The following is a 56,019-nucleotide window of genomic DNA, read 5'->3' as shown; positions in this document are numbered from 1 at the left end:
GCGCGGCGCCCCCGAGGTCGACGAGCAGGGGAACCCGGTCACGCGCGAGGTCGGCCTCATCGGCTTCAGCCCCACGCAGGCCGTCCAGCAGCAGCCGCTCTCGGCCGCCTTCACCACGACCGGCGAGAACATGGCCGCGGTCGGCAACCTCATCCTCAACCTCCCGCAGCGCCTGGTCGACGTCGGCCGCGCGGCGTTCGGCGGCGGCGAGCGCGACCCGAACGGCCCCATGAGCGTCGTCGGCGTCGGCCGCGTCGCGGGCGAGATCGCGAGCCTCGACGAGACGCCCGTCGCCTCGCGCGCCTCGGCCATGATCGGCCTGGTCGCGTCGCTCAACGTGGCGCTCGGCATGATCAACCTCCTGCCGCTGCTGCCGCTCGACGGCGGTCACGTGCTCGGCGCGATCGTCGAGGGCGTCCGCCGGTTCCTGGCGAAGGCGTTCGGCCGCCGCGACCCCGGGCCGGTCGACGTCGCGAAGCTCATGCCGCTGACGTTCGTGGTCGTGATCCTCTTCGGCGCCATGAGCGCGCTGCTGATCTTCGCCGACCTGGTGAACCCGGTCCGGCTGACCTGACGCCGCCCAGCGCCTGATCCCGGGCCGGCCCGCGACGGCGGGCCGCGCGCCCCGACGCACCGGGCGCGCAGGAATCGGACGTAGGCTCTTCCCGTGCCAGCAGTCAATCTCGGAATGCCGAAGGTCCCTGAGGTCCTCGCGCCCCGCCGCAAGACCCGTCAGATCAGCGTCGGCAAGGTGAAGGTGGGCGGGAACGCCCAGGTCAGCGTCCAGTCGATGACGACCACGCAGACGACCAACATCAACGCGACGCTCCAGCAGATCGCCGAGCTCACGGCCACGGGCTGCGACATCGTGCGCGTCGCCGTCCCGCACCAGGACGACGCGGACGTGCTGCACATCCTGGCCAAGAAGAGCCAGATCCCGATCATCGCGGACATCCACTTCCAGCCCCGCTACGTCTTCACGGCCATCGACGCCGGCGTCGGCGCGGTGCGCGTGAACCCGGGCAACATCCGCAAGTTCGACGACCAGGTCGGCGCCATCGCGAAGGCCGCCAAGGCTGCTGGCACCTCGATCCGCATCGGCGTCAACGCCGGATCCCTGCACCCGAGCCTCCTGCAGAAGTACGGCAAGGCCACGCCCGAGGCGCTCGTCGAGTCCGCCGTGTGGGAGGCCAGCCTCTTCGAGGAGCACGACTTCCACGACTTCAAGATCTCGGTCAAGCACAACGACCCCGTCATCATGGTGAAGGCCTACCGCCTGCTCGCCGAGCGCGGCGACTGGCCCCTGCACCTCGGCGTCACCGAGGCGGGCCCCGCGTTCCAGGGCACCATCAAGAGCGCCACGGCGTTCGGCATCCTGCTCTCCGAGGGCATCGGCGACACCATCCGCGTGTCCCTCTCCGCGCCGCCGGCCGAGGAGGTGAAGGTGGGCCTGCAGATCCTGCAGTCGCTCAACCTCCGGGAGCGCAAGCTCGAGATCGTCTCCTGCCCGAGCTGCGGCCGCGCCCAGGTCGACGTCTACTCGCTCGCCGAGCAGGTCACCGAGGGCCTCAAGCACGTCAACGTGCCGCTGCGCGTCGCCGTCATGGGCTGCGTCGTGAACGGGCCCGGCGAGGCCCGCGAGGCCGAGCTCGGCGTCGCGTCCGGCAACGGCCGCGGGCAGATCTTCGTCAAGGGCGAGGTCATCAAGACCGTCCCCGAGGCCGAGATCGTCCAGACCCTCATCGAGGAGGCGAACCGCCTCGCCGCGGAGATGCCCGCGGGATCCATCGGCAGCCCCGAGATCCTCGTCTAGACCCCCGTACTCCCCACCCGCCCGCACCGGCGGCGTGCGTCCGCGCGCGCCGCCTGCGCGTAGGCTCTGCTAGTCGTCCGCCCGGCGGACCGCCCCACGAACTGAGGATGCTGTTGAACGGTAACGCCACATTCCGGCATCGGAACACCTCCCTGCTGGGGCTCGCCAGCGTCCTCGCGCCCCACACCGTGACCTCGGTCGAGATCGACGACCGCCTGAAGCCCGTGCTCTCCCGGCTCCGCCTCCCCACCGGTCTCCTGCAGCGCGTCGCGGGCGTGCTCGAGCGCCGCAACTGGGACGCGTCCATGTCCTTCGACGCGGCCGCGACCGAGGCCGGGCGCAAGGCGCTCGCGCAGGCCGGCGTCCAGCCGTCGCAGATCGGGCTGCTCATCAACACCTCCGTGACGCGGGCGCACCTCGAGCCGAGCGTCGCGGTCAGCATCCACCACGGCCTCGGGCTGCCGTCGTCGGCCCTGAACTTCGACATCGCCAACGCGTGCCTCGGCTTCGTCAACGCGATGACGCTCGCGGGCCACCTCATCGACTCGGGTCAGATCGACTACGCGATGATCGTCGACGGCGAGGACGCCGGCGAGATCCGCCACAACACGGTCGCGCGCCTGCTCCGCCCGGAGACCACGCGCGCCGACTTCCTCAGCGAGTTCCCCAGCCTCACGCTCGGCGCGGGCGCCGCGGCGGCCGTCCTCGGGCGCACGAGCGACCACCCCGAGGGGCACCGGATCCTCGGCGGCGTCACGCGCGCGGCCACCCAGCACCACGAGCTCTGCATCGGCGACGTGGACGGCATGTTCACCGACACGAAGGAGCTGCTCCGCGGCGGCATGGAGCTCGTCGTCGACGCGTGGAAGGAAGCCGCGCAGGACGACTGGGAGTGGTCCGACATGGACCGCTACGTCCTCCACCAGGTGTCGGACGTCCACACGAACGCCATCGTCAAGGCCGCGAAGCTCGACAAGTCGCGCGTGCCGCTCACCTACCCGCGCTACGGCAACGTCGGCCCCGCGAGCATCCCCATCACGCTCGCCGACCAGGCCGACAGCCTCAGCCGCGGCGACCGCGTGCTCTGCATGGGCGTGGGCTCCGGCCTCAACACGGCCATGACCGAGATCCTCTGGTAGCCGCGGCGTGAGCGCATCGGCCGCGGTCGCCCCGGCGACCGTCCCCGTGTCGGGCCCCGAGGGGCAGCCGCTGCCCGGTCTCGATCCCGCCTGGTCGCGCGTCGTGCGCGCCGGCGGGCACGGCTGGCACCTGCTCGACACGGGGGAGCGGCTGGCGGCGACGGGTGCGCCCGTCGCCGGCACGATCCTGTGCGTGCACGGCAACCCGACGTGGTCGTACCTGTGGCGGCGCATCGCGGCGGAGTCGCTGGAACGGGCCGAGCGGGATCCGTCGCGGCCGGCCTGGCGCGTGGTCGCCGTCGACCAGCTCGACATGGGCTTCTCCGAGCGCACGGGCGTGGCGCGCACGCTGCCGACGCGGCTCGACGACCTGCAGGCGCTCACCGACGAGCTGGGGCTCAGCGGATCCGGCGCGACCGGCCCCGTCGTCACGCTCGGGCACGACTGGGGCGGCGTGATCAGCCTCGGCTGGGCGCTCCGCAACCGCGACGTGCTCGCGGGGGTCATGGCGCTCAACACGGCCGTGCACCAGGAGGAGGGCGTGCCCATCCCCTGGCCGCTGCGCTTGGCGCTCGCCACGGGGATCCACGACGCCGCCACGCGCGGCACGCCGGGCTTCCTCGCCACCACGCTCGCGCTCGCGCACCCGCCGCTGGACCCCGCCGTGCGCCGCGCGTTCGCCGCGCCGTACCGGGGGGCGTCCCGTCGAGCGGGGATCCGCGGCTTCGTCGCCGACATCCCGGTCGGCCCCGCGCATCCCAGCCACGCGACGCTCACCTCCATCGCGGAGGGGCTGCGCGACCTCGACCTCCCGGCGCTGTTCGTCTGGGGACCGCGCGACCCGATCTTCTCCGACGTCTACCTCTCCGACCTCCTCGAGCGCCTGCCGCACGCCGACGTCCACCGCGTGGAGGGCGCCGGCCACCTCGTCGCCGAGGACCACGACTACGCGTCCGCCGCGCTCGACTGGCTGGCCGACCGGGTCGCGCCGGGGACGGCTCCCGCCGCGCACGCGCCGCGGACGCCCGCGCCCGTCCGCCCGCTCGATGCCCTCCTCGAGGAGCTGCGCGACAGCGACGACCCCGTGATCGTGGAGATGGCGCCCCGCGGCGCCACCGGCCCGCGCACCGTCTCCTGGCGCCTGCTCTCCCGCCGCGTCCGCGAGATCGCGGCCGGCCTGCACGCGCGCGGGCTCCGCGCGGGCGACCGCGTCTCGCTCCTCGTGCCGCCCGGCGCCGACCTCACGGCCCTCCTCTACGCGTGCCTCCGGATCGGCGCGATCGTCGTGGTCGCCGACGCGGGCCTCGGCGTGAAGGGCCTCGGGCGCGCGGTGGCGGGATCCCGCCCCGACATGGTCGTCGGCATCCCCGCCGGCCTCGCCCTCGCGCGCGCCCTGGGCTGGCCGGGGGAGCGGATCTCCGTCACCACGCTCGCGCCGCCCGTCGCCCGCGCGCTCGGCGTCGCCGCGAGCCTGCCGCAGATCGCCCGCGACGGCCGCGCGCAGGTCCTGCCGCCCGCGCCCGCGGCCGACGACGACGCCGCGATCCTCTTCACCTCGGGATCCACCGGCCCGGCCAAGGGCGTCATGTACACGTACCGCCAGCTCGCATCCCTGCGCGACACCCTCGGCGGCCGCTTCGACGTGGGCGTCGGCACGGGCCTCGTCGCCGGCTTCGCGCCGTTCGCGCTGCTGGGGCCGGCTCTCGGCGCCACGAGCGTCACGCCCGACATGGACGTGACCCGCCCGCGCGACCTCACCGCGTCCGCCCTCGCGGCCGCCGCCCGCGCCGCCGACGCCACCGTCGTGTTCGCGTCGCCCGCCGCGCTCGACAACGTGGTCGCCACCTCCGACGCCCTCACCGCGGACGACCGCGCGGCCCTCGGCCGGGTCCGGTCGCTGCTCTCCGCGGGCGCGCCGCTGTCGGAGGCGCTGCTCACGCGCGCCGCGGCCCTCGTGCCGGCCGCCGAGGTGCACACGCCCTACGGCATGACCGAGGGCCTGCTGCTCACCGACGTCACGCTCGAGGGGATCCGCGACGGCGCCCGCCGCGGCGACGAGGGCGTGTGCGTCGGGACGCCCGTCGACCCGGTCGACATCCGCATCAGCCCGCTCGACGCCGCGGGCGCCGCCACCGGCGCGCTCACGTCCGAGCCCGGCGTCACGGGCGAGATCGTCGCCCAGGCGCCGCACGTCCACGAGCGCTACGACCGCCTGCACGTCACCGACCGGGCCGCCCGGCGCGACTCGGCCGATGGGATCCGCCGCCACCGCACCGGCGACGTCGGCCACCTCGACGCGATGGGCGCGCTCTGGATCGAGGGGCGCCTCCCGCACGTCATCACGACCGCCGACGGGGTGCTCACGCCCGTCGGACCCGAGCTCCGGGCGGCGTCCGCGGCGGGGGTGGGCCGCACGGCCGCCGTGGGCGTCGGACCCGCGGGCGTGCAGCAGCTCGTGCTCGTGGTCGAGACCGTGCCGGCCGCGCGCCGCGTGGGCCTCGCACGCCCGGACCTCGCCGCCGCCGTGCGCGCCGCGGTCGGCGTCCCGGTCGCGGCCGTCATCGTCGTTCCCGTGCTGCCCACGGACGTCCGCCACAACTCCAAGGTCGACCGCGCGCGCCTCGGCCGCTGGGCCGCGGGGATCCTCGCGGGCGGCCGGGTGGTCGCCCCGTGACCGTCCTCGTCACGGGCGCGAGCGGCATGCTCGGCCGCGCCGTCGCCGAGCGGCTCGCCGCCGCCGGGCACGCCGTCCGCGCGTTCCAGCGCCAGCCGTCCGGGCTCGCGGCGAGCGGCGCGGCGCCCGTGCCGGGATCCGTCGTCGACCTCCGCGGCAGCGTCACCGACGCGGATGCCGTCGCCCGCGCGCTCGACGGCGTCGACGCCGTGGTGCACCTCGCCGCCAAGGTCTCGCTCGCGGGGGATCCGGCCGACTTCCGCGCCGTCAACGTCGAGGGCACGCGCGCGCTGCTCCGCGCGGCGCGCGCGGCCGGCGTCGCGCGTTTCGTCCACGTCTCCTCGCCGTCCGTCGCGCACACGGGCCTCTCCATCACGGGCGACGGCGCCGGCCCCGCGGATCCCGTCCGCGCCCGCGGCGACTACGCCCGCACCAAGGCCGAGGGCGAGCTCGTCGCGCTGGCCGCCGACGACCCCGCCATGCGCGTCCTCGCCGTCCGCCCGCACCTCGTCTGGGGCCCGGGCGACACGCAGCTCGTCGCCCGCATCGTCGACCGGGCCGCGCGCGGCCGCCTGCCGCTCCTCGGCCACGGCGCCGCGCTCATCGACACCGTCTACCGCGACAACGCCGCCGACGCGATCGTCGCCGCCCTCGCCGCCGCCGACACCGCGCACGGCCGCGCGTACGTCGTCACCAACGGCGAGCCGCGTCCCGTCGCGGAGCTGCTCGCGGGCATGTGCCGCGCCGCCGGGGTGCCCGCGCCGCGGATCCGCGTCCCCGCCGCCCTCGCTCGCGCCGCCGGGGGAGCGGTGGAGCGCGTCTGGGCCGTGCGCCCCGGATCCGACGAGCCGCCCATGACCCGATTCCTCGCCGAGCAGCTCTCCACGGCGCACTGGTTCGACCAGCGCGAGACCCGCCGGGCGCTCGCCTGGACCCCGGCGGTCTCCCTCGACGAGGGCTTCGAGCGCCTGCGCCTCTCGTACGCCGCCGCGCGCTGAGCCGGCCCGGCCGGATCGCTAGGCTGATCCGGTGTCCACACGCCTCTCGAAGCTCTTCGTCCGCACCCTCCGGGAAGACCCCGTCGACGCCGAGGTGGCCAGCCACCGCCTCCTCGTGCGCGCCGGCTACATCCGCCGCCAGGCCCCCGGCATCTTCGCCTGGCTGCCGCTCGGCCTCCGCGTCAAGAACAAGGTCGAGGCCATCGTCCGCGAGGAGATGGAGCGCATCGGCGCCCAGGAGGTGCACTTCCCCGCGCTGCTCCCCGCCGAGCCGTACCAGGCCACCGGCCGCTACGACGAGTACGGCCCCGGGATGTTCCGCCTCGAGGACCGCAAGCGCGCGCCCATGGTGCTCGCGCCCACGCACGAGGAGTTCTTCGCGCTGCTCGTGAAGGACCTCTACTCGAGCTACAAGGACCTGCCCCTGTCGATCTACCAGATCCAGGACAAGTACCGCGACGAGGCCCGCCCCCGCGCCGGCATCCTCCGCGGCCGCGAGTTCACGATGAAGGACGCCTACTCCTTCGACCACACCGACGCCGGCCTCGCCGTCAGCTACCAGGCGCAGCGCGACGCCTACGAGCGGATCTTCCAGCGCCTCGGCCTCGAGTACGTCATCGTCGCCGCCGACGCGGGCGCCATGGGCGGGTCCAAGAGCGAGGAGTTCCTGCACCCCACGCCCATCGGCGAGGACACGTTCGTGCGGAGCCCCGGCGGCTACGCGGCCAACGTCGAGGCGTTCACGACGCTCGTGCCCGAGTCGATCCCCATCGAAGGCCAGCCCGACGCGCGCGTCTTCGACTCGCCCGACACCCCCACCATCCAGACCCTCGTCGACCTGGCGAACGCGCAGGAGCCCCGCGAGGACGGCCGTGCCTGGACCGCCGCCGACACCCTGAAGAACATCGTCCTCGCGCTCACCCACCTCGACGGCACGCGCGAGCTCGTCGTGGTCGGGATCCCCGGCGACCGCGACATCGACCTCAAGCGCGCCGAGGTGGCCTTCTTCCCCGCCGAGGTCGAGGCCGCGAACGACGGGGACCTCGCCAAGAACCCGGGCCTCGTGAAGGGCTACATCGGCCCGTGGTCGGTCGAGGGCCCCGTGCTCGGATCCACGTCCGCCACGAAGGTGCGCTACCTCGTCGACCCCCGCGTCGTCGACGGCAGCTCGTGGATCACGGGCGCCAACGTCGCCGGGAAGCACGTCCTCTCGCTCGTCGCCGGCCGCGACTTCACGCCCGACGGCGTGGTCGAGGCCGCGGACGTGCGCGACGGCGACCCGGCGCCCGACGGGTCCGGTCCCATCAGCACCGCGCGCGGCACCGAGATCGGCCACGTCTTCGAGCTCGGCCGCATGTACGCGGAGGCGCTCGGCCTCAAGGTGCTCGACGAGAACGGCAAGCTCGTCACCGTCACGATGGGCTCGTACGGCATCGGCATCACGCGCAACCTCGCCCTCGTCGCCGAGGCCACGCAGGACGGCCGCGGCCTCCTCTGGCCCGCGTCCATCAGCCCGTTCGACGTGCACGTGGTGATGACCGGCAAGGGCGACGAGATCGCCTCCGCATCCGAGGAGCTCGTCGACGCGCTCGACGCCGCGGGCCTCGACGTGCTCTTCGACGACCGCCCCAAGGTGTCGCCGGGCGTGAAGTTCGGCGACGCCGAGCTCATCGGCGTGCCGACCATCGTCATCGTCGGCCGCGGCGCGGTCGACGGCATGGCCGAGCTCTGGGACCGCCGCACGAACGAGCGCACCCCGGTCGCGCTCGCCGACGTCGTGGGCGCGCTCACCGCCGACAGCTGATCCGCACCGCGCCCCCGCTCGAGGCTGCCCGACCCCTCCCGGTCGGGTAGCCTCGAGTGTTTCCAACCGAATAGAGGAGTCGCACCGTGGACATCGACCTGAGCGTCTTGCGCCTGATGGAGCGCGAGCGCGAGATCCCGTTCGAGGAGCTCGTCTCGATCATCGAGCAGGCCATCCTCACCGCCTACCTCAAGCACACCGACCAGGCCGACGCCAAGCCCGTCGCCGACGGCGTGCCCCCCGCCCGCGTGCACCTGGACAGGAAGTCCGGCCACGTCTCCGTGCACGTCCCCGAGCTCGACGAGGACGGCCTCGTCATCGGCGAGTCCGAGGACAGCCCGAGCGACTTCGGCCGCATCGCCGCGTTCGCCGCCAAGCAGGTCATCAACCAGCGCCTGCGCGACATCGGCGACGACCGCATCCTCGGCGAGTTCAAGGGCCGCGAGGGCGACATCGTCGCGGGCGTCATCCAGCAGGGCCCGAACCCCCGCATGATCCACGTCGACCTCGGCACCATCGAGGCGATCCTGCCGCCCGAGGAGCAGGTGCCCGGCGAGAAGTACGTGCACGGCTCGCGCCTGCGCGTCTACGTCACGAGCGTCTCGCGCGGCGCCAAGGGCCCGCAGATCACGGTCTCGCGCACGCACCCCTCGCTCGTCCGCAAGCTGTTCGCGCTCGAGGTGCCGGAGATCGCGCAGGGCCTCGTCGAGATCGTGTCGCTCGCCCGCGAGGCCGGGCACCGCACCAAGATCGCCGTGCGCGCGACCGAGCCGGGCATCAACGCCAAGGGCGCCTGCATCGGCGAGCTGGGGCAGCGCGTCCGCGCGGTCACGGCCGAGCTCAACGACGAGAAGATCGACATCGTCGACTACTCCGAGTCGCTGCCCGTCTTCGTCGGCAACGCGCTCTCGCCCGCCCGGGTCACGAGCTCGTTCGTCATCGACCAGGCGACCAAGGCCGTCCGCGCGCTCGTGCCCGACTACCAGCTGTCGCTCGCCATCGGCAAGGAGGGCCAGAACGCCCGCCTCGCCGCCAAGCTCACGGGCGCGAAGATCGACATCCAGCCCGACTCGATCCTCGAGGGCGACGACTGAGCGCCGCCCGCCGGGACCCGGCCTCCCCGCCGCCGGACGGAGGGGGTAGTATGAATCCGGTAAGAACGTGCGTCGGCTGTCGTCGGCGTGCCCCGAGGTCCGCTCTTCTGCGGATCGTCGCCGATCCCCCCACCCGCTCCCTCGTCCTCGACGAGCGCGCGGTCAAGGCCGGCAGGGGCGCGTGGATCCATCCGACCATCGAGTGCATCGACAGAGCGATCGCGCGGCGTGCCTTCGGGCGGGCCCTGCGGAGCGACGCGGCGCTCGACCCCGCAGCTCTTGGGGGACTACGAGAGCGGCTCGCGGCCCAGCCGAGCGCGCGAGCATCCGAGAGAACAGGCTGAACGGCACATGGACAACTAATGAGCGGCTCGAAATGAGATCCGTCCAGCACTAGCGGTCCCCTCCTGCCTGGGAGAGGACCCCCAGACAGGAGAACAGTGGCCAAACCACGCGTACACGAGATCGCCGCCGAGATCGGCGTCGACAGCAAGACCGCACTCGCCAAGCTCAAGGAGATGGGCGAGTTCGTCAAGGGACCGTCGTCGAGCATCGAGCCCCCCGTGGCCCGCAAGCTCAAGGCGGCCCTCGAGGCAGCCGGCGTCACCGGACAGGCCGCGGCTCCCGCCGCAGCCCCCTCGTCCGCCCCGCGGCCCGGAGCCCGTTCGTCGGCCCCGAAGCCCGGCGGCCGTCCCACCCCCGGCCCGCAGCCCACGGCCGCTCCCGAGGTGGAGGCCCCCGAGGCGTCCGACGTGCCGGTCCCGGCGAAGCCGCTGACCGTCGCCGAGCGCCAGGCCCAGGCCGAGGCGAGCCGCAAGGCCGCCGCCGAGGAGAAGGCGCAGGCCGAGAAGTCGGCCGCGTCCGCCACCCCCGACGCCCCGGCCGCCGAGACCCCGAGCGCCCCGCGCCCGGACGCCGGCAGCACGCCCGCCCCCTCGAACGGCATCCCGCGTCCCGGGATCCCGCGTCCGGCGGCCCCGCGCCCCGGCAACAACCCCTTCGCGAGCAACCAGGGCATGGGCACCAAGCCCCGCCCGGGCAACAACCCGTTCGCGAGCAACCAGGGCATGGGTCAGCGTCCCGCCGCGGGAGCCGCAGGCCCCCGTCCGGCCGCTCCCCGTCCCGGATCGCCCCGCCCCGGCGCCCCGCGTCCTGGCGGCGTCGGCCAGGGCGCGCGCCCGGCCGGCTTCGGCCAGCGTCCCGCGGGTGCGGGTCGTCCCGGCGGCGCACCCGGCGGAGCGGGACGCCCCGGCGCCCCCGCTGCCGGCGGCTTCCAGCGTCCGGCCGGCGGCTTCGCCGGTCGTCCCGGTGGCGGCGGCCGTGGTCGCGGCCCCGGCGGCGGCACCGCCGGCGCCTTCGGTCGCGGCGGCGGCAAGAGCAAGTCGCGCAAGTCGAAGCGGACGAAGAGGGCCGAGTTCGAGCTGCGCGAGGCCCCGTCGCTGGGTGGCGTCAGCGTCCCCCGCGGCGACGGCAACACCATCGTCCGCCTGCGTCGCGGCGCGTCCATCTCGGACTTCGCCGACAAGATCGACGCGAGCCCCGGCAACCTGGTGACCGTGCTGTTCCACCTCGGTGAGATGGCCACGGCGACCGAGTCGCTCGACGAGGCCACCTTCGAGGTGCTCGGCACGGAGCTCGGCTACAAGATCCAGGTCGTCTCCCCGGAGGACGAGGACCGCGAGCTGCTCGAGGGCTTCGACATCGACCTCGACCAGGAGCTCGAGGACGAGGACGACGACGTGCTGGAGATCCGGCCGCCCGTCGTCACCGTCATGGGCCACGTCGACCACGGGAAGACGCGCCTTCTCGACGCCATCCGCAACGCCAACGTCATCGAGGGCGAAGCGGGCGGCATCACGCAGCACATCGGCGCGTACCAGGTCTGGGCGCCGCACGAGGGCTACGAGCGCGCCATCACCTTCATCGACACCCCGGGTCACGAGGCGTTCACCGCCATGCGCGCCCGCGGTGCGCAGGTCACCGACATCGCGATCCTCGTGGTCGCGGCCGACGACGGCATCATGCCGCAGACGGTGGAGGCCCTGAACCACGCCCAGGCGGCGAACGTGCCGATCGTGGTCGCGGTCAACAAGGTCGACAAGGAGGGGGCCAACCCCGCCAAGGTGCGCCAGCAGCTCACCGAGTACGGCCTGGTCGCCGAGGAGTACGGCGGAGACGTCATGTTCGTCGACGTGTCGGCGCTCACCGGCAAGGGCGTGGACGACCTCCTCGAGGCCGTCCTGCTCACCGCCGACGCCGGCCTCGACCTGCGCAGCAACCCGAACAAGGACGCGCGCGGCGTGGCCATCGAGGCCCGCCTCGACAAGGGCCGCGGTGCGGTCGCGACCGTCCTCATCCAGTCGGGCACGCTCCGCGTGGGCGACGCCATCGTGGCGGGCACGGCCTACGGCCGCGTCCGGGCGATGATGGACGAGAACGGCGACGCCGTCCACGAGGCCTACCCCTCGCGGCCCGTCCAGGTCCAGGGCCTCTCGTCGGTCCCCGGCGCGGGCGACACCTTCCTCGTCACCGAGGAGGACCGCACCGCCCGTCAGATCGCCGAGAAGCGCGAGGCCGTCGAGCGCAACGCGCAGCTGGCCAAGGCCCGCAAGCGCATCAGCCTCGAGGACTTCACGCGTGCGCTGGAGGAGGGCAAGGTCGAGTCGCTCAACCTCATCATCAAGGGCGACGTGTCCGGTGCCGTCGAGGCGCTGGAGGAGTCGCTCATGAAGATCGAGGTGGACGACTCCGTGCAGCTGCGGATCATCCACCGCGGCGTCGGAGCGGTCACCGAGAGCGACGTCAACCTGGCGACGATCGACAACGCGATCATCATCGGGTTCAACGTCCGCCCCGACCCGAAGGCCCGCGCACGTGCGGCGCGCGAGGGCGTCGACATCCGCTTCTACAGCGTCATCTACTCGGCGCTCGAGGAGATCGAGTCGAGCCTCACGGGCATGCTCAAGCCCGAGTTCGAGGAGGTCCAGTCCGGCGTCGCCGAGATCCGCGAGGTGTTCCGCTCCTCCAAGTTCGGCAACATCGCGGGTGTCATCGTCCGCTCGGGCACCATCACCAGGAACGCCAAGGCGCGGGTCATCCGCGACGGCGTGGTGGTGGGCGACAACCTGGCCATCGAGTCGCTGCGCCGGTTCAAGGACGACGTGTCCGAGGTCCGCACGGACTTCGAGGCGGGCATCGGCCTCGGCAAGTTCAACGACATCCAGATCGGCGACGAGATCGAGACGATCGAGATGAAGGAGAAGCCGCGGGTCTGACCCCGGCCGATCCGGGCCCCGCTCCCCACCAGGGGAGCGGGGCCCTCCCCATCCCGCCACCCGCGGGGCACCAGCACGACCCGGGCACTCGTCCGGCAGTACCCGCCACCAGCGGGGCACCAGCACGACCCGGGCACTCGTCCGGCAGCACCCGCGACCAGCGGGGCACCAGCACGACGCCGGACGAGCACGCCCGGCGAGCAGCGTCACGGAAGGACGTCGACCATGGTCGATCACGCGAGGGCCAGGAAGATGGCCGACCGCATCAAGGAGATCGTCGCGCGCAAGCTCGACCGGGGGATCAAGGACCCGCGTCTCGGATTCGTCACCGTCACCGACGTGCGCGTCACGGGCGACCTGCAGCACGCCAGCATCTTCTACACGGTCTACGGCACCGACGAGGAGCGCGCCGACACCGCCGCCGCCCTCAAGTCCGCCACCGGCATGCTCCGCAGCGAGGTGGGCAAGAACATCACCGCGCGCCTCACGCCGTCGCTCGAGTTCATCCTCGACGGCGTGCCGGAGAACGCGGCCGCGATCGACGCCCTCCTCGAGGAGGCCCGCCGCCGCGACGCGGACGTGCAGGCCCAGGCCAAGGCCGGCGTGTACGCGGGCGACGAGGACCCGTACGTCAAGCCCCGCGTCATCGGGGAGGACGACGAGGACGAGGACGAGGACGAGGACGAGGACGACGACGAGGTGGACGGCGACGACGTCGACCGCTCCGCCCCCGGGTACGAGCCCGCCCACTGATCCGCTCGGACGGCCGGCGTCCGCGCCGATCGGCCGTCGTGCGTCAGCTCGGCAGGGCGTACGTGCCGTCGGGCTGGCGCACGGCCAGCCCGTCGGCGATGAGCCCGTCGAGCGCGCGCCCGCGCTGCACGGGCTCCGGCCATGCGGTCGCGAGGTCGGCCGCGGTCACGGGGGAGTGGCTCGACCGGAGCTCCGCGAGCAGGAGGCCGCGCACCTGGCGGTCGGATCCCTCGTACCTCTTCTGCACGACGCGCGCCGGCCCGTCGTAGGCCGGGTATCCCGCAGCGCGCCACGCGCACAGGTCGCGGACCGGGCAGTCGTCGCAGCGCGGCGCGCGCGCCGTGCAGACCACCGCGCCGAGCTCCATCGCGCCCGCGTTGAACAGGCGCGCCTCGGCCACGTCGTCGGGCAGCTGCGCCTCCATCGCGGCGAGGTCGACCTTCGTGCGCGCGGGCCCGGGATCGCCCTGGCCGGCCACCGCGCGCGCGAGCACCCGCCGCACGTTGACGTCGACGACCGGGTGCCGATGCCCGAACGCGAACGCCGCGACCGCGCGGGCCGTGTACGGGCCGACGCCGGGCAGGTCGAGCAGGGCGTCGACATCCTCGGGGACCTCGCCGCCGTGCCGCTCGACGATCGCGACCGCGCACGCGTGCAGGGCGAGCGCGCGCCGCGGGTAGCCGAGGCGGCCCCACGCGCGGACGGCCTCGCTGGCGGGCGTCGAGGCGAGCGCGGCGGGCACGGGCCAGCGCGCCAGCCACTCCTCGAGCCGCGGGATCACGCGGACCACGGGCGTCTGCTGCAGCATGAACTCGCTGACGAGGATGCCCCAGGATCCGAACCCCTCGCGCCGCCACGGCAGGTCGCGGGCGTTCTCCCGGAACCACGCGGTGATCCGGGGGGCGATGGCGGTCTCCGGCATCCGGCCAGCGTACGAGACGATGAGCCTAGGCTCGGCGCATGACCCTGTACCGCGCCTCCCGTGCCGAGGTCCTCGCCTCGCTCGCCGACGAGTTCCTGCACAACTACGGCCGCGGACGCGCCTACCTCGCGGTCGACGGCGGACCGCTCGCGGACCCGCACGCGTTCGCGCACGACCTCGCCGACGTGCTGCGCGCGGACGGCCGCGGCGCGTACGTCGCCCTGGCGGCCGACTTCGCGTCGCCCGACGGCGCCGCTCCGCTCGCCGACGCCCTCCGCGACGGGCTCGTCCGGCCGTTCCGGAAGGCCGGCAGCGGGTTCGCGCTGCGACCCGGCGGCGACGCCGTGGCGGACGCCCCCGACGACGCCGTGCTGATCGTCGCCGGCGACGCCCTGCAGACCCCGGAGCTCCGCGGCCTCTGGAACGCCGTCGTCTACCTGCTCCTGCCCGACGAGCCCCTCGCGACCTCGGGCGGCGACGCCGGATCCGCGGCCCAGGAGGCGCACGCGCGCTACATCCGCCAGGTCAACCCGCGCCGGGCGGCGACCATGATCGTCGACGTCACCGATCCCGACCTGCCGCGCCGCGTCTTCGCCGACAGCTGCTGAGGCCTGCCCGAGCGGAGCGCCGCGAGGGGCGCGGCGACGGATCAGCGCGGGACGAGCCGCGCGAGCTCCGCGGGCGAGATGTGCCGCCCGCTGGCCTCCACGCCGTGCACGAGCTGCACCAGGGCGGCATTGACGCGGGCGTCCTGGCCCGCGCCAGGAGCGAGGGCCGAGACCGCGCCGTTGAGGTGGTCCACCTCCGTGAGCCGGTTGCGGCGGATGCTCTGCAGCGTCGACCCGGGATTGGGCACCTGCCCCATGTTCCGGGCGAGCGACACCGGCAGGCGCTCGGCGAGGGGGAGCGGGAGCGACGCGAACAGCCTCAGGCGGCGATGCGTCAGGCCGCCGAGCCGGCCGAACGTCACGCCGCGTGCCAGGCCCGTGCGCACGGTCTCCTGCATGGCGCGCGTGACGATGCGCCGCAGCACGGGCTCGGCGATGACCGCCTGCACGCTGAGCCCCGTGATGGCCGGCACCGCGTTGATCCCGTTGATGACGAGCTTGGTCCACTGGGCCCCGCGGAAGTCGGCGGCGATCGTGACGGGCATGACGGGATCCAGCACCTCGCGCACGAGGGCGACGCCGGCGCCTCCCGGGCCGTCCGCGCTGCCGATCTGGATGCCCGCGGCCGACGTGACCGTGACGAGCCCGGGCTCGGTGAGCGAGGTCGCCGCGAGGGCGAGCCCGCCGACGACCTCGGAGCGCGGCAGGCACTCGACGCCCATCGTGATCCCGGAGAGGCCGTTCTGCACGACGAGCACGGGGATCCCGCGGAGCCAGCCCGCGTTCTCCGTCATGGCGTCGCGGGCGTCGGCGATCTTGGTGGCGACGATCGCGAGCTCGGGCGGGCGTCCCAGCCGCTCGGCCGCCGCGACGCGCGCGACGTGCTCGCCGTAGCCGCCGGCGAGGTGGAGGCCGCGGTCCTGGATCGCCCGCAGGTGCGGCCCGCGAGCGGTGACGTCGACCTCGTGGCCGGCCCGTTCGAGGAGCGCCGCGATCGTGCCGCCGACCGCGCCCGCACCCAAGACACCGATCCGCACGCGTCCTCCTCCGACTCGATCGATCCTAGGCCGGACGCCTCCGAGGGAGCCGGGCGGCGGCCCGGGCACGGCATGATGGTCAGGCCATGGAAACCCCGACCCCCCGCGCCGCGCCGTCCACCGCGAGCGGCCTGCTCCTCATCGACAAGCGCGGGGAGTGGACGAGCCACGACCTCGTCGCCCGCACGCGCCGCCTCGCCGGCACCCGCAAGGTCGGGCACGCGGGCACGCTCGACCCGATGGCGACCGGCCTCATGATCCTCGGCGTCAACAGCTCCACGCGCCTGCTCACCTACCTCGTCGGCCTCGACAAGGAGTACCTCGCGACCATCCGCCTCGGCCGCGCCACCACGACGGACGACCGCGAGGGCGAGGTCGTCTCGCGCGCGGAGCCCGGGCGGATCCGCGACCTCGCCGTCGCCGACGTGGAGCGCGCCATCGCGGACCTCCGCGGCACCATCTCGCAGGTGCCGAGCGCTGTGAGCGCCATCAAGGTCGACGGCAAGCGCGCGTACGCCCGCGTCCGCGCCGGCGAGGAGGTCGAGCTCGCCGCGCGCGAGGTGACCGTCTCGGCGTTCGACGTGCTGCGCTTCGACGCCGTGGAGGTCGAGGAGGGCGAGGAGGACGGCGCGCAGCTCGACCTCTCCGTGCGGATCACCTGCTCCTCCGGCACCTACGTGCGCGCCCTCGCGCGCGACCTCGGCCGCGCGCTCGGCGTCGGCGGGCACCTCACCGCGCTCCGCCGCACGCGCGTGGGCCCGTTCCACGTCGACGACGCCATGGCCGTCGACGACATGGTCGTCGCCGACCGCCTCATCCCGCCGGCCGACGCCGCCGCGCGCCTCTTCGACGTGCTGCACCTCACCGACCAGGAGGCGATCGACCTCGGGCACGGCAAGAAGCTGACGACGCCGGACGAGGCGCCCACCGAGGATCCGCTCGCCGCGGTCGCGCCCGACGGCCGGCTCGTGGGGCTGGTCGGCTTCCGCGGCCGCACCGGCACGTCCATCGTCAACTTCCCGGCGGACGAGGCGGGCGCCTCGTGATCGGCGGGTTCACGGTCGCGCAGATCGCCGTCGCCGTCGTCGCGGGCGTGCTCTGCCTCGTCGTCGGCGCGATCGGGCGGAAGCCGAGCGATCTCACGGTGCTGCCGACCGCGCTCGTCGAGGTTCTGCTCGTGGTGCAGCTCGTGATCGCGATCGTGGCTCCCGCGGTCGGCAACCCGCCGTCGGGCAGCCTGATCGAGTACTACGCCTACCTGCTGAGCGGCCTGCTGATCCCGCCGCTCGCGATCTTCTGGGCGCTGGTCGAGCGCACCCGCTGGAGCACGATCATCCTGGGGGCTTCGTGCCTGGCCATCGCGATCATGGTCTACCGGATGGACGTCATCTGGAACGTCCAGTCCGCGTGACCGCCTCTCCCTCGGGTAGGGGATAATCGCAGGTGCCATGACTGACTCCCGTACCTCGCGCATGACCGGTCTCGGACGGGTCCTGGTCTTCTTCTACGGGCTGCTGGCCCTCGCCGCGACGGGCCGCTCGGTCACCCAGATCCTCACCAAGTTCGACGAGGCCCCCGTCGCGTACGCGCTCTCCGCGCTCGCCGCCGTGGTCTACATCGTCGCGACCGTCGCGCTGGTCGCCCCGGCGCGCACCGCGGACGCCGCGCGCCGCTGGTACCGCATCGCGTTCGCCACGATCGCGTTCGAGCTCGTCGGCGTGCTGGTCGTCGGCACGCTGAGCCTCGTGGACTCCCAGCTCTTCCCGCACGACAGCGTGTGGTCGGTCTACGGCTACGGCTACGTGTTCATCCCGCTCGTGCTGCCGGTGCTCGGCCTCATGTGGCTCCGCCGTGGCGGCCGCTCCCGCGTGAGCGCCGTCGACGAGCGCCCCGTGCGCGGGGACCGCTGACCGTGCTCGTCGTCCACGACCCGGCCGACGTGCCGGGCGGCTTCGGGCCGAGCGCCGTCACCATCGGCAAGTTCGACGGCGTGCACGCGGGGCACCGCGCGGTGATCCGGCGCCTCCTCGGCATCGCGGAGGAGGAGGGCCTGTCGTCGGCCGTCGTCACGTTCGACCGCCACCCGGCCGCGCTCCTCGCGCCCGCCGCGCGCCCGCAGAGCCTCGTGAGCAACCGGCAGAAGATCGAGCTGCTCGCCGAGCTCGGCGTCGACGCGACCCTCATGCTCCCGTTCGACGAGCGCCTCCAGCGCCTCAGCCCGGAGGAGTTCGTCCGCACGGTGCTGGTCGACGCCCTCCGCGCCCGCGTCGTGCTCGTGGGCGAGGACTTCCGCTTCGGCGCGCAGGGCGCGGGCGACGCCGCCACGCTCACGCGCCTGGGCGAGAGCCACGGCTTCCGCACGGTCGTCGTCGGCGACGTCATGCCCGACGGCAGCCGCAAGGTCTCGTCCACGTGGATCCGCGACCTCATGGACCGCGGCGACGTCGAGGCCGCCGCCGAGCTGCTCGGCCGCGCGCCCGCCGTCCGCGGCCTCGTCGTGCACGGCGAGAAGCGCGGCCGCGAGCTCGGCTTCCCCACCGCGAACCTGTCGCCCGAGGCCGAGGGCCTCATCCCCGCCGACGGCGTCTACGCCGGCTGGCTCCGCGACGGCGACCGCACGTACCCGTCGGCGATCTCGGTCGGCACCAACCCGACCTTCGCGGGCGTCCGGCCGCGCGTCGTCGAGGCGTTCGTGCTCGACGAGACGCTCGACCTCTACGACCACGAGGTCGAGGTCGTGTTCGTCGCCCGGATCCGCGGCATGGTCGCCTACGAGGGGCGCGAGCCGCTCATCGCGCAGATGACGGACGACGTCGTGCGCACCCGCGCGGTGCTCGGCTCCTAGGCGGCGCCGGCGTCCCCGTCCTCGGGCGCGCCGGTCGCCTCGCCCTGCGGGCGGGGCGTGCGGCCGAAGAGGTACATGATCAGCGTCGACGCGGTCGCCTCGATCGCGGGGCCGTGGCCCACGCTCCAGCCGGCGTCGGACGCGCGCAGCGTCCGGGCCCGCAACACCCCGCGGATCTGCGCGGGCGCGATCGCGGCGCGCGCCACGGCGACGGCGCCGGTGGAGCGGTGGTCGAGCTCGAGGTCCGCCGGCAGCGCGTGCGCGATGTCGTACGCGTGCACGACCACCTCGAGCAGCTCGGGCAGGCGCTTGCGGCCCGTCCCGGCGCGCTTCTCGGCGGCGATGGCGCGGATCCGGGCGACGAGGTCCTCGGGGGAGCGGCGGGCCTCGTCGGCGCTGAGGTCGTCCATCACGTGCATGGGGTTGAGGTGCGGGCGACGACGCAGGGAGCCCACGGCCGTGCGCACCATGGCGGCGTTGCTCGCGCCGACCCGCCAGACGATGTGGCCGGCGACGTCGCGCACGGTCCAGCCGTCGCACATGCTCGCCGCCTCCCAGCCGTCGGCGTCGAGGGACGCGAGGAGGTCGGCGGTGCGGTCGAGCACGTCGGCGATCTCCTCGCTCCAGATGCCGGTGACCTTGGCCTCGGGCTCGGACGCGCGCTGGCTGAGGGGCAGGTGCCGGGAGATCTCGCTCATGGCCGAGAGCCTATTCCGGCCGCCGTAGAATCTGGTGGTGACGACGACTCCCGCAGCTCCCCGTGCGGGCGCGCTCCTCGCCCTGGTCGGCATCGTGCTGGTCGCCCTCAACCTCCGCACGGCCGTCGCCGTGTTCTCGCCGATCGTCGACCAGATCGGCCGCGACGTGCCGCTCGACTCCGTCTCCATCGGCGTCCTCGGCGCCCTGCCGCCCGTGTGCTTCGCGCTGTTCGGCCTGCTCGCGCCCGCGATCTCCCGCCGCCTGGGCCTCGAGCTCACCGTCGTCGTGGGCCTCGTCGCGATGGTCGTCGGGCACCTGCTGCGCGCCGGATCCGACGCGGTGGTCGTCTTCGGCCTCGGCACGGTCCTGTCGCTCGCGGGCATGGGCCTCGGCAACGTGCTCCTTCCGCCGCTCGTGAAGAAGTACTTCCCCGGCCGGATCGGGCCGCTCACGTCGCTCACCACCGTGATGCTGTCGATCAGCACGGGCGTGCCGTCGCTCGTGGCCGCGCCGCTGGCCGACAGCGCCGGCTGGCGCGTCGCGATCGGCGCGTGGGCCGCGGTCGCGGTCGTCGCGCTCGTGCCGTGGGTGGCGCTCCTCGTCCAGCACCGCCGCGACACCCGGCGCGAGCGCGCCGCCGCGGCCGCGCTCGACCAGGTGGAGGAGGCGCCCGCGGCCGTCACGGGCCGCGTGTTCCGCTCGCCGGTCGCGTGGGCGCTCGTCGGGATCCAGTCCGCCTCGTCCTTCAACGCCTACGCGATGTTCGCCTGGCTGCCCGCGCTCCTGCAGGACACCGCGGGGCAGACGCCCGTCGCGTCCGGGGCGCTGCTCGCCGTGTTCGGGTTCATGGGGCTGCCGGCGGCCATCATCATGCCGCTGCTCGCGGCGCGCATGAAGAACGTCGGCATCCTGATCCAGGTCGGCGTGCTCTTCTTCGTCGTCGGCTACGTCGGCCTGCTCGTGGCGCCCGCCGCCGCGCCGCTGCTCTGGGTGGCCGCCGCCGGATCCGGCCCGCTGCTGTTCCCGCTGGTCTTCGTGCTCATCAACCTCCGCACCCGCACGCACGGGGGAGTGGTCGCGCTCAGCGGCTTCGTGCAGGGCATCGGCTACTCGATCGGCGCCATCGGCCCGCTCATGTTCGGCGTGCTGCACGAGCTGTCCGGCGGCTGGACCGTGCCGCTCCTGATGCTCTTCATCATGGTCGCGGTGGCGTCTGCGTCGGGCTTCTACCTCGCGCGGCCGCGCATGCTCGAGGACACCTGGGACCGCGCGCCCCGCGAGGCCGTGCGCGAGGGGTGACGCTGACGCGGTTCGGCGCGCGACCGCGGCGCCTACGCCTGCGCTCTCCATGCGGCTCTGGCTCGTCTCGACCGTGGCGAGGCGCAGTTCCTGATGTCCGTTCGCCTCGACCGTGTGTCGCGGTCCGTCACGGACTTCTCCGGGCTCCTCGACCGCTCCGTCAAGCGAGGGTGGAGCATCGTGCTCCTGGACGCAGGGATCGACACCAGCTGCCCCGCAGGCCGCTTCACGGGCAACGTCCTGGCCAGCGCCGCGCAGTATGAAAACGACTTAATTCGAGCCAGACCAAGGAAGACATGATCCAGCGGAAGGCTGAGGGGGTCATCTTCGGTCGCACCGTTGAAGATGCTCACCTGCCCACCTATGCGCGGATCCTGGCGCTGCATGACGCGGGTACCTCGATGACCAGGATCGCCAAGATCCTCCAGGAGGACGGGACTCCGACCGCGCGCGGAGGCCAGTGGCACCCCGCCACCGTTCGCCGTGTTCTGACCAGCGAGACGGCGAAGCGCCTCCGTGCTCAGGCCTCAACCGCGTAGAAGTGACCCCGCTCGGGCGTGTCGCCCTACTGGTGGCTGTCGAGCCACTGTTGCTGATGCCTCTTGTAGGCGTCTCGCACCTGGGCATCTGTGCTCACTGTCCGCCGCACGTAGTCGGTCGCCGTGCGCGCCCAGCCCTGGAACATTGCGGACCCGTTGTGCCAGTTGCTCGTACCGTTACCCGACGACGCCTCGAAGGCTAGTTCTACAAGCGCATCTGCGGCTTCATCTCCGCCCCACAGTGCTAAGCGACGGGTCGCCTTTAGCATGGGTGCGCGCGACTCTTCGGTTTCGAGACTCATCATCTCTGCCAAGCCCGGCTCATGGAGCATTGCTTCCTGAACGTCGACGACCGCCTCGATGAGGCGGTTGTCGCGCTCATGCTGACGCTCCTGAATGACCGCCTTCATCTGGCCGCGCATCGAGAGCCACGCGCCTAGGCAAGCTCCTCCCAAACCAGCTACGGCAGGGAGCACGACAGCGAGAACATCCATGGCTGGCAGCCTAGACGTGGGCTCGTCAGCGGAGGGATGCTACTCAGAAGCTGTGCTGGCGTCCGTCTCCGGACCGAAGAACGCGCGTACCTCTTCCTCTAGAGGGAAGTTCACGAGATCCAGGTTCGCGGCATCGAGCGTGAACCAAGATGCTTCGAGCGAGCCCAATTGCCAGAAGCTCATCCGGCTCTGCACCTGCATGAAGTACTTCTGGACTTCGTAGCCTGTAGTAACAGAACCCCCGGACTTCGTGATGTATCCAAGAGCGAACAGCCGTTTCCGTGACAGCCAATAGCCGACAACTGGTGCATCGGGAACGCCCGACGCCTGGTAGTCAAGCAGGGTGGTACCGGCGACGCCAGACAGAACGAGGACGCGTTGCATGTCGAACTCGTAACCTACCTTCGTAATCTCCGAGTTCGTAGCCACGGCGGCTTCGATCAGTCGAGACTGACGAACGCGGCGCTCCTGCAGTTCTGCGGCCGCCTCCTCTGCGTGTCGCTCAGCAGTCTGACGTGCGTGGTCGCGCCGCTGGAGCCAGAGGGCTAGCAGGCCGGACGAAAGGATGGCAGCGGCGGGCATGACGAACCCGGTGATGAACTCCCACGTCCCAGCCAGCACGGCGGGAAGTCCGAAGAGCTGACACAGCAGTAGGAAGAACAGCATCTTGGAACTCTAGCTAGCGCTACTCGGCCTCGTGTCGTCCCTGTCGAGCAGCCTTGAGAGCCGCCCTTCTCACCCGGGTCTCCTGTGCGCTCTCCGCGACCATCTCCAGTACGCCGGACTCCGAGAACGCCAGAAGAGTCGTGAAAGCCGCTAACCCCAGGAAGACGATGTAGCTCAGCACCACGATGATCCCGCTCATTGCCTCACTGGGAGGGGAATCGGTGACGACCGCGCCGATGCAGAAGGCCGTTGCATTGATGCCACCCAGGGATGCCAGCGTGAAGAGGAGCCAGTAGGCAATGGTCAGGACGCGGCCCGCTCTAGTCTTCCTAGAGATGAAGCTGATGCCACGGCGTGACTCTAGGACTAGGACGAACACGCCCACCGGTAGGACCTGAGCCAGCAGTGCGGCGGCGTCGAGGGACATCATGATGCGACCCTAGGGTGCTACGAGCGCTGCATTCCCGAGATAGGCGGCGAGCGTCGTTCCTCTACACAAGCCGCTCGCGATCCACGACACGCTCATGCATAATTCAGAAGCTCGGCACCATCTCCCGGCGGTGCACGAGCGCGCCGGCGCCGATGATCGGGCCGTCGGAGGACAGGCCCGACGGGACAACGCGCGTCTTGGTCACGAAGCCGAACTGCTCGCGGAGGGCGATGGGCTCGCGGATCATGTCGAAGAGGTCGGGCGTGACGCGGCTGAAGCCGCCGCCGATCGCGACGACGTCGAGGTCCACGAGCGAGCTGGCCGACGCGATGGCGCGGCCGATGGCGAGTCCCGCGCGCCGCACGGCCGCGATGGCCGTCTCGTCGCCGTCGCGGTAGGAGGCCGCGAGGTCCTCGCCGGTGGATCCCGTCCAGCCCTGCGCGCGCGCCCAGGCGACGCTCTTTGGTCCCGACGCGATCGCCTCGACGCAGCCCTGCCCGCCGCAGGTGCACGGGTCGTCGAACCCGGCGACCTCGACGTGGCCGATGTGGCCCGCGTTGCCGGTGGATCCCGCGGCGGTGCGGCCGCCGAGCACGAGCCCGCCGCCGATCCCGGTGGAGACGATCATGCCCATCACGTGGTCGTGGCCCCGGCCGGCGCCGACCCAGTGCTCGGCGAGCGTGATGGCGAGGCCGTCCATCTGCAGGGTGGTGGGCACGTCGGGCGTGAGCTCGGCGAGGCGGTCGCGCAGCGGGTAGTCGCGCCAGGCGGAGACGTTGAGCGGCGAGACGAGGCCGTGCGGCACGTCGACGGGGCCTGCCGCCGCGAGCCCGGTGCCGACGAGCTCGGCGTCGTGGGGCAGGGCGGCGAGCGCCTGGCGGGCGACCCCGAGGACGGCGTCGAGCAGCTCGTCGGCGGAGCGCTCGGGGCCCGTGGGGCCGCGGAATCGGCTGCCCTCGAGCACGCGGCCCGCGTCGTCCACGAGCGCGGACTCGACCTTGGTGCCGCCGAAGTCGACGGCGAGCGCGAGCGTGCGAGGCATCTTCGTCCTGTCCCGGCCCCGGATCCGCCCGTCGACCGGCGTCCAGGATACGGTCGGCCCCGCGGCCGCCCGCGAGACGCGCGGCCCGTCGCGCGCATCCCGCCCGCGAACCATGCCCTCACACCTGTGTGGAATTCACGGACCCGACCGGCGGTCGGCATCTAGGCTCGGCACGTGGATCCCGATCACACCCCCGGACAGGCCCCCCGCGAGGCGTCCGACCCGCGCGCCGAGAGCGCGACGCCCTCCCGCCGCGGAGGCGCCCCCGCCCTCGAGCACACCGACGCCGCCGAGGCCCGACTCGCCTCCCGCGAGCTCGACGAGGGCATGCCCGCCTCCGCCGGCCTCGACCACGACCGTGGCGCCGACCAGGGCGCCGACCGTGCCCGGTTCCCCGCCTTCCCCGGCGCCGTCCTCTCCGAGGCCCGCGAGTCCACCGTCTTCCTCCCGTACGAGTTCGTCTTCCGCCGGCTCATCGACCTGCCCCCGCTCATCGTGTGGGACGCGGTGTCCGACGCGGACATGGTCTCCGGCTGGCTCGCCGAGGCGTCCATCGAGCAGGGGGACGGCGGCGAGTTCTGGTTCGAGTGGATGACGGTGCCCGACCGCAGCCTGGCCTCCGCGTCCGGCGGGGTGGTCACGCGCTTCGAGGAGGGGCGGGCGATCGACTACACGTTCGTGCACGAGGGCGAGGTCACGGCGCGCTTCCTCCTCCGCCTCCAGGAGGTCCCCGGCGGCCCGCGCGACCGGCAGACGGAGCTCGGCGTCACGGTCTCCGGATTCATGCCCGCGGGCATCGCCAACGTGATCAAGGCCAGCTGGCGCCTGCACCTCGACCTGCTCGAGGACCTCGTCCACGGACGCCCCGTCGACTGGGCGACGTGCGAGGCCGAGCACGGCGCCACCTGGCGCCGGTACCTCGCCGAGCTCGAGTCCGCCGAGGGCTGATCCCGCAAGGCGTCGCCCACCGGCCGTCCCGGCTCCTGGGAGCCGCTTGCCAGGCTGATTGCCTAGCGTGAGGGAATGACATCGCCGAGCGCCGCCTCCCGTCTCGCCCTCGTGACCGGAGCGACGGGCTACATCGGCGGTCGGCTCGTGCCCCGCCTCCTCGAGGCCGGCTTCCGGGTGCGCGTCCTCGTCCGGGATCCGCGTCGCCTGACCGACGTGCCCTGGCGCGACGACGTCGAGGTCGTGCGCGGCGACCTCGCCGACGCCGCCACGCTCGCACCCGCGGTCGACGGCGTCGACGTCCTCTACTACCTCGTGCACGGCATGGGATCCAAGGGCGACTTCGCGTCGTCGGAGCGCGCCTCCGCCGAGCACGTCGCGAGGGCCGCGAAGGCCGCTGGCGTGGGTCGCATCGTCTACCTGGGCGGGCTGCACCCCGACACCGACGAGCTCTCGAAGCACCTCGCGAGCCGCAAGGCCGTCGGCGACGTGCTCCTCGCGAGCGGCGTGCCGACCATCGCCCTGCAGGCGGGCGTGGTCATCGGATCCGGCTCCACGTCGTTCGAGATGATCCGCCACCTCACCGAGGTGCTGCCGTTCATGCCCGCGCCCGGCTGGGTGCGCAACTTCATCCAGCCCATCGCGATCCGCGACGTCCTCTACTACCTCGTCGCGGCAGCCGACCTGCCGGACGACCTCAACCGCACCTTCGACATCGGCGGCCCGGACGTGCTCCGCTACGGCCAGATGATGAACGGCTACGCGGTCGAGGCCGGCCTGCCGCAGCGGCCCATCGCCTCCATCCCGGTCTTCGCGCCGCGCCTCGCCGCGCACTGGGTCAACGTCGTCACGCCCATCCCGCGGACGCTCGCCGTGCCGATCATCGAGTCGCTCCAGTACGACTGCGTCATGGGCGAGCACGACATCTCGCGCTACATCCCCGACCCCGAGGGCGGCCTCACCGGCTACCGCCGCTCGGTCCGCCTCGCGCTCGGCAAGATGCGCGACGGGGTCGTCGAGACCAGCTGGAAGGACTCCGCCGTCGTCGGCGCGCCCAGCGACCTGCTGCCGAGCGACCCCGAGTGGTCGGGCCACACCGTCTACCTCGACCTCAAGGAGCGCGCGACCGACGCCGCGCCCGAGGACCTCTGGGCCGTGATCGAGTCGATCGGCGGTGACAACGGCTGGTACTCGCTGCCCGTCGCGTGGGCCGCACGCGGCTGGATGGACAAGCTCGTCGGCGGAGTGGGCCTTCGCCGGGGCCGCCGCAGCGCGACCACCCTGCAGACCGGCGACGCGCTCGACTTCTGGCGGGTCGAGCACATCGAGCGCGGCTCCGCCCTGCGGCTGCGCGCCGAGATGAAGCTGCCCGGCGAGGCCTGGCTCGAGCTCAGCTCCACGCCCCGCGAGGGCGGCGGCAGCGACTACCGGCAGCGTGCGATCTTCTTCCCCTCGGGCCTCGCGGGCCGGCTGTACTGGTTCTCGATCCTTCCCTTCCACGGCGTGATCTTCACGTCGATGGCCACCCGCATCACCGCCAAGGCGCTCGCCGCGACGAAGCGCCGTGAGGCCGAGCGCGCCCTCGAGGGGGCCGCACGGTGAGCCGGCGGATCGGGGCCCCGCGCGTCGGCCTGATCCTCCTGACCCTCGTGGGCATCGCCCTCGCGTCGGCCGGCCTCGCGACGGCCGTGACCATGAGCGTGTCCGCGCCCGTGCAGGCGCGGGCCGACCTCGCGATCATCTCGGGCGACGGATCGGCCGCCGGGCGCACGCCGTCCGCCTCGAAGACGCCGTCCCCCGCGGCCTCCGAGGCCTGGAAGCCCATGCCGGTCGACGCGGCCGACGACCGCAGCATCACCGACCTCACGGACGGGGCCGCGTCGCGCGTCACCATCGACGTGCTCGGCATCCCCCTGAACCCCGGGCAGGCGGGCGCGCTGGTCGCCGCGATCCTGTCCCTCCCGCTCCTCATCGCGGTCGCCGTGCTCGTGCTCTCGCCGCGCCGTCGACGCTGGTGGCGCCGGGTGTCGCGTCGGTAGCACGGCCGAGGCGGGCGCCGATCCGGTGACTTCCGCGGGCGCGGGGACCATGATGGGCACGACGAGAGGCGGATCCATGGCACCGCGCGAACGCACGACCGTCCTCCTGGGCGACAGCCTGACGGGGGACGGCGGCTGGGGCGCCATCGTGCCCGCTCCTGACGGCGACGACGGCCCTGACGGCCCTGACGGGCAGGCGCGGATCGTGCACCTCGGCCGGGCCGGCCAGACCACCGACGACGTGCTCGCGCTCCTGCCCGACGCGGTGGCCGCGGATCCCGCGACCGTGGTGGTGTCCTGCGGCACGCACGATCTCGGCGCCGCGCGCCGCGGCCCGGAGGAGACCGTCCGCGCGCTGGAGACGATCCTCGCGCACCTCCGACGCGACCTCCCGGCGGCCCGGATCGTCGTGCTCTCGGTCCCGCCGCGCGGGCGGGAGCACGCCGAGCGGATCCGCGTCGTCAACGTGCACATCCGCCAGTACGCGCCGGCGGTCCGCGCCGAGCACGTCGACCTGTGGCCCGCCCTCGGCTTCGGCGACGGCGAGCTCGCACCCACGCTCACGGACGACCGGCTGCACCTCAACGACGACGGGGCGGCCGCCGTGCGCGCGGTGCTCGCTCCCGTGCTCGCCGCGCGGGACGCCGCGGACGACGAGGGCGGGGACGACGCGGAGCGTCCGGCCGCGTCCTAGCGGTCGGACGCCGCGGGTCCCGGGGAGCGCAGCCCGCCCACGCCCGCGAGGACCACGCCGAGCTTGCGCCGCCACCAGTCGCGCGGCGTCGCGGCGGATCCCGTCGCCACCTCCCCGGCGAACCGGGCGGTGACGCGGTCCATCGTGCCGAGGGCGTCGCGCTGCGCCGCCTCCTCGCGCGCGTGCAGCGCGTCGGGGGCACCCGCCGAGTGCGCGGGTCCGCTACGACGGGACGCGGGGGCCGTCGCCGCGGCGTCGGCGTCGGCCGCGTGGTCGGCGTGGACCGCCTCGGCGGCCAGGGCGAGCAGCCCGCGTCCCATGGCGGCCGGCATCGTGGCGTCCACGATGGGCGACGACGACGCGGGACGGTCGGCCGCGCCGACGCCCGCGGCCAGCACGCGCTCCCACCCGACGTAGGACTCCACGCCGATGTCGAGCACGGTGTCGAGCACCAGCACGGCCTCCGCCTCCGCGAAGCCCATGCGCATGAGGTCGCGGATCGCCCCGGTGAAGCGCAGGACGACCTGGTCGGGGGCCGTGTCGAGGTGGTGGATCGCGCTGGCGAGGCCCGGGTGCCGGTCGTACATGTCCCAGATCCGCTCGACGGCCTGCTCGAGGTAGGTGCGCCACGAGGTGTCGTCGGCGGCCGCGAGCCGGGCGGCGGGGGAGTCGGGGACGGTCGGCCAGTCCATCCGCGCGATGGCGGTGTCGCACGCCAGGAGGACGATGTCGTCGCGGCTCGCGACGTGCCGGTACAGCGTCGAGTGGTCGACGCCCAGGCGGTTCGCGAGCGAGGTGAGGGTGAGGGTGCTGAGGCCGACCTCGAGGGCCGCCTCCGCGATGAGCCTCCGCGAGACGCGCGCGGGCCTCCCGACCCGACCGGCTCGCCGCTCCATGCGCTCGATCCTACCGTGACGGCGCCAGGGATTTGGGCCCAAAGGATCCCGCCCGCACCGCGCTCGGCGGCGGGAGGGTCGGCCGTCGCGGCTCCGTCGGCCGGCGTCGGGAGTCGCCGCGGCTAGCGTGGGAGCATGCCCGACACCCGCACCCCCTTCTCCGAGCTCGACGACTTCATCGCCATACCGCGCCTCGGCGGCCTCGTGCTCTCGCCCGACGGACGCCGCGCGGTGCTCACCGTCACGACCCTCGACGCCGCGAGGACCGGCTACCGCCACGCCCTCTGGGTCGTGCCCGCGGGAGGCGGCGGCGTGCCGCAGCGCCTCACCCGCTCGGCGAAGAGCGAGGCGGGCGCCGCCTTCACCGCGACCGGCGACCTCCTCTTCGTCTCCTCCCGGCCCGACGCCGACGACGCCGACGAGAAGGACGCCGCGCAGCTGTGGATCCTCCCGGCCGCCGGCGGCGAGGCCCGCGCGCTGACCCGGCTCGCCGGCGGCGTGGACGGCATCGCGGCCGTCGCGCGCGACGCGGCCACGGTGATCCTGCAGGCGCCGCTGCTGCCCGGATCCGCCTCGCTCGAGGCCGACGCCGTGGCGCGCACGACGCGGTCGGACCTCAAGGTCAACGCGATCCTGCACGAGAGGTACCCCGTGCGCTACTGGGACCACGACCTCGGCCCTGACGAGCCGCACCTGTTCGCCCTCGACCTCGCCGACGCGCTCGTCGAGGAGCCCGCGCGGCCCACGACGGCGGACGCGGCCACGGCGCTCGCCGCCGAGGCCGCGGTGGAAGACGGCGGATCCGCGGCCACGGCCCCCACCGCCCAGCCGTACCCGACCTCCCTGCCGCGCCCGCGCGACCTCACCCCGCGGCCCGGCCGCAGCCTCGACCACGCGGCCGCCGCGCTCTCGCCGGACGGCCGCACGCTCGTCGTCGCGGTCGGCGTGAAGGAGCGCCGCGGCGACCGGCAGGCGCTCGTGTCGATCGACGTCGCGACCGGGGAGCGCACCACGCTCCTCGACGTGCCCGGCGCCGACATCGAGTCGCCCGCGATCAGCCCCGACGGCGCCCTCCTCGCCTACATGCGCACCGACCGCGCGACGCCCGCCGCGCCCACGCAGGAGGAGATCTGGGTGTCGGCGCTCGACGGATCCGACGCCCGCCGCGTCGCCGCCGGCTGGGACCGCTGGCCGTCTTCGCTGCGGTTCGACGCGGACTCGCAGGGCCTCGTCGTCACGGCCGACCAGGACGGGCGCGGACCCGTGTTCCGCATCGGCCTCGACGACGCCGTCACGCAGCTCACGAGGGACGACCACGCCTACACCGACGTGCACGTCGACCGGGAGACCGGCGACGTGCTCGCGCTCCGCTCCTCGTGGATGGCGCCCGCGCACCCCGTGCGCGTGTCGGCCGCCGATGGATCCGTGACGGAGCTCGCGACGCCCGCACCCGTGCCCGCGACCACCGGCACCATGACCGAGGTCGAGACGACGGCCGCCGACGGCGCGCGCGTGCGCGGCTGGCTGATGCTGCCCGAGGGCGCGTCGGCCGAGGCGCCCGCGCCGCTGCTGCTGTGGATCCACGGCGGCCCGCTCAACAGCTGGAACGCGTGGAGCTGGCGCTGGATCCCGCAGGTGATGGTGGCGCGCGGCTACGCGGTGCTGCTGCCGGATCCCGCGCTGAGCACCGGCTACGGCCTCGACTTCATCGCGCGCGGCTGGGACGCGTGGGGCGAGGCGCCCTTCACGGATCTCATGTCGATCACGGACGCCGTCGAGGCGCGCGACGACGTCGACGAGACGCGCACGGCCGCGATGGGCGGCTCGTTCGGCGGCTACATGGCCAACTGGGTCGCGGGCCACACCGATCGCTTCCGCGCCATCGTCAGCCACGCGAGCCTGTGGGCGCTCGACCAGTTCGGGCCCACCACCGACTCGTCGCAGTACTGGCAGAGCATCTTCTCGGCCGAGGGGCTCGACCGGAACTCGCCGCACCATTCGGTGCGCGACATCGTGACGCCCATGCTCGTGATCCACGGCGACCGCGACTACCGCGTGCCGGTCGGCGAGAGCCTGCGCCTGTGGTCGGAGCTCGCGGAGCACCACGCGGCGGACGACGGCACGACCCCGCACCGGTTCCTGATCTTCCCGGACGAGAACCACTGGGTCCTGAAGCCCCAGCAGTCGGTGGTCTGGTACCGGACGGTGCTCGCGTTCCTCGACCAGCACGTGCACGGGAAGGACTGGGTGCGGCCCGAGGTGCTCGGCTAGGGGCGGCGGCGCGCGGCCTGGACGTCGACCGCGACGGCGTCGAGCGCGCGGCGGAGCCAGCGGGAGGCGGGATCCGCGTCGGCGCGGCGGTGCCAGCGCTGGTCCACCTGCACCTCCGGCAGGTCGAACGGCAGCCGGTGCGCCCGGAGCGGGACGCCGCCGTCGACGAGGCGCTCCGTCATGAGCTCGGGGAGCAGGCAGATGGATCCGCTGCCCACCACCATGAGCGCCGCGACCGCGTAGGTGGGCGCGACCGCCACGACGCGTCGCGTCCGCCCCGTGGCCTCGAGGGTGTCGTCGACCGGGCCGCGCGCATGGCCGCGCCGCGAGGCCGAGACGTGCGGGTGGGCGGCGAGGTCGTCGAGCGTGAGCGTGGTCTTCCGGCCGAGCGCCGTGCGCGCGCCGACGACGGCGACGAAGCGGTCGGTGACGAGCGGCGCGGCGAGCACGTCGGGCGGCGAGGCCACGCGGATCCCCACGTCGAGATCGAGGGTCCCGTCGCGCAGGCCCTCGGCGTCCTTCGACTCCTGCGGGACGAACCGCAGCAGGACGCCCGGCGCCTCGGCGACCACGCGCTCCGTGAGGGCGGGCGCGAGCACGGGGATCAGCGACTCGTTCATGCGGATGGTGAAGGCGCGGTTCCAGGTGGAGGGGTCGTCCTCCCCGGCGCGGGTGAGGCCGTCCGCCTCGTCGAGGAGGGCGCGGACCGACGCGGCGACGCGCAGCGCGAACGGCGTGGGCACCATGCCGCGGCCGGCGCGCACCAGGATCTCGTCGCCCATGCTCACGCGCAGCCGGCCGAGCGCGCGGCTGGCGGCGGGCGGCGAGAGGGCGAGTCGGGAGGCGGCCTCGGTGACGCTGCTCGTGGCGACCAGGGCGTCGAGCACGCGGAGCAGGTTCAGGTCGAGCTGGGCCACGGGTCCTCCTTGTTGCGTCCGATGCAATGCACGCTTATCAGCATTGCACTGGACGCACGGCCACCGCGACCCGAGACTGGCCCAGGCGCCCGCCCCATCCGCCCGGATTCGCCGGACGCGCCGCCCACGAGAAGGAGCCCGCCATGTCCCGAGCCATCCGACCCCGCCAGCACGGAGGACCCGAGGTCCTCGCCGTCGTCGACGTCCCCACGCCCCGGGCGGGAGCCGGGGAGGTCGTCGTCCGCGTCCGCGCCGCCGGCGTCAACCCGATCGACTGGAAGCTCTACGGCGGCGCCTTCCACGAGGTCGACGACGACCAGCGCGACGAGGCCGGTCTCACGGAGGAGATGCCGACGCTCGGCCTCGAGTGCGCCGGGGTGGTCGTCGAGGTCGGCGCGGACGTGCGCGACGTGGTCGTCGGCGAGGAGGTCATCGTCTACCCGGTCACGGCCGCGTACGCCGACCACGTGGTCGCACCGCCGTCGTCGCTCATCCGCCGGCCGGCGGCGCTCGGCGAGGAGGAGGCCGCCGGCCTGATGCTGGCCGGGACCACGGCGGCGCACGCCCTGCACGCCGTCGGCGTGGGAGCGGGCGACACCGTCCTCGTCCACGGCGGTTCCGGCGGCGTGGGGCTCATGGCCGTGCAGCTCGCGCGGATCGCCGGCGCCACGGTCGTCGCGACCGCCTCGGCGCGCAACCACGACGTGCTCCGCGAGCTCGGCGCGGTCCCCGTCGCCCACGGCGAGGGGTCGGCCGACCGGATCCGCGCCGCGGCGCCGCAGGGCATCGACGCGGCCGTCGACACGGTCGGCACGGACGAGGCGCTCGACGTCTCGGTCGAGCTCGTCGCCGACCTCGGGCGGATCGCGTCGATCACGGGATCCGACCAGCGGGCGGAGGCGGGCATCCGCCTCCTCGGCTACGGACCCGGACAGGACGCGGGCACGGAGTACCGCGCGTCCGTGCGCCAGGAGCTGGCCGACCACGCGGGCGCGGGACGCCTCCGGGTCCGCATCGCGGAGACCTTCACCCTGGCCGACGCCGCGGACGCGCACCGCTTCGCCCGCCGGAGCCACGCGCCCGGCAAGGTGGTGCTGGTGCCCTAGGCCTCGTCGCGATAGACCACGCGGCGCTCACCGGCGCGGACGGCCGCGGTCAGGCGGTTGCCGGCGGGCGGGAGCGGGCAGTTCATCCAGTCGGAGAAGCCGCACGGCGGGACGACGGCGCGCGTGAAGTCGAGGGTCACGGGTCCGTCGCCGTCGGGGCGCGGGAGGAAGAGGAAGCGGCTGGGCGCGTAGCTCTCGCGGCCGGTGGTCGCGTCGGCGAAGACGAGCTGGAGGCGGTCGCCGGACGCGAACGCGCTGAGGCGCACCTCGGCCCCCTCGATCTCCACGACGATGTCGCCGGGGACCGGCAGCTCGCGCGTGCGGCCGGAGTCGGCGATGTGCTCGAAGGGGATCACGCGGTCGTCGTCGACGCGCTCGAAGCGGCCCTCGAGGATCCACTCGGGCGCGTACGGGTAGACCTCGATGTCCTCGAACGCGCGGTTCCTCGGCGACGCGGAGTCCCACAGCCGGTAGCCGTGCTCGGGCTCGCCGGTGTCGAGCGAGATGCGCTCGAGGCGCGTGAGCTGCACCGTGTCGGGCTGGCCCTCGAGCGCCTCGAGGTCGCTGACCTCCCGGCCGGGCTCGAGCCACGTCGTCTGGATCAGCGCGAGGCTGCCGAACGGGCTCGTCACGGCGGCGAGGCGGGCGCGGTGCCAGGCCTCGTAGGAGGCCAGGGCGTCGGCGGATGCGGCGGGGCGGTCGGGGGTCTCTCGCGTGTCGGTCACCCTGGGTCAACGTGAGCCGCGTCCGCCGGCATTCCCGACGGACGCCGGGACCGGGTCCGGAGCCCGCGCGGAGGCGGCGGGTATTGACTGGACGCACCGACGGAAGGACGCAACATGGCACGCACGGTCGCCGACCAGCTCATCGCCCAGCTCATCGAGGCGGGGGTGAGCCGCATCTACGGGGTCGTCGGCGACAGCCTCAATCCGGTCGTCGACGCGGTGCGGCGCACGGGCGGGAGCCGCAGGGGCGGCATCGACTGGATCCACGTGCGGCACGAGGAGGCCGGTGCCTTCGCCGCCTCCGCCGAGGCGCAGCTGACCGGGAAGCTCGCGGTGTGCGCCGGATCCTGCGGCCCCGGCCACCTCCACCTCATCAACGGCCTCTACGACGCGCACCGCTCGGGCGCGCCGGTGCTCGCCATCGCGAGCCACATCACCACGAACCAGATCGGGTCCGGCTACTTCCAGGAGACCCACCCCGACCGCCTCTTCGTCGAGTGCTCGCACTACACGGAGATGATCTCGACCGCAGTCCAGGCGCCGCGCGTCGTCGACCAGGCCATGCGGCACTCGCTCGCGCTCGGCGGCGTCAGCGTGATCACGCTGCCGGGCGACGTGGCCGAGTTCGAGGCGGAGGGCGAGGCGCCGGCCTTCTCGCTGCCGCGGCGGCCCGCGATCGTGCCCGCCGAGGAGGACGTGCGCGCGCTCGCCGCGGCCATCGACGACGCGAAGAGCGTCGCGATCTTCGCGGGCCGCGGCGCGGGATCCGCGCACGCCGAGCTCATGGAGCTGGCCGACAAGATCGCCGCTCCCGTCGGCCACTCGCTGCGCGGCAAGGACGTGATCCAGCAGGACAACCCGTTCGACGTCGGCATGACGGGCCTCATCGGCTACGGCGCCGCGGCCGCCGGCATCGCGGGCGCCGACCTGCTGATCCTCATCGGCACCGACTTCCCCTACGACCAGTTCCTGCCCGGCAAGGAGGTGCGGACCGCGCAGATCGACATCGCGCCCGAGCGCCTCGGCCGCCGCACCGACGTCGACATCGCGATCCACGGCGACGCGCTCTCCACGATCCGCGCGGTACTGCCGCTCGTGGAGCGGAAGACGGACCGCAGGTTCCTGGAGAAGCTGCTGAAGGAGCAGGACAAGAAGGTCGAGCAGGTCGTCGGCGCGTACACGTCCAAGGCGGAGAAGCTGAAGCCCATCCACCCGGAGTACGCGGCCAGCATCCTCGACGAGGTCGCGGCCGACGACGCCGTCTTCCTCAGCGACACCGGCATGTGCAACGTGTGGACCGCGCGCTACATCACCCCGAACGGGCGCAGGCGGATGCTCGGGTCGCTCGTGCACGGGTCCATGGCCAACGCGCTGCCGATGGCGATCGGCGCGCAGGTCGCGGACCCGGGGCGCCAGGTCGTGTCGGTCTCCGGCGACGGCGGCCTCGCGATGCTCATGGGCGAGCTCGTCACGGTCGCGGCTTACCACCTGCCCGTGAAGGTCGTCGTCTTCAACAACTCGACGCTCGGGCTCGTGAAGGTGGAGATGCTCGTCGACGGGATCCCGGACTTCGGCGTCGACGTGCCCATGGTCGACTACGCCGCGGTGGCCGCCGCGCTCGGGATCCACTCCCAGCGCGTCGAGGACCCGGCCGACATCCGCGGCGCCCTCGAGGCCGCGTTCGCGCACGACGGGCCCGCGCTCGTCGACCTCGTGACCGACCCGATGGCGCTCTCGATCCCGCCGGAGATCACGGCCGCGCAGGTGAAGGGCTTCGCGCTCTCGATGTCGAAGATCGTGATGAACGGCGGCGTCGGCGAGGCCGTGAAGCTCGCCCGCTCGAACCTGCGGAACATCCCGCGGCCGTGAGCGATCCCGCGCTCCCGTCCCGTCCCACCCCGAACCGCCCCACCCCGAACCGAGGAGAACCCATGTCCCAGCCCGTCGTCGTCACCGCCGTCTTCACGCCCGTCGAGGGCAAGCACGACGAGGCGGTCGCCGCCCTGTCCCGCGGCATCGCCGAGGTGCACGAGGAGGAGGGCTGCGAGGTCTACGCGATCCACGACGCCCCCGACGGCACCATCGTGATGGTCGAGAAGTGGTCGTCCGTGGAGGACCTCGACGCGCACGGCGCCGGCGACGCCGTCGCCCGCATGGGCGCGTCGCTCGCCGGCCTCATCACGGGGCCCGCCGTCGTCACGCGGCTCACGCCGATCCCGGCGGGCTCGGAGCTGCAGGGCGCGCTCTAGGCGCGGGGGAGCGACGGCGCGGGCGGGTCCCGCATCCGGCAGGGTGGGCGCATGCCCCCACGTCGATCCAGGATCCTGAGCGGCCTGCCCCTCGCGTTCGCGGTCGCCGTGGTCGTGCTCATCGGCGGGACGATCGCCGCGACGCCGTCCCTCGAGCGCGCCGGCCTGCTCGACGTGCCGCCCTCGCCGCAGCGCTACGCCGACATGGCGGTGGACCTCATGGTCGACGGGCTCCAGGCGGATCCCGCCCGCGTCGCGGAGGTCCGGGCGGAGGTGGACGCGCAGGCGGCCCGGGCGCGCACCTACGCGGGCACGTATCCGGCGCTCTCCGGGGCCGCGAAGGAGCTGGGCGGCGAGCACAGCTCCCTGCTCGGACCCGTGGAGGCCGCGGCGGACTTCGGTGACAGCCCACCGGTGTCGGCCGCAGCCGAGCCGCGGCCCACGGTCACGACGGCCGACGGGATCACGACCATCGTCGTGCCCGCGCTCGTGGGCGGAGACGAGGCGTCCCGCCAGCGCTACGTCGACGCGGGAGCCCGGGCGCTCGCGGCCGCCGTGCCCGCGACGACCCGCGGCTGGGTCGTGGACCTGCGGGGGAACCACGGCGGCGACATCTGGCCCATGCTCGCCGCGGTCTCGCCGCTGCTCGACGAGGGGCGGGTGATGTCGTTCGAGCAGGCGGACGGCTCGGTGCCCGTCACCGTCGCGGGCGGTGCGGTCGCCCAGGGCGGCGACGTCATGGCGACGAGCGACGCGGGTCGGGTGCCCGCTGGGGTGCCGATCGCCGTGGTCACCGACGGCATGACCGTGAGCTCCGGCGAGGCCGTCGCGATCGCGTTCGTCGGGCAGGACGGCGTGTGCTCGTTCGGGCAGCCCACCTACGGCTTCAGCTCGGCGAACTCCCCGCGGACGCTCGTCGACGGCGCGATCGTGAACCTCACGGACGCGGTCGACGCCGACCGCACCGGGAAGCGCTACGGCGTACCCGTCGTGCCGGACGTCGTGGTCGACGACGCGGGCGTCACGGCCGCGGTCGACGCGTGGTTCGACGCGCCGCGCTAGCCGGCCGCGGCGCGCGTCAGCCGACCTCGACCAGCGTGATCCCCGCCGAGCGATCGCCCGACGCGAGCGCCTCGAGCGCGGCCGGGGCCTCGTCGAGGGTGATGCGGTGCTCGATGAGCAGCTCCGGGCGGAGCGCTCCCGAGGCGACCATGCCCATCAGCTCGGCGTAGTCGCGCGCGGGCATGCCGTGGCTGCCGTGCAGGCTCAGCTCCTGGCTGATGACGAACGGCACGGGCACCGTCGGCTCGCTCGCGAACAGGCCGATCTGCACCTGACGGCCGGTCGGCGCGAGCGCGAGCAGGCTGATCCGGAGCGTGGACTCGCGGCCGAGCGCCTCCACCGAGACCTGCACGCCGTCGGGGGAGACCGCGTGGATGGCGTCGAGGACGTCGAGCTCCGAGAGGTCGGACGAGTCGATCGTGTACTCGGCGCCGAGCTCCGACGCGCGCGCGAGGGCGGCCGGGTCGACGTCGACGGCGATGACCTCCGCGCCGACCGCGACGCCGATCATCACCGCGCTGAGGCCCACGCCGCCGCAGCCGATGACGAGGAGGCGCTCGCCGCGCTGGATCCGGGCCCGGTGCACGAGCCCGCGGAACGCCGTCGCGAAGCGGCAGCCGAGGAGCGCGGCGGCGCCGGCGTCGAGGTCGTCGGGGACGGGGATGAGGTTGACGTCGGCGTCGTGCAGCGCGACGAGCTCGGCGAACGATCCCCAGTGCGTGAAGCCCGGCTGCGTCTGGTCCCGGCACACCTGGCCGTTGCCGGCGCGGCACTCGGCGCAGCGGCCGCACGCGCACACGAACGGGACGGTGACGCGGTCGCCGACGTGGTAGCGCGTGACCTCGGGGCCGACCTGGTGGATCCGTCCGACCAGCTCGTGGCCCGGCACCTGCGGGAGCGCGATGCCGTCGTCGTGGCCGAGCCAGCCGTGCGCGTCGCTGCGGCAGACGCCCGTGGCCTCGACGCGCACGATGACGCCGGCGGGGGAGGGGACGGGATCCGGCAGCTCGCGGACGACGGGGGTCTCGCCGAACCTCTCGTAGACGACGGCGCGCATGGGGGCTCCTCGGGGTCGGGGCGGGGACGGGCTCGTCCACGGTATCCGAGCGCCGGAGCTATGCCGATCCGGGAGGGTCGTCGTGCGTCCACGTGTTCACGACCCAGCCGACGCGGGACGGATCCGCGACGGCGCCGCACCGGTCAGCCGCGGTCGGCATCGTCGAGCAGCGCCTCGCGCACCACGGCGGTCGTCGCGACCACCTGGCGGGCCCGATGCGAGGACAGCAGGACCGCGTCGGCCTCGGTGACGAGCGACTCCTCCCGCCACTGCGCGTCGTACAGGGCAGCGCGGTATCCCGACGACGCCTGGCAGGCGGCGTCGGCGCGGGCGAGCGCGATGTCGGCGGACGGTCCGTCGCCGTCCTCGGGCTCCAGCAGGGTCATCGGATCCGCGGGCAGCGGGCGTCCCCGGTCGCGGAGCGCGTCAGCGGAGGACTCGACGAGGCAGTCGCGCCAGGCGCCGGCCGCCGTGATGACCGCGGGATCGCGGACGGCGCGCTCCCGGGCGTCGGCGCGCAGCTCGAGCGCGCGCATCTGGATGCCCTGGTTCGTGGTGGCGTGCGCCCAGACGCCCGCGCGGACGCCGGGGAGGCAGACGTCGAGCGCACGACCGAGATCCACGTCGTCAGCGTGCGCCATCCGCCACTCGCGGTGCGCGACGCGCGCGGGATCCACGACCGGCCCGTACCCCGAGGCCGCGGCGCGCGCGGCGTCGAGCGGCGGGGCGACGAGGCGCCCGTCCGCGTGCGACTCCGGCGCGAGGAGCACCGCCGGGTCGAGCGCGGGCGCCTGCTCCGCGATGCCCTGCTCCGTGAGGCACGGCCGCAGGCGGATGTCCTCGGCCACGCCGATGGCGTCCATCGAGACGCCCGCGGCCGCGTCGAGCGGCATGGTCCAGGCCGCGGCGTCCCGCGCGGGGAGGTCCGCGACGGGCTCGGTGCGCGGCACCGGCGCGTTGACGACGGCGACGCCGACGAGCCCGGCCGCGACCACGACGGCGACGACGCCGCGGGGCGTGCGGATCCGGCGGACGAGACGTGCCGCGGACGCGCGGATGGGGGATGCGCTCACGACCGCACCAGTCCTCTCTCATGGGCGAAGACGACGACCTGCAGGCGGCTGCGGAGCCCGAGCTTCGCGAGCACCGCCTGCACGTGCGTCTTCACGGTGGACGCCTGGACGAAGGACGCCTCGGCGATCTGGGTGTTGGTGAGCCCGCGCGCGACAAGCAGGAACGTCTCGCGCTCCCGGGGCGTCAGCGCGGCGAGCACGTCGAGGTCGGGGCGCGGCGGCGGGGATCCGAAGTCGCGCAGGAGGTCGTCGGTGTCGCCCGTCACGTCCCCGGCGGCGGCCGCGCGCACGGTGGCGAGCAGGACCTCGGGCCGGGCGTCCTTGGTGAGGAACGCGGCGGCGCCGGCCCGGGCGGCGGCGCGCACGGCCTGGTCCTCGCGCATGGTGGTGAGCACGACCACGCGCGGCGCCTCCGCGCCGCCGTCCCGCATCGCGGCGGTCGCGGCGAGGCCGTCGAGCACGGGCATGCGGAGGTCCATCAGCACCACGTCGGGGGACTCGCGCCGCACCAGGTCGAGCCCCGTGCGGCCGTCCCCGGCGATGCCGACGCAGACGAGGTCGTCGGTGGCGTCGATCTGCATGCGGAGCCCCTCGGCGAAGAGCTGCTGGTCGTCGACCACCGCCACGCGCACGCGCTCAGCCACGGATCGCGATCGTGCCGGTGGAAGGGGCGGCGGGGGCGGGCTCGGCCGAGGACGCGGCGCCATCGAGGGGCAGGAAGGCGGTGACGACGAACTCGCCGTCCGCGTCCGGCTCGGCGGTGAGCCAGCCGCCGGCGATGCGGGCGCGCTCGCGCATCCCGGGGATCCCCGCACCCGACCCCGTCAGTGAGCCGGCCTGCACGAGCGGGCTCCGACCCGACGAGCGCACCAGGAGCGCGAGCCCGGGACCGCGCCAGTCGAGCACGACCGCCGCGGTGGCCTCCGCACCGCCGTGCTTCAGCGCGTTCGTGAGGCTCTCCTGCACGATGCGGTAGACGGCGAGCTGGTGCGCGGGCCGCAGGGCCCGGCGCTCGCCGAGCTCGTCGAGGGCGATCCCCATGCCGACGTCGCGCATCCGCTCGACGAGGGCGGGCAGGTCGGCCAGCGACAGCAGCTCGTCGCCGGCCTCGGTGATGCGCTCGATCAGGCCGCGCACGTCGGTCAGCGCGTCGCGTGCCACGCCGGAGATCGCGGTGAGGGCGCCGGCCACGATCTCCGGCCGTCGCGCGGACATGGCCGTCGCGCCCTCCGACTGCGCCACGACGATGGTGAGCGCGTGCGCCACCGAGTCGTGCACGTCGCGGGAGATGCGGGCGCGCTCGATCCCGAGCCGCAGCTCGAGGTCGGTCTCCGCCAGGCGGCCTTCCGCCTCCACGAGCACCGCGCCCAGGCGGCGGAGGCGCAGCGCGGCGCCGACGCCGAACCCGAGCGCCCAGGCGAGGACGACCGCGCCGACGGCCGCGAGGAGCAGCACGACGACCGCGTCGCCGACGGGCCGGGCGCCGCCCATGGCGAGCATGTCCGTCCAGTCGAGGAGGCGCGTCCGCACGGCGCCGGTCGGCATCGTGACGTGGAGGGCGGCGGCCCCGGCGGCGAGGATGCCGACGGGCAGGGCCGCGAGCCGCGTCCGCCGCGCGCCCGTGGCGGCGATCAGCAGGACGACGACGCCGATGGCCGCGTGCATCGGCCACGTGGTCGACTCTGCGGCCGGGGCGAGGCCCACGAGCTGCAGCACCGGGATCACGACGACGATGGCGAGCGACGCGGCCGGGAGCCAGACGCCCAGGGCGATGGCCGCGCCGAGCGCCACGGCGAGGGTGGCGGCGCCCGCGAGGTCGGCGCGGCCCGCCTCGGCGAGGACCCAGAGGCCGGCGAACACGACGCCGCCGAGCGGGGCGATCGCGTGGGCGATCATGCGGGAGGAGGTCATGGCCTCAGGCTAGGAGCGGCCCGCGCCCGCGCGGCCCGTCGGCCGGGAACCTCATCCTCGCGGGGGAGGTCCCGGCGCGCGCTGGCAGACTGTCCCGGTGACCCGCACCCCCGCCGCCCCCGCCTTCACCCGTCCGTCGCTCGCGCCCGGGCTCCTCGGCGCCATCGTGCTGCTGGCCGGGTTCGCGGTGATCGACGGCGACCTCTTCACGGTCGTGCGGTTCGCGGTCGCGATCCTCGCGCTCATCATGATCGTGTTCTCGGTGCGCGCACGCAGCTGGTGGAGCGCCGCGCTGCTCGCGGCCGTCGCCGTGATGTGGAACCCCGTCGCCGTGATCCCCGTCGAGGCCGTCACGTGGCAGTCGCTGCAGTACGTGGCCGCGATCGTCTTCATCGCCGCGGGCATCCTCGTGAAGGTGCCCGTCGAGGACGCCCCTACGCCGGGCCGACCCCGAACGCGCGCTCCTCGGTGAGTCCCCGCCGCAGGTAGGCGACGATCTCGTCGAGCGACCGGCGGGCGAGCGCCGGATCCGCCGCCGGGTAGGCGAGCCAGCCCTGGTCGGCGCGGGGGATCCGGATGAGCCGCGCCTTCATCCCCGCCGCCTTCAGCGCCGCGACGCCCTCGACGACGTGGTCGATGCGCGCGTCCGCGGCGCCCACGTGCACGAGCGCGTCCGGGAGCCGGTCGCGGCCGTGGCCCTGGCGGTCGGCGGATCCGGCGCTCGGCACGTCGCCGGACGGGCTCACGAGCACGAGCCGGAGCACGGCGGGACCGTCGGCGTCGCGGGCGAGCGCCGTGATCCGGAGCGCGCGATCCGCACCCGGGCCGTCGCCGAGGATCCCGAGCCGCTCCGGCGTCCCGTTCCACCCGGCCGCGTGCGACGCGATCCAGGAGAGGCCCGCGAGCGCCTGCGCGTCGTCGTCGGGCGCCATCGTCACGACGACCGCGCGGAGGTCCTTCGCGAGCGTGGACGGCAGCCAGTCGCCGTCGTGCCGGGCGAGGACGACGAGCACGGGGGATCCGGTCGCCGAGCGGTCGTGGCCGGGCGGCGTCCACACGGCGATGTCGAGGGGGAGGCCCTGCTCGCCGGCGGAGCGCCGGACGACGCGCGTGCCCGCCGCGGGCGTCCCGCGGAGCGACCGTGCGACCGCCGGGACGTGCCGGATGGCCAGGCCGAGCAGACGGCGCCGCGGCGTGACGCGGGCGGCCTCGGTGCGTGCCGCCATCAGGCGCGGTCCGCGGGTGCGGCGTCGGCCGATCCGGGCACGGGCGTCCCGGAGACCGAGGCGCGCGCCTCGGACGGGCGCGTCTCGCGTCCGCCGCGCGGCACCGCGCCGTGGCCGTCGGGCACGCGCTCGCCCTCGCGGACCGGGCCGGGAGGGGTGCCGTCGCCGAACGGGCGGCCGCCGAGCTCCTCGCGCCCGTGCGGCTCGAGCCAGCCCCACGTCTCGGGACCTGTGGGCACGACGCGGGTCGGGTTGATGTCGGTGTGCGTCAGGTAGTAGTGCTGCTTGATCTGCACGAAGTCGATGGTGTCGCCGAACCCGGGCGTCTGGAACAGGTCGCGCGCGTACGCCCAGAGCACGGGCATCTCGTCGAGCTTCTGCCGGTTGCACTTGAAGTGGCCGTGGTAGACGGCGTCGAAGCGGGCGAGCGTCGTGAAGAGGCGGACGTCGGCCTCGGTGATGGTGTCGCCCACGAGGTAGCGCTGGGTCGACAGGCGCTCGCTCAGCCAGTCGAGGCGTCCGAAGAGGCGGTCGTAGGCCTTCTCGTACGCCTCCTGGGATCCCGCGAAGCCGCAGCGGTACACGCCGTTGTTCACGTCGCGGAAGACGAGGTCGGCGACCTCGTCGATCTCGGCGCGGAGGTGCTCGGGATAGAGGTCCGGCGCGCCCTCGCGGTGGTGCTCGGTCCACTCGGTGGAGAGGTCGAGCGTGATCTGCGGGTAGTCGTTGGTGACGACCTGGCCGGAGGGGATGTCGACGAGCGCCGGCACGGTGATCCCCCGCGGGTAGTCGGGGAAGCGCGCGAAGAACGACTCCTGCAGGCGCTCGGTGCCGAGCACGGGGTCGCGGCCGTCGGGGTCGAGGTCGAAGGTCCAGCTGCGGGCGTCGTGCGTGGGGCCGGGGAGGCCGAGCGAGATGGCGTCCTCGAGGCCGAGCAGGCGCCGCACGATCACCGAGCGGTTCGCCCACGGGCACGCACGCGCCGCGACGAGGCGGTACCGGCCGGCCTCGACGGGCCAGCCCTGGGAGCCGTCGCGGAGGATCCGGTCCTCGATGTAGTTCGTGTCGCGGGTGAACTCCCCCTCCTCGACGTAGCGGCCGGGAGCGCCCGCCTCGTTGCTGCCTGCGGGTGTCGCCTGATCCGTCATGCATCCACCCTAGGCCGGGCCGCCCACGGCGACCGGGCCGGGCCGAGCCGCACCGCGCACACCGGCGCCGAGCGGCTCCCGCGTGCCGTAAACTCCTCCGTGTGCCCGTCCTCCCCGAGGCGGCCGGGCGCAGGCGGCGGACCCACGTCCCACCCCCGACCCGGAACCCCGGTTGCTCGAGGCAGGTCCCCTCGCCACCGCCCGACCGCACGCGTCACCGTGCGCGACGGGCGTGAGTCCTTCCGATCCGGGAGCGCAGGCAGCGCCTGGCCCCGGCAGTGAACAAGGAGTTGCATGGCTCGCACCGGCCAGCGGCGGTCCTCCGCCCGCACGCGCACGATCGACAACGAGGGGCTCATCCCCGTGCTGGCGCGCGCCGTGCGCGAGATCGAGCAGGCCGCCCAGCGCGGCAAGCTCAAGCCCGTCAACCGCACGAAGTTCCAGGTCATCGCGGTGCTGATGCGCGAGGAGCGCACGCACGCGAAGGACCCGGCCACCCCGCTCAGCGACCCCGAGCGCGCCGAGACGCTGAAGCGCCTCGACGGCATCGCGAGCATCCTGGCCCGCACGGCCGCGCGCGACACCTCGGTGCTGCCGCTGCTGGATCCCGACGCCAAGCTCTCCGAGACCGCCCGCGCCATGCGCAAGCACATGCTGTTCGACGGCGGCGTGGAGATGGTCGTGGAGGAGGAGCCGGAGCCCGAGCCCGAGGATCCCGCCCTCGCCAAGCTGCACGAGCGCCAGGTCGTGCCGCCGTCGGTGAAGGCCCGCGTGCTCGCGAACCCGTTCCTCGAGCCCGACCTCGACCGGCCCGCGCCCGCCGCGCCGCCCACCCGCCTCCTGGCGAACTGGGAGCTGCTCGGCCCGCTGTTCAAGTCGTTCGAGTACGGCGCCGGCGGCGGCATCGCGAGCATGGACCTGCCCGAGAGCCCGCGCATCGACCGCCTCTCGCCGCAGAACCTCGAGCTCATGCGCCACCAGGCGCGCTTCCTCGAGAGCGTGCGCCTCGGCCACCGCGAGTTCCTGCTCGCCGACGAGCCCGGCCTCGGCAAGACCGCGCAGGCGCTGCTCGCCGCGTCCGTCGCCGACGCGTACCCGCTGCTCGTCGTCGTGCCGAACGTCGTGAAGATGAACTGGAAGCGCGAGGTCGAGCGCTGGACGCCGCACCGCCGGGCCACCGTGATCCACGGCGACGGCGCGGGGCTCGACGCCTTCGCCGACGTCGTCATCGTCAACTACGAGGTGCTCGATCGCCACATCGGCTGGCTGCGCACGCTCGGCTTCCGCGGCATGGTCGTGGACGAGGCGCACTTCATCAAGAACCTGCAGTCGCAGCGCTCCAAGTTCGTGCTCGCGCTCGCCGAGAGCATCCGGCAGCGCCAGTCGAACCCGCTGCTCATGGCGCTGACGGGCACGCCGCTCATCAACGACATCGACGACTTCCGAGCCATCTGGCAGTTCCTCGGCTGGATCGACGGCGACAAGCCCACCTCGCGCCTCATGGGCGAGCTGGAGGAGGCGGGACTCACGCCCGCCGACCCCGGCTTCTTCGCCGAGGCGCGGCGCGCGGTCATCGACCTGGGCATCGTGCGGCGTCGCAAGATCGACGTGGCCACCGACCTGCCGTCCAAGCGCATCGCGGATCTCCCGGTCGAGCTCGACGACGACCTGGGCCGCTCCATCCGCCAGGCCGAGCGCGAGCTCGCGGCGCGTCTCGTCAAGCGGTTCACGGCGCTGGTCGGCGCGCGCGGCACCACGGTCGCCGACGTCATGGACGGACCGGCATCCGAGCGCGCGAGCCTCGTGCGGCTCGTCGCGCAGTCCGAGCTCGACGAGGCCAAGGCGCAGAAGACCGGCGAGAACGTGTTCACCATGGTCCGCCGGATCGGCCAGGCCAAGGCCGTGCTCGCCGCCGACTACGCCGCGCAGCTCGCCCGCTCCGTGGGCAAGGTCGTGTTCTTCGCGAAGCACGTCGACGTGATGGACCAGGCCGAGGCCACCTTCGCGAAGCGCGAGCTCAAGAGCGTCTCGATCCGCGGCGACCAGTCGCCGGCCGCGCGCCAGAACGCGATCGACTCCTTCCAGAACGATCCCGAGGTCAAGGTCGTGGTCTGCTCGCTCACCGCGGCGGGCGTCGGGCTCAACCTGCAGGCCGCGTCGAACGTGGTGCTCGCCGAGCTCAGCTGGACCAGCGCGGAGCAGACGCAGGCCATCGATCGCGTGCACCGCATCGGCCAGGAGGAGCCCGTGACCGCGTGGCGGATCATCGCGGCGCAGACCATCGACGCGAAGATCGCGGAGCTCATCGACAGCAAGGCGGGCCTCGCGGCGCGCGCGCTCGACGGCGAGGACTTCGACGAGTCCGGATCCACGTCCGTGCAGCTCGACGCGCTGTCGCACCTGCTCGAGGAGGCGCTGGCCGCGGGCTGACCCGCGATCCGCTCGACGACGACGCCCCCGCGACCTGCCGGTCGCGGGGGCGTCGTGCGTGCGGCGTGCTATCCGCGATCGCGACGCGATCTGCGGGCAGCCCGGCCGATCAGGCACGTGGAGGCGAAGACGAGCGCACCGCAGACGAGCGCCGGAGCCAGACGCTCCGTCGCCGTGCCGCCGACGACGATCGGCACGATGACCAGCTCCGCCACGAGGTAGAAGGCCGTGAGGACGGCGGCGTCTCGCAGGGCTCGGCGGCGGGTGGCGTCCGGGGTCATCCGATCAGGATGCGCGGGGCGACAGGTGGGCGTGCCCGTCGTGCACAGCGCGGATCAGTCGCGCTCGGCCTTCTTGCGCGCCCGCTCGGCCTTGCGAGCGGCGCGGCGCTCGCGGGCGACGGCGTCCTGCGCGTCCTGCGTGGGGTTGGAGCGGGAGGTGCCGATGACGGCGAAGACGATGAGGACCACGACGGCCGCCATGACCACGTAGATCAGGATCATGGGGATCACGGCAGCTCCTCGGGGGGTCCCGGCGAGCGTACCGCCGGGTCAGTCTTCGAGGGCCGCGCCGCGGAGGTCCGGCAGCGTGAGCGCGGCGACGGCGGCCAGCGCGAAGACGCCCGCGAAGACGCCGAACGGCAGCGCGACGCCGCCGAGCGCGAGGAGCGGCGGCACGCACAGCGGCGCGACGATCGACGCGAGCCGACCGAAGCCCGCCGCGCTGCCGGCGCCCGTGGCGCGCACGCGGGTCGGGTAGAGCTCCGGCGTCACGGCGTAGAGCGCGCCCCACGCGCCGAGGTTCGAGAACGACATGAGGGCGCCGAACACGAGGATCGTCGTGACGGAGTCGGCGGTGCCGAAGAGGCCGGCCGACACCGCGGATCCGCCGAGGAAGACCGCGAGCGTGACCTGCCGGCCCCAGCGCTCGACGAGCCACGCCGACACCGCGTAGCCGGGCAGCTGCGCGAGCGTGATGAGCAGCGTGTACTCGAACGACCGCACGAGCGAGAAGCCCTGCGCGACGAGCAGCGTCGGCAGCCAGATGAATGCGCCGTAGTAGGCGAAGTTGACGCAGAACCACACGATCCAGAGCGAGAGCGTGCGGCGACGGAGGCGGGCGCCGAAGAGGCGCTCGCGGGGCGCGGCGTCGTCGACGGTCGCGGTCGCGGAGGCGTCGGCGGCGTCCGCGGCCCGGGCATCGCGCGTCGTCTCGGCGTCGGCGGCATCCGTCGCGGGATCCGCACCCGCCGCCACCTCGAGGTCGCGCACCACGCGCTCGGCCTCGCGATGCCGGCCCTTCGCCTCGAAGAACCGCACCGACTCCGGCAGGCGCAGCCGCACGACGATCGCCCACACCGCGGGAACGGCGCCGAGCGCGAGCGCCCAGCGCCAGCCGTCGTCGCTCGCGGGGATGACGAGGTAGCCGATGAGCGCCGCGGCCGTCCAGCCGACGGCCCAGGACGACTCGAGGATCACGATGACGCGTCCCCGGATCCGCGCGGGCGAGAACTCGCTGACGAGCGTCGACGCGACCGGCAGCTCGGCGCCGAGCCCGAGCCCCACCACGAAGCGGAGCGCGATGAGCGCGCCCACCGACATCGCGAGCGCCGAGACGCCCGTGGCCAGCCCGTAGACGAGCAGCGTGAGCGCGAACACCTGGCGGCGGCCGATCCGATCGGCGACCAGGCCGCCGACGCTCGCCCCGATCGCCATGCCGAGGAAGCCGGCCGACGCGACGAACCCGAGCTGTCCCGCGTCCGCCTCCCACACGACCGCGAGCTGCGCGATGACGAACGAGATGAGGCCGACGTCCATCGCGTCGAGCGCCCAGCCGACGCCGCTCCCGCCGAGGATGCGGGAGTGCGCGCGCGTCCAGGGGAGGGCGTCGAGGCGCTGGGCGCGCGTGCGCGGCGATGCGGTCGTGGTCATGGTCCTGGCTTCCGGGAGGGCGCTCGGGCGGTCTCGCGCCTCGCGGGGAGGGGAGGCGCTCGCGGTGGATCGAGCGTAGCGCCGGGGCGGGCCGCAGCCCGCCCCGGGACGTCAGAGCTGGCGGACCCGCTCCGCCAGGCGCTCGAACGACGCCGCGTGCGTGACCCGCAGCGCGTCCCACGACGCCGTCATGTCGACCTGCTCGGGATCCGCGACCACCTCGGCGAAGCCGTGCTGCGCGCGCGGCACCGCGTCGCCCGGGAGCACGAGCGACTGGATGAAGGCGCCCGTGTCCTCCGCGAAGGTCAGCGTGTGGCTCGCGACGTTGCGGTGCCAGTCGTCCGACGGCCACGACAGGAACGCGACGTGGCGGGGCGCGACGCCCGTCCCCGCGGTCGACACGTAGCTGCCGTAGTGCTCCTCGCCGGGCGAGAGGATCTTGTACGAGCCGTTGTCGAGGTACACCAGCAGCGCCTCGTCGAACGGCTTCTCGCCGAACATGGCCGTGTAGCGGAGCGCGTGCACGAGCACGGGCGCGCCGAGCGGCACGGGGAGCGCGGCCGCCGGGGTGGCGGTCGGCGCGGCGACGGACGCGGGGGCGGCCGGTCGCAGGAACTCCTCGTCGGTCACGTGCGGACCCCAGGTGGTCGCGTCGACCGGGTCGTCGCCGTCCTCCAGCACCGCGATGTGCTCCATCGGCGCGTGGGCCGTGGCGCCGTGCCAGTGCTCCTCGCCGGCCTCGATGTAGACGGACCCGCCGGGCCCGACCTCGACCACCTCGCCGCCGCGCGTGCCCACGCGGGCGATGCCCGACGTGACGTGCAGCGTCTGCCCGAGGACGTGGGAGTGCCACACGGTGCGGGCGCCCGCGGCGAACGCGACGGACGCGACGACCGCGCGCTGCTCGGGGGTCTGCGGGGTGGAGAGCCAGCGGAGGCGGACCTCGCCCGTGAACTGGTGGTCGGGCATCGTGACGGCGGGGGTCTCGGCCTGGACGCGCATGCGGTGTCCTCTCTGTCGGGCACGCGGGTGCCCGGGTCGTGGAACGGGGAGCCCCGGCGCGGTGGTCGCGTCGGGGCACGGGCATCCTCCCGCGGGTGCGGCTGGGAGGGGGCCGGGGCGTCCCCAGGCGCGGGCGGATCCGCGTCCCGCGTCCGCCGCCCCGGTTCAGCCGAGCGCCTCCGGGGCGCGGAAGAAGTCGCGCTCGTACGCGGACGACAGCCGGGAGGCCTCGAGCATCGCGGCGCGCCGGCTCGGACCCGCGATCACCGCCGCCTCGTCCACCAGCTCGCACGCCCGCCGGGTGGCCGCCGCGAACGCGGGATCCGCGTACGTCGCCAGCCACGCCGCGTACGGGTGCGCGTCCCCGGCCTCCGTCGCCGCCGCGCCCACTGCGCGGAGCCGCGTGCCCACGTCGGCGTAGATGGTGAAGCACGGCAGCAGCGCCGCGACGAGCACCGCGTAGTCGCTGCCCGCCGCGTGCGCGAGCAGGTGGTCGACGTAGGCGCACGTGACCGGTCCGGCGACCGCGGGCGCGGGGTGCCGGGACAGCCACTCCTCGTGCAGCGCCGACTCGGCCGCGATCGCGTCGGCGGCGCCGCGCGCCCACACGACCTGCGCGTCCGGCGTCGGCGCGAGCTGGCTGGCGCGCGCGAGCACGCGCGAGTAGGCCCGGAGGTAGATCGCGTCCTGCGCGAGGTAGTGCGAGAACCACGCCTCGGGCAGCGTGCCGTCGCCGAGGCGGCGGACGAAGGGGAGGTCGTCGATCTCGCGGCGGAGGTCGGCGGATCCCGCCCACATCTCCTCCGCGATGGATCCCGCGTGCGTGCCGGCCGCGTCCCACAGCGCGCGCAGGTGGTCGAGCGGTCCGGCACCGGATCCGACCTCGAGGTCCTCCGCGTGCTCGAGCGATCCGGTGAGCCAGGCCTTCGCCTCCGTCAGCGCGGCGAGCCAGTCGCCGCGGCGCGCGTGCAGCGTCGCGAGCGCGCTGGAGAGGGAGCAGCCGGTGCCGTGCGTGCTGGTGGTCGCGATCCGCGGGCCGTCGACGACGTGCACCGCCGTCTCCGCAGTGGTCGCGGCCGGCGCCACGAGCGCGTCCGGGCAGTCGTCCTCGCGTAGGTGGCCGCCCTTGACGATGACGCGGACGCCGTGCCGCACGGCGAGCGTCCGCCCCTGCGCGAGCGCCGCGTCCCAGCCGTCGGCCTCGCGCTCGCCGAGGAGCGCGGCGAGCTCCGGCAGGTTCGGGGTGACGACGTCGGCGAGGGGCAGCAGGCGGCGGAGCGCCTCGGTCGCGTCGGCGTCGAGGAGCGCGTCGCCGGACTGGGCGACCATCACCGGATCCAGCACGACGACCGGCGGGCGCACCGCGCGCAGCCAGTCGGCCACCTCGTCGACCACGGCGGCGGATCCGAGCATGCCGATCTTCACCGCGTCGATCACGACGTCGTCGGAGACCGCGTCGAGCTGCGCGCGCAGGAACGCGACGGGCGGCACGTGGATCTCGCGGACGCCCGTCGTGTTCTGCGCGACGAGCGCCGTGACCACGGCCATGCCGTAGCCGCCGTTCGCCGCGATGGACTTGAGGTCGGCCTGGATGCCGGCCCCGCCCGTGGGATCCGTGCCGGCGATGCTGAGGACGCGCGGGACCGGACGGCGCGGGGTCGCCGGCCCGTGGCTCTCGGGCGCCGCCGCGACGTCGCCCTCGACGGACGCCGCGTCCGCCATCGCCGCGGCGCGCACCCGCGCCCACGCCTCCGCGAGCTCGCACGCCGCCGCCTCGGGATCCTCCGCCGAGCAGATGGCGGACACGACGGCCGTCCCGGCGCCACCCGCCGCCGCGATCGCCGCCACGTCCCGCACGTCCACCCCGCCGATCGCGACGCACGGCACGGGGGAGAGCCCCGCGATGATCCCGAACCCGTCGTGCCCGAGCGGCGCCGGGTGGTCCGGCTTGGTGCTCGTGGGCCGGATCACGCCGACGCCGAGGTAGTCGACCGTGCCCGCGGGGAACGCGCGGACCGCCTCGACGTGTGCGGGCGTGTTCGCCGTGAGGCCCACGACGAGCCGCCGGTCGGGGCTCGCGGCGTCGAGCATCCGGCGCACGAGGTCGGCCGGCACATCCGACTGGCCCACGTGCACGCCGTCCACCCGCACGCCGCGGGCGAGGGCTGCGAGGACGACGTCGACGCGGTCGTCGACGAGCAGCAGCGGGCGCGGTGCCGTCGGATGCGCGGCGGCATGCGCGTCGATGGCATCCGCCGCCGCGACGACCGTCACCAGCAGCTCGGCCGCGCTCGCGTGCTTGTCGCGGATCTGCACGGCCGTCGCCCCGCCCGCCACCGCCGCGGCGACGACCGCGGGCACGCCGCGCTCGCCGCACAGCGCGGGGTCGGTGACGAGGTAGACGGAGAGGTCGAGGCCGCTCACGAGAGGCGCTCGCGCTGGGCGACGAGCTCGGGCGAGACGGCGTCGAGCGCGTCGAGCAGCGCGACCGCGAAGGATCCGGGCCCGCGCGCCCCCTCCGCGGCGATCTCCGCGGCGATCGTGTAGACGCTCGTCGCGGCCACGGCGGCCCGCAGCGGATCCGGGTCCGTCGACGCGAACGCCGCCATCACCGCGCCGAGCGCGCAGCCCCCGCCCGTGACCTTCGTGAGGAGCGCGTCGCCCGTGTGCACGCGCACGAACCGGGTCCCGTCCGTGATGTGGTCGACCGGCCCCGACACCGCGACGACCGTGCCGAAGGTGCGCGCCAGCAGCGTCGCGGCGTCGAGCGCCGCCTCCACCTCGTCGGTCGCGTCGACCCCGCGGCCACCCGCGCCGCCGGTCGCGAGCGCGATGACCTCCGACGCGTTGCCGCGCACGATCGTCGGCGACAGCGCCACGAGCTCGTGCGCGAGCCGCGTCCGCACCGGCAGGGCGCCGACCGCGACGGGATCCAGCACCCACGGCGTCCCCGCCCCGCGCGCCGCGTGGGCCGCCTCGACCGCCGCCTCCCGCTGCTCGGCGTGCGGCGTGCCGAGGTTGACGAGCAGCCCCGACGCGATCCGCGCGAACGGCCCCGCCTCGGTCGGCACGTCCGTCATCGCGGGCGCGGCGCCCAGCGCGAGGAGGACGTTCGCGGTGAAGCCGGTGACGACGGCGTTCGTGATGCACTGCACGAGCGGCACGTGCTCCCGCAGCTGATGGAGCAGGGCGGCCGAGCCCGGCTCCCGCTCCGTGGTCGTTCCCGTGGATGGGCGCGCAGCGCTCATGATGACATCCCTCCGCCGGTGCGAACCGGATCAGGTGCGACGGGTCTCATCTCAGCCCTCGTGGGCACCCCGTGTCAGGGATCCACCCTAGGGGGAGAGCGCGGGAGCGTGCCTACGCGAGACGGTCGCCGACGCCTCGGGCCTCACGTGCTCGATGACGGCGCAGGGCGACGAACCGCGTGACCGCGAGGACGACTCCGGTCAGAGCGGCGGCGCAGCCGAGCAGGATCGCCGCCTTCTCGAACGACGTCATCCCCGTCATCCGCATGTACAGCGACGTGTCGATCTCCCCGTCGAGGGCGTCGTACGTCGAGTAGCGGGTGAGGTAGCCGAGACCCGCCGTCACCACGGCCGCCATGCCCGCGCCGATGAGCGCGGCGGCGATCACGGCCGCGGATCGGGAGGGCGGCACGGCGGCGACCCGCCTCAGGCGAGCCCCGCCACGTCGAGCACCCACGCGTAGTCGGACGCGCGCTCGCGCCAGGCGTCGTAGCGGCCCGACTTGCCGCCGTGGCCGGCCTGCATCTCGGTGCGCAGCAGTACGGGCGCGCCGACCTCGCGGAGGCGGGCCGTCCACTTGGCGGGCTCGACGTAGAGCACGCGCGTGTCGTTGAGGCTCGTGACCGCGAGGATCCGCGGGTACACCACGCCCTCGCGCACGTTCTCGTACGGCGTGTACGACTTCATGTACGCGTACACCTCGGGGTCGTGCAGCGGGTCGCCCCACTCGTCCCACTCGATCACGGTGAGCGGCAGCGACGGGTCGAGGATGCTCGTGAGCGCGTCCACGAACGGCACGCCCGCGAGGATCCCGGCGAACCGGTCCGGCGCGATGTTCGCGACGGCGCCCATCAGCAGGCCGCCGGCGCTGCGGCCCTCGGCCACCAGCTTGTCCGGGCTCGTCCAGCCGCGCGCGATGAGGTGATCGGCGGCCGCGACGAAGTCGGTGAAGGTGTTCTTCTTGGTGAGCGTCTTGCCCTCGTCGTACCAGCGGCGACCCATCTCGCCGCCGCCGCGCACGTGCGCGATGACGAACGCCATGCCCCGGTCGAGCAGCGACAGCCGCGCGATGGAGAACGACGGGTCGATGCTCGCCTCGTACGAGCCGTAGCCGTAGAGCAGGAGCGGCGCGGGCGCGCCGGGGTGCACGAGACCGCGCTTGTAGATCACCGACAGCGGGATCTCCGTGCCGTCCTCCGCGGTCGCCCACTCGCGGGTCTGCACGTAGTCGTCGGCGTCGTAGCCGCCGCGCACGGGCTGCTGCTTGAGGAGACGGAGCTCGCGGGTCGCGAGCACGTAGTCGTAGGTGGTGGCCGGGGTCGCGAGGCTCGTGTAGCCGAGGCGGACGGTGGGCTGCGCGAACTCGGGGTTGCCGGCGGTGCCGACCGTGTAGATCGGCTCGTCGAACGCGATCTCGTGCAGCTGCTCGCCGTCGAGGACCCGGTCGAAGGGGATCACGCCGACGCGCGTGAGGCCCTCGCGGCGGTAGGAGATCACGAGGTGGTCGGCGAACGCGCTGGCGTCCTCGAGGCGCACCTCGTCGTCGTGGGGGATGACGACCTGGCGGTCGGTCGTGGATGTCGGGTCGTCGGCCGGCACATCGATGAGCTCGAAGTTGGTGGCGCCGTCGTTGTGCAGGATGAGGAGCCGGTCGGATCCGTCGATGACCGCGTGGTCGACGTCGTACTCGACGCCGTGACGGCGCGGCCACACGGAGCGGAACGCGCCCGTGGGATCCCCGGCGTCGAGCAGCAGCACCTCGGTCGTGATCTTCGAGCCGACCTCGATGACGAGGTACTGGCGGCTGCGCGTCATGCCGAAGCCGACGAAGTAGCTCTCGTCGGGCTCGGTGAAGACCTTCACGTCCTGCGACGCGGGCGTGCCGACGCGGTGGCGCCAGACGGTGTCAGGGCGCCACGCGTCGTCGACCGTGACGTAGAACAGGTGGTCGCCGTGCGCCGAGAAGGTGGCGCCGTGGCTGGTGCCGGGGATCTCGTCGGCGAGGTCCTCGCCCGTGGCGAGGTCGCGGATCCTCAGCGTGAACCGCTCGTCGCCCTCGACGTCGGTCGAGTACGCGAGGAGCGACCCGTCGGGGCTCACCTCGAACGCGCCGAGCGAGAAGAACTCGTGGCCGTCGGCCTCGGCGTTGGAGTCGAGGAGCACCTGCTCGCCGGGGATCGCGGCGCCGTCCGCGGCGGGCTCGACGGCGGGCGGGGTCCAGTCGTCGGGGCCTTCGACGGGACGGCGGCAGCGGATCGCGTACTGCGATCCCTCGACCGTGCGGGCGTAGTACCACCAGTCGCCCTCGCGGACGGGGACGGAGAGGTCGGTCTCCTGCGTGCGGTCCTTGATCTCCGTGAAGATCCGCTCGCGCAGCGGCTCCAGGTGGGCCGTCTGACCTCCCGTGTACGCGTTCTCGGCCTCGAGGTGCGCGATGACCCGCGCGTCGTCCTTGTCGCGCAGCCACTCGTAGCGGTCCACGAACGTGTCGCCGTGGAAGGTGCGCTCGATCGGGCGCTGCTCCGCGACGGGAGGGGTGGATGCGGAGTCGGATGCGGGGGAGGAGACGGCCGGGACGGCGGGGTCGGTCATCCCGCCAGCCTACCGACGGGGGCATGCGCACCTTCGATCCGGTCCGAAGGTGCGCATGGCCCCTGTCCGGCGCCCTGCTGCCGTCCGAGGCTCCTCCGCGTGTCACTCCTCCGGTCGTGGGCGTCGCCGTCGGACTGCGACGACCACGGCACCCACGACGATGAGCGCGCCACCGAGGACACCCCACCAGCTGCCCGCCGCGTCAGTCGCTCCGTACGGGATCGACAAGAGGATCAATCCGACGCCCACGAGGGCGAGGAGGATCTGTCCGAACATCTGCCCCTTCCCCTCAGTGCCTGAATCTCGACGTCGCGTTCCAGAAATCACTGCACACCCCCTCGAGTGCTTCTCCTCCGTTGAACGCCGCCCCGAGGACAGCGAGCCAGTTCCCCGTCATCACGCCGCCTGCACCGGCGAATCCGGTTCCCGCGAGCCGCAGGTAGCAGCGACGCTGGAGGCGAGCGCCTCTTCTCGGCGACCACGGGATGCCGCTCCCTGCGGCGTGGTCGCCACTCGTGGAAGATAGAGGCGATCCGACGTTCGCGCGCCAGAAGAGCACAGGTCGGTCGAGCTGCTCTTGGCTCCGGGTGCGAGCGCGCGGTCAGGAGGTGATCGGCCCGGCCTCGCGCGGTCCGGTCGCGCCCGGCGTGGTCACCGCGCCGAGCGTGCTCGAGCGGGTGGCGAGGCGCGCGACGGCCTGAAGCGGGATCGACAGCCAGCCGGGCCGGTTGCGGACCTCGTAGATCGCCTCGTACACGGCCTTGTCGATCTCGAACGCGTCGAGCAGGGCCCGGTTCGCGCGGAGGTCGGTGCCGGAGCGGGCGATGTAGCCGTCGACGAACGCGCGGCGGGCCGCGGACGCCCATGTCGCGGCCGACTTGCCGGGGTGCGCGAGCGCGTAGGAGCCGGCGACGTAGTCGAACGAGCGGAGCATGCCGGCCACGTCGCGGAGCGTGACGTCGGGGAGCGACCGCTCGTGCATCGGCCGGAGCGGCTCGCCCTCGAAGTCGAGGAGCACCCAGCCGCGGTTCGGCACCGAGAGCACCTGGCCCAGGTGGTAGTCGCCGTGGATGCGCTGCAGCTTCGGCCACTCGCCCTTCTCGGCGGCGTCGTACACGCTCGCGATGGCGTCGTGGAAGGCGGCGATCTCGGGGACCTCGCGCTCGGCCGTCGCGTGGCGGCGGCGGAAGCTGACCATGATCCCCTCGATCACGTCGGGCGTTGCCTCGACGGTGGGGAGCGCGGCGGCGAGCGTGGCGTGCACGTCGGCCGTGGCCTCGCCGAGCGCGCGGGCCTCGGCCTGGAAGTCGGCGTCGGCCTCGGCGGCGCGGAGCGCGACCCGCCACGCGTCGGTCACGCCGGG

General features: G+C 74.0%; 54 protein-coding genes, 1 pseudogene and 1 riboswitch (2 of these 56 running past the window's edge). Of the genes and pseudogenes, 29 read left to right on the top strand and 26 right to left on the bottom strand.

Annotated elements, in window-relative coordinates:
• The 10 genes from JOE38_RS05990 to rbfA all read left to right on the top strand — a co-directional run.
• On the top strand, window positions 1–574 hold the end of the coding sequence (locus JOE38_RS05990) for a M50 family metallopeptidase (protein ID WP_204575309.1). It extends 848 nt beyond the left edge of the window; the window shows 574 of its 1,422 coding nt (coding positions 849–1,422); its start codon lies off the left edge, out of view; its stop codon occupies window positions 572–574.
• Between the two features lie 93 nt (window positions 575–667).
• Complete coding sequence (gene ispG / locus JOE38_RS05985; RefSeq protein ID WP_172405931.1) at window positions 668–1,813, top strand: flavodoxin-dependent (E)-4-hydroxy-3-methylbut-2-enyl-diphosphate synthase; 1,146 nt, start codon at window positions 668–670, stop codon at window positions 1,811–1,813.
• Window positions 1,814–1,920: 107 nt separating this feature from the next.
• Window positions 1,921–2,952 (top strand): 3-oxoacyl-ACP synthase III, encoded by a 1,032-nt coding sequence (locus JOE38_RS05980; RefSeq protein WP_204575308.1) that lies wholly within the window; start codon window positions 1,921–1,923, stop codon window positions 2,950–2,952.
• A 7-nt stretch (window positions 2,953–2,959) separates the two neighbouring features.
• Complete coding sequence (locus JOE38_RS05975; RefSeq protein WP_204575307.1) at window positions 2,960–5,626, top strand: alpha/beta fold hydrolase; 2,667 nt, start codon at window positions 2,960–2,962, stop codon at window positions 5,624–5,626.
• The gene (locus JOE38_RS05970; protein ID WP_204575306.1) at window positions 5,623–6,624 is read left to right on the top strand and encodes an NAD-dependent epimerase/dehydratase family protein; all 1,002 of its coding nucleotides are present in this window, start codon (window positions 5,623–5,625) and stop codon (window positions 6,622–6,624) included. Before JOE38_RS05975 ends, JOE38_RS05970 begins: the two co-directional genes overlap by 4 nt.
• Before the next feature lie 31 nt (window positions 6,625–6,655).
• Window positions 6,656–8,428, top strand: a complete 1,773-nt coding sequence (locus tag JOE38_RS05965) for a proline--tRNA ligase (protein WP_204575305.1) — start codon at window positions 6,656–6,658, stop codon at window positions 8,426–8,428.
• An 86-nt stretch (window positions 8,429–8,514) separates the two neighbouring features.
• A complete protein-coding gene (nusA, locus tag JOE38_RS05960) occupies window positions 8,515–9,522 on the top strand; it encodes a transcription termination factor NusA (RefSeq protein ID WP_045528674.1) in 1,008 nt (335 codons plus the stop codon).
• A 50-nt stretch (window positions 9,523–9,572) separates the two neighbouring features.
• A complete protein-coding gene (locus JOE38_RS05955; RefSeq protein ID WP_204575304.1) occupies window positions 9,573–9,866 on the top strand; it encodes a YlxR family protein in 294 nt (97 codons plus the stop codon).
• A gap of 96 nt (window positions 9,867–9,962) precedes the next feature.
• Window positions 9,963–12,797 carry a translation initiation factor IF-2 gene (gene infB, locus JOE38_RS05950; RefSeq protein ID WP_204575303.1) on the top strand — a complete coding sequence of 945 codons (2,835 nt, stop codon included), beginning with the start codon at window positions 9,963–9,965 and terminating at the stop codon, window positions 12,795–12,797.
• Window positions 12,798–13,022: 225 nt separating this feature from the next.
• The gene (gene rbfA, locus JOE38_RS05945; protein WP_204575302.1) at window positions 13,023–13,550 is read left to right on the top strand and encodes a 30S ribosome-binding factor RbfA; all 528 of its coding nucleotides are present in this window, start codon (window positions 13,023–13,025) and stop codon (window positions 13,548–13,550) included.
• A 43-nt stretch (window positions 13,551–13,593) separates the two neighbouring features.
• Here the strand turns inward: rbfA and JOE38_RS05940 are convergent, their stop codons facing one another.
• Window positions 13,594–14,472: an A/G-specific adenine glycosylase gene (locus JOE38_RS05940; RefSeq protein WP_204575301.1), complete on the bottom strand. Its 879-nt coding sequence runs from the start codon at window positions 14,470–14,472 to the stop codon at window positions 13,594–13,596.
• A gap of 38 nt (window positions 14,473–14,510) precedes the next feature.
• Here JOE38_RS05940 and JOE38_RS05935 point away from each other — a divergent pair, with 38 nt between their 5' ends.
• Window positions 14,511–15,080 (top strand): hypothetical protein, encoded by a 570-nt coding sequence (locus JOE38_RS05935; RefSeq protein ID WP_204575300.1) that lies wholly within the window; start codon window positions 14,511–14,513, stop codon window positions 15,078–15,080.
• 41 nt (window positions 15,081–15,121) lie between these two features.
• On the opposite strand, the gene JOE38_RS05930 is transcribed toward JOE38_RS05935, so the two are convergent.
• Window positions 15,122–16,117: a ketopantoate reductase family protein gene (locus JOE38_RS05930; RefSeq protein ID WP_204575299.1), complete on the bottom strand. Its 996-nt coding sequence runs from the start codon at window positions 16,115–16,117 to the stop codon at window positions 15,122–15,124.
• An 86-nt stretch (window positions 16,118–16,203) separates the two neighbouring features.
• Here JOE38_RS05930 and truB point away from each other — a divergent pair, with 86 nt between their 5' ends.
• From truB to JOE38_RS05910, 4 genes are read left to right on the top strand one after another with little or no spacing between them, the layout of a single operon-like run.
• Window positions 16,204–17,163, top strand: coding sequence for a tRNA pseudouridine(55) synthase TruB (gene truB, locus JOE38_RS05925; protein ID WP_204575298.1), 960 nt, complete (start codon window positions 16,204–16,206; stop codon window positions 17,161–17,163).
• Window positions 17,160–17,528 (top strand): hypothetical protein, encoded by a 369-nt coding sequence (locus JOE38_RS05920; protein WP_204575297.1) that lies wholly within the window; start codon window positions 17,160–17,162, stop codon window positions 17,526–17,528. The genes truB and JOE38_RS05920 overlap by 4 nt, the downstream gene beginning before the upstream one ends.
• Before the next feature lie 37 nt (window positions 17,529–17,565).
• The gene (locus tag JOE38_RS05915) at window positions 17,566–18,027 is read left to right on the top strand and encodes a hypothetical protein (protein WP_204575296.1); all 462 of its coding nucleotides are present in this window, start codon (window positions 17,566–17,568) and stop codon (window positions 18,025–18,027) included.
• A 2-nt stretch (window positions 18,028–18,029) separates the two neighbouring features.
• Entirely contained in the window at window positions 18,030–18,962 is a 933-nt protein-coding gene (locus JOE38_RS05910) for a bifunctional riboflavin kinase/FAD synthetase (RefSeq protein WP_204575295.1), read from the top strand.
• On the opposite strand, the gene JOE38_RS05905 is transcribed toward JOE38_RS05910, so the two are convergent.
• Window positions 18,959–19,660 carry a maleylpyruvate isomerase family mycothiol-dependent enzyme gene (locus JOE38_RS05905; protein WP_204575294.1) on the bottom strand — a complete coding sequence of 234 codons (702 nt, stop codon included), beginning with the start codon at window positions 19,658–19,660 and terminating at the stop codon, window positions 18,959–18,961. The genes JOE38_RS05910 and JOE38_RS05905 overlap by 4 nt on opposite strands.
• Before the next feature lie 37 nt (window positions 19,661–19,697).
• On the opposite strand from JOE38_RS05905, the gene JOE38_RS05900 reads away from it, so the two are divergent.
• The 3 genes and pseudogenes from JOE38_RS05900 to JOE38_RS05890 all read left to right on the top strand — a co-directional run bounded on the left by JOE38_RS05900 (window position 19,698) and on the right by JOE38_RS05890 (window position 21,499).
• Window positions 19,698–20,960 carry an MFS transporter gene (locus JOE38_RS05900; protein ID WP_307838838.1) on the top strand — a complete coding sequence of 421 codons (1,263 nt, stop codon included), beginning with the start codon at window positions 19,698–19,700 and terminating at the stop codon, window positions 20,958–20,960.
• Between the two features lie 54 nt (window positions 20,961–21,014).
• Window positions 21,015–21,260, top strand: a pseudogene (locus JOE38_RS16095) (recombinase family protein); the annotation flags it as partial.
• On the top strand, window positions 21,257–21,499 hold the full coding sequence (locus JOE38_RS05890; RefSeq protein WP_204575292.1) for a recombinase family protein: 243 nt from the start codon (window positions 21,257–21,259) through the stop codon (window positions 21,497–21,499). The pseudogene JOE38_RS16095 and the gene JOE38_RS05890, both read left to right, overlap by 4 nt.
• A gap of 26 nt (window positions 21,500–21,525) precedes the next feature.
• Here the strand turns inward: JOE38_RS05890 and JOE38_RS05885 are convergent, their stop codons facing one another.
• The 4 genes from JOE38_RS05885 to JOE38_RS05870 form a co-directional block, all read right to left on the bottom strand.
• Window positions 21,526–21,993 carry a hypothetical protein gene (locus JOE38_RS05885; RefSeq protein ID WP_204575291.1) on the bottom strand — a complete coding sequence of 156 codons (468 nt, stop codon included), beginning with the start codon at window positions 21,991–21,993 and terminating at the stop codon, window positions 21,526–21,528.
• Window positions 21,994–22,032: 39 nt separating this feature from the next.
• The gene (locus JOE38_RS05880; RefSeq protein ID WP_204575290.1) at window positions 22,033–22,659 is read right to left on the bottom strand and encodes a hypothetical protein; all 627 of its coding nucleotides are present in this window, start codon (window positions 22,657–22,659) and stop codon (window positions 22,033–22,035) included.
• Between the two features lie 19 nt (window positions 22,660–22,678).
• Window positions 22,679–23,089 carry a hypothetical protein gene (locus JOE38_RS05875; RefSeq protein ID WP_204575289.1) on the bottom strand — a complete coding sequence of 137 codons (411 nt, stop codon included), beginning with the start codon at window positions 23,087–23,089 and terminating at the stop codon, window positions 22,679–22,681.
• 103 nt (window positions 23,090–23,192) lie between these two features.
• Window positions 23,193–24,131, bottom strand: a complete 939-nt coding sequence (locus JOE38_RS05870; protein ID WP_204575288.1) for an ROK family protein — start codon at window positions 24,129–24,131, stop codon at window positions 23,193–23,195.
• A gap of 174 nt (window positions 24,132–24,305) precedes the next feature.
• Here JOE38_RS05870 and JOE38_RS15715 point away from each other — a divergent pair, with 174 nt between their 5' ends.
• The 4 genes from JOE38_RS15715 to JOE38_RS05850 all read left to right on the top strand — a co-directional run bounded on the left by JOE38_RS15715 (window position 24,306) and on the right by JOE38_RS05850 (window position 27,812).
• The gene (locus JOE38_RS15715) at window positions 24,306–25,079 is read left to right on the top strand and encodes an SRPBCC family protein (RefSeq protein WP_204575287.1); all 774 of its coding nucleotides are present in this window, start codon (window positions 24,306–24,308) and stop codon (window positions 25,077–25,079) included.
• A 75-nt stretch (window positions 25,080–25,154) separates the two neighbouring features.
• The gene (locus JOE38_RS05860) at window positions 25,155–26,681 is read left to right on the top strand and encodes an SDR family oxidoreductase (RefSeq protein WP_204575286.1); all 1,527 of its coding nucleotides are present in this window, start codon (window positions 25,155–25,157) and stop codon (window positions 26,679–26,681) included.
• Window positions 26,678–27,118 carry a hypothetical protein gene (locus tag JOE38_RS05855; protein ID WP_204575285.1) on the top strand — a complete coding sequence of 147 codons (441 nt, stop codon included), beginning with the start codon at window positions 26,678–26,680 and terminating at the stop codon, window positions 27,116–27,118. Before JOE38_RS05860 ends, JOE38_RS05855 begins: the two co-directional genes overlap by 4 nt.
• A 76-nt stretch (window positions 27,119–27,194) precedes the next feature.
• Entirely contained in the window at window positions 27,195–27,812 is a 618-nt protein-coding gene (locus tag JOE38_RS05850) for a GDSL-type esterase/lipase family protein (protein WP_239544755.1), read from the top strand.
• Here JOE38_RS05850 and JOE38_RS05845 read toward each other — a convergent pair.
• Entirely contained in the window at window positions 27,809–28,708 is a 900-nt protein-coding gene (locus JOE38_RS05845) for a TetR/AcrR family transcriptional regulator (RefSeq protein WP_204575283.1), read from the bottom strand. The genes JOE38_RS05850 and JOE38_RS05845 overlap by 4 nt on opposite strands.
• A 135-nt stretch (window positions 28,709–28,843) precedes the next feature.
• On the opposite strand from JOE38_RS05845, the gene JOE38_RS05840 reads away from it, so the two are divergent.
• On the top strand, window positions 28,844–30,979 hold the full coding sequence (locus JOE38_RS05840; protein WP_204575282.1) for a S9 family peptidase: 2,136 nt from the start codon (window positions 28,844–28,846) through the stop codon (window positions 30,977–30,979).
• Here JOE38_RS05840 and JOE38_RS05835 read toward each other — a convergent pair.
• On the bottom strand, window positions 30,976–31,896 hold the full coding sequence (locus tag JOE38_RS05835; protein ID WP_204575281.1) for a LysR family transcriptional regulator: 921 nt from the start codon (window positions 31,894–31,896) through the stop codon (window positions 30,976–30,978). The two genes, JOE38_RS05840 and JOE38_RS05835, sit on opposite strands and share 4 nt — an antisense overlap.
• Before the next feature lie 143 nt (window positions 31,897–32,039).
• Here JOE38_RS05835 and JOE38_RS05830 point away from each other — a divergent pair, with 143 nt between their 5' ends.
• Window positions 32,040–33,002: an NADP-dependent oxidoreductase gene (locus JOE38_RS05830; RefSeq protein WP_204575280.1), complete on the top strand. Its 963-nt coding sequence runs from the start codon at window positions 32,040–32,042 to the stop codon at window positions 33,000–33,002.
• Here JOE38_RS05830 and JOE38_RS05825 read toward each other — a convergent pair.
• Window positions 32,999–33,727 (bottom strand): DUF1684 domain-containing protein, encoded by a 729-nt coding sequence (locus tag JOE38_RS05825; protein WP_204575279.1) that lies wholly within the window; start codon window positions 33,725–33,727, stop codon window positions 32,999–33,001. The genes JOE38_RS05830 and JOE38_RS05825 overlap by 4 nt on opposite strands.
• A gap of 114 nt (window positions 33,728–33,841) precedes the next feature.
• Here JOE38_RS05825 and JOE38_RS05820 point away from each other — a divergent pair, with 114 nt between their 5' ends.
• The 3 genes from JOE38_RS05820 to JOE38_RS05810 all read left to right on the top strand — a co-directional run bounded on the left by JOE38_RS05820 (window position 33,842) and on the right by JOE38_RS05810 (window position 37,038).
• Window positions 33,842–35,596 (top strand): pyruvate dehydrogenase, encoded by a 1,755-nt coding sequence (locus JOE38_RS05820; protein ID WP_204575278.1) that lies wholly within the window; start codon window positions 33,842–33,844, stop codon window positions 35,594–35,596.
• A 62-nt stretch (window positions 35,597–35,658) separates the two neighbouring features.
• The gene (locus tag JOE38_RS05815; protein WP_204575277.1) at window positions 35,659–35,976 is read left to right on the top strand and encodes a putative quinol monooxygenase; all 318 of its coding nucleotides are present in this window, start codon (window positions 35,659–35,661) and stop codon (window positions 35,974–35,976) included.
• Between the two features lie 51 nt (window positions 35,977–36,027).
• On the top strand, window positions 36,028–37,038 hold the full coding sequence (locus tag JOE38_RS05810; protein WP_204575276.1) for a S41 family peptidase: 1,011 nt from the start codon (window positions 36,028–36,030) through the stop codon (window positions 37,036–37,038).
• A 16-nt stretch (window positions 37,039–37,054) separates the two neighbouring features.
• Here the strand turns inward: JOE38_RS05810 and JOE38_RS05805 are convergent, their stop codons facing one another.
• The 4 genes from JOE38_RS05805 to JOE38_RS05790 form a co-directional block, all read right to left on the bottom strand.
• On the bottom strand, window positions 37,055–38,095 hold the full coding sequence (locus JOE38_RS05805) for a zinc-dependent alcohol dehydrogenase family protein (RefSeq protein ID WP_204575275.1): 1,041 nt from the start codon (window positions 38,093–38,095) through the stop codon (window positions 37,055–37,057).
• Between the two features lie 143 nt (window positions 38,096–38,238).
• Window positions 38,239–39,168 carry a hypothetical protein gene (locus JOE38_RS05800; RefSeq protein ID WP_204575274.1) on the bottom strand — a complete coding sequence of 310 codons (930 nt, stop codon included), beginning with the start codon at window positions 39,166–39,168 and terminating at the stop codon, window positions 38,239–38,241.
• Window positions 39,165–39,812, bottom strand: a complete 648-nt coding sequence (locus JOE38_RS05795) for a response regulator transcription factor (RefSeq protein WP_307838837.1) — start codon at window positions 39,810–39,812, stop codon at window positions 39,165–39,167. The genes JOE38_RS05800 and JOE38_RS05795 overlap by 4 nt, the downstream gene beginning before the upstream one ends.
• Entirely contained in the window at window positions 39,805–41,079 is a 1,275-nt protein-coding gene (locus JOE38_RS05790) for a sensor histidine kinase (RefSeq protein ID WP_204575272.1), read from the bottom strand. Before JOE38_RS05790 ends, JOE38_RS05795 begins: the two co-directional genes overlap by 8 nt.
• A 97-nt stretch (window positions 41,080–41,176) precedes the next feature.
• Here JOE38_RS05790 and JOE38_RS05785 point away from each other — a divergent pair, with 97 nt between their 5' ends.
• Entirely contained in the window at window positions 41,177–41,551 is a 375-nt protein-coding gene (locus tag JOE38_RS05785; RefSeq protein ID WP_012038813.1) for a DUF6804 family protein, read from the top strand.
• Here JOE38_RS05785 and JOE38_RS05780 read toward each other — a convergent pair.
• Window positions 41,514–42,305 carry an alpha/beta hydrolase gene (locus JOE38_RS05780; protein WP_204575271.1) on the bottom strand — a complete coding sequence of 264 codons (792 nt, stop codon included), beginning with the start codon at window positions 42,303–42,305 and terminating at the stop codon, window positions 41,514–41,516. The two genes, JOE38_RS05785 and JOE38_RS05780, sit on opposite strands and share 38 nt — an antisense overlap.
• Entirely contained in the window at window positions 42,305–43,453 is a 1,149-nt protein-coding gene (locus JOE38_RS05775; protein ID WP_204575270.1) for a glutathione S-transferase family protein, read from the bottom strand. The genes JOE38_RS05780 and JOE38_RS05775 overlap by 1 nt, the downstream gene beginning before the upstream one ends.
• Before the next feature lie 294 nt (window positions 43,454–43,747).
• Between JOE38_RS05775 and JOE38_RS05770 the strand changes: the two genes are divergently transcribed.
• The gene (locus tag JOE38_RS05770; protein ID WP_204575269.1) at window positions 43,748–45,883 is read left to right on the top strand and encodes a DEAD/DEAH box helicase; all 2,136 of its coding nucleotides are present in this window, start codon (window positions 43,748–43,750) and stop codon (window positions 45,881–45,883) included.
• A gap of 68 nt (window positions 45,884–45,951) precedes the next feature.
• Here JOE38_RS05770 and JOE38_RS05765 read toward each other — a convergent pair whose 3' ends face one another.
• The 10 genes from JOE38_RS05765 to JOE38_RS05720 form a co-directional block, all read right to left on the bottom strand.
• Window positions 45,952–46,164, bottom strand: a complete 213-nt coding sequence (locus JOE38_RS05765) for a hypothetical protein (protein WP_204575268.1) — start codon at window positions 46,162–46,164, stop codon at window positions 45,952–45,954.
• Between the two features lie 54 nt (window positions 46,165–46,218).
• A complete protein-coding gene (locus tag JOE38_RS05760) occupies window positions 46,219–46,395 on the bottom strand; it encodes a hypothetical protein (protein WP_204575267.1) in 177 nt (58 codons plus the stop codon).
• 39 nt (window positions 46,396–46,434) lie between these two features.
• On the bottom strand, window positions 46,435–47,814 hold the full coding sequence (locus tag JOE38_RS05755; RefSeq protein WP_204575266.1) for an MFS transporter: 1,380 nt from the start codon (window positions 47,812–47,814) through the stop codon (window positions 46,435–46,437).
• Between the two features lie 111 nt (window positions 47,815–47,925).
• The gene (locus JOE38_RS05750; protein ID WP_204575265.1) at window positions 47,926–48,816 is read right to left on the bottom strand and encodes a cupin domain-containing protein; all 891 of its coding nucleotides are present in this window, start codon (window positions 48,814–48,816) and stop codon (window positions 47,926–47,928) included.
• A gap of 165 nt (window positions 48,817–48,981) precedes the next feature.
• Complete coding sequence (thiD, locus tag JOE38_RS05745) at window positions 48,982–51,240, bottom strand: bifunctional hydroxymethylpyrimidine kinase/phosphomethylpyrimidine kinase (RefSeq protein WP_204575264.1); 2,259 nt, start codon at window positions 51,238–51,240, stop codon at window positions 48,982–48,984.
• Window positions 51,237–52,064: a hydroxyethylthiazole kinase gene (gene thiM, locus JOE38_RS05740; RefSeq protein WP_204575263.1), complete on the bottom strand. Its 828-nt coding sequence runs from the start codon at window positions 52,062–52,064 to the stop codon at window positions 51,237–51,239. The genes thiD and thiM overlap by 4 nt, the downstream gene beginning before the upstream one ends.
• A riboswitch (TPP riboswitch) is annotated at window positions 52,055–52,146 on the bottom strand. It overlaps the preceding gene by 10 nt.
• Before the next feature lie 30 nt (window positions 52,147–52,176).
• A complete protein-coding gene (locus tag JOE38_RS05735) occupies window positions 52,177–52,476 on the bottom strand; it encodes a hypothetical protein (protein WP_204575262.1) in 300 nt (99 codons plus the stop codon).
• Between the two features lie 14 nt (window positions 52,477–52,490).
• Entirely contained in the window at window positions 52,491–54,656 is a 2,166-nt protein-coding gene (locus tag JOE38_RS05730; protein WP_204575261.1) for a S9 family peptidase, read from the bottom strand.
• A gap of 102 nt (window positions 54,657–54,758) precedes the next feature.
• Complete coding sequence (locus JOE38_RS05725; RefSeq protein ID WP_204575260.1) at window positions 54,759–54,932, bottom strand: LPXTG cell wall anchor domain-containing protein; 174 nt, start codon at window positions 54,930–54,932, stop codon at window positions 54,759–54,761.
• A 325-nt stretch (window positions 54,933–55,257) separates the two neighbouring features.
• On the bottom strand, window positions 55,258–56,019 hold the 3' portion of the coding sequence (locus JOE38_RS05720; RefSeq protein ID WP_204575259.1) for a maltokinase N-terminal cap-like domain-containing protein. The gene runs 708 nt beyond the window's last position; only the last 762 of its 1,470 coding nucleotides appear in the window; its start codon lies beyond the right edge, outside the window — the gene reads right to left on this strand; it ends in the stop codon at window positions 55,258–55,260.

The sequence above is a fragment of the Clavibacter michiganensis genome, assembly GCF_016907085.1.
In the GTDB taxonomy this organism is placed as follows: domain Bacteria; phylum Actinomycetota; class Actinomycetes; order Actinomycetales; family Microbacteriaceae; genus Clavibacter; species Clavibacter michiganensis_O.
This window is presented reverse-complemented; position numbering and strand designations above follow the sequence as displayed.

Excerpts from the sequence above, each read along its gene's own strand:
- JOE38_RS05980 (WP_204575308.1), top strand. The coding sequence starts at position 1,921 with ATGCTGTTGAACGGTAACGCCACATTCCGGCATCGGAACACCTCCCTG.
- JOE38_RS05955 (WP_204575304.1), top strand. The coding sequence starts at position 9,573 with ATGAATCCGGTAAGAACGTGCGTCGGCTGTCGTCGGCGTGCCCCGAGG.
- rbfA (WP_204575302.1), top strand. The coding sequence starts at position 13,023 with ATGGTCGATCACGCGAGGGCCAGGAAGATGGCCGACCGCATCAAGGAG.
- JOE38_RS05940 (WP_204575301.1), bottom strand. The coding sequence starts at position 14,472 with ATGCCGGAGACCGCCATCGCCCCCCGGATCACCGCGTGGTTCCGGGAG.
- JOE38_RS05935 (WP_204575300.1), top strand. The coding sequence starts at position 14,511 with ATGACCCTGTACCGCGCCTCCCGTGCCGAGGTCCTCGCCTCGCTCGCC.
- truB (WP_204575298.1), top strand. The coding sequence starts at position 16,204 with ATGGAAACCCCGACCCCCCGCGCCGCGCCGTCCACCGCGAGCGGCCTG.
- JOE38_RS05915 (WP_204575296.1), top strand. The coding sequence starts at position 17,566 with ATGACTGACTCCCGTACCTCGCGCATGACCGGTCTCGGACGGGTCCTG.
- JOE38_RS05905 (WP_204575294.1), bottom strand. The coding sequence starts at position 19,660 with ATGAGCGAGATCTCCCGGCACCTGCCCCTCAGCCAGCGCGCGTCCGAG.
- JOE38_RS05890 (WP_204575292.1), top strand. The coding sequence starts at position 21,257 with ATGATCCAGCGGAAGGCTGAGGGGGTCATCTTCGGTCGCACCGTTGAA.
- JOE38_RS05885 (WP_204575291.1), bottom strand. The coding sequence starts at position 21,993 with ATGGATGTTCTCGCTGTCGTGCTCCCTGCCGTAGCTGGTTTGGGAGGA.
- JOE38_RS05880 (WP_204575290.1), bottom strand. The coding sequence starts at position 22,659 with ATGCTGTTCTTCCTACTGCTGTGTCAGCTCTTCGGACTTCCCGCCGTG.
- JOE38_RS05875 (WP_204575289.1), bottom strand. The coding sequence starts at position 23,089 with ATGATGTCCCTCGACGCCGCCGCACTGCTGGCTCAGGTCCTACCGGTG.
- JOE38_RS05870 (WP_204575288.1), bottom strand. The coding sequence starts at position 24,131 with ATGCCTCGCACGCTCGCGCTCGCCGTCGACTTCGGCGGCACCAAGGTC.
- JOE38_RS05860 (WP_204575286.1), top strand. The coding sequence starts at position 25,155 with ATGACATCGCCGAGCGCCGCCTCCCGTCTCGCCCTCGTGACCGGAGCG.
- JOE38_RS05850 (WP_239544755.1), top strand. The coding sequence starts at position 27,195 with ATGGCACCGCGCGAACGCACGACCGTCCTCCTGGGCGACAGCCTGACG.
- JOE38_RS05845 (WP_204575283.1), bottom strand. The coding sequence starts at position 28,708 with ATGGAGCGGCGAGCCGGTCGGGTCGGGAGGCCCGCGCGCGTCTCGCGG.
- JOE38_RS05840 (WP_204575282.1), top strand. The coding sequence starts at position 28,844 with ATGCCCGACACCCGCACCCCCTTCTCCGAGCTCGACGACTTCATCGCC.
- JOE38_RS05830 (WP_204575280.1), top strand. The coding sequence starts at position 32,040 with ATGTCCCGAGCCATCCGACCCCGCCAGCACGGAGGACCCGAGGTCCTC.
- JOE38_RS05820 (WP_204575278.1), top strand. The coding sequence starts at position 33,842 with ATGGCACGCACGGTCGCCGACCAGCTCATCGCCCAGCTCATCGAGGCG.
- JOE38_RS05815 (WP_204575277.1), top strand. The coding sequence starts at position 35,659 with ATGTCCCAGCCCGTCGTCGTCACCGCCGTCTTCACGCCCGTCGAGGGC.
- JOE38_RS05810 (WP_204575276.1), top strand. The coding sequence starts at position 36,028 with ATGCCCCCACGTCGATCCAGGATCCTGAGCGGCCTGCCCCTCGCGTTC.
- JOE38_RS05805 (WP_204575275.1), bottom strand. The coding sequence starts at position 38,095 with ATGCGCGCCGTCGTCTACGAGAGGTTCGGCGAGACCCCCGTCGTCCGC.
- JOE38_RS05790 (WP_204575272.1), bottom strand. The coding sequence starts at position 41,079 with ATGACCTCCTCCCGCATGATCGCCCACGCGATCGCCCCGCTCGGCGGC.
- JOE38_RS05780 (WP_204575271.1), bottom strand. The coding sequence starts at position 42,305 with ATGGCGGCACGCACCGAGGCCGCCCGCGTCACGCCGCGGCGCCGTCTG.
- JOE38_RS05775 (WP_204575270.1), bottom strand. The coding sequence starts at position 43,453 with ATGACGGATCAGGCGACACCCGCAGGCAGCAACGAGGCGGGCGCTCCC.
- JOE38_RS05770 (WP_204575269.1), top strand. The coding sequence starts at position 43,748 with ATGGCTCGCACCGGCCAGCGGCGGTCCTCCGCCCGCACGCGCACGATC.
- JOE38_RS05765 (WP_204575268.1), bottom strand. The coding sequence starts at position 46,164 with ATGACCCCGGACGCCACCCGCCGCCGAGCCCTGCGAGACGCCGCCGTC.
- JOE38_RS05755 (WP_204575266.1), bottom strand. The coding sequence starts at position 47,814 with ATGACCACGACCGCATCGCCGCGCACGCGCGCCCAGCGCCTCGACGCC.
- JOE38_RS05750 (WP_204575265.1), bottom strand. The coding sequence starts at position 48,816 with ATGCGCGTCCAGGCCGAGACCCCCGCCGTCACGATGCCCGACCACCAG.
- thiM (WP_204575263.1), bottom strand. The coding sequence starts at position 52,064 with ATGAGCGCTGCGCGCCCATCCACGGGAACGACCACGGAGCGGGAGCCG.
- JOE38_RS05730 (WP_204575261.1), bottom strand. The coding sequence starts at position 54,656 with ATGACCGACCCCGCCGTCCCGGCCGTCTCCTCCCCCGCATCCGACTCC.
- JOE38_RS05725 (WP_204575260.1), bottom strand. The coding sequence starts at position 54,932 with ATGTTCGGACAGATCCTCCTCGCCCTCGTGGGCGTCGGATTGATCCTC.